We start from the raw sequence: 57,188 nt of genomic DNA on the forward strand, positions 1-57,188 counted from the left end.
GTCGCGGGTCATGTCGGCTACGATCCGGCGCGCGAACGGGAACAGCAGCCGCGGGCACTCGATCATCAAGAGCGGCTGCAGGCTGTCCGGCGGGATGTTCGCGATCTGGAACACCCCGGCATAGTCCAGCTCGAGCAGGAAGATGGTTTCTTCCGACGCCTTCGCCTCGACCTCCAGGTCGATCACCACCTCGTAATGCCCGTCATTGCTGACCTGGGTGGCGCGGGTGTCGACCTTGATCTGGATCTCGGGCCGCACGTTGCTCTGCAGCCCGGCCGGCGCCTTGGGGTTCTCGAACGAGATGTCCTTGATGTACTGCAGGACGATCGAGAGGCGCGGAGCCTGCGCCGGTTCGGCGGCCTTGCCGTTCGTGTTGGGTTCGTCACTCATCGGGTTGGCTCTCCATCGGGGCTACGGGTCGGCCCGTCGAAATTATGGGTCGGCGGCGCCGGCCGGCTGCCCGGCGCCTCGTCGCGGCGCTTCCTAGCAGGTGGCGCCATGGCCCGCGACGCCTGTTTGCCCGGAGACGCCCCGTCCGCCGGCTCAGGCCGCCGGGACCGGCAGCTCGGCTTCCAGGGACGCCGAGCCGCTTGCCGGATCATAGCGCACGAATGCGCTGTTTTGGACCTCCAAGCCGGTCAGGGCGCGCAGGAACCCCCAGTGCGACACGATGACGGTGCGCTCGTGGTCCGGCCACTCGCGGGCGCGAAAGGCGCGGGCACGGGCGTCGATGCCGGCCTGGCTCTCGATCAGCCCGCCCCACCAGGTTTCCTCCAGATGGTCGAAGCTGAGCTTCGGCCAGAGCCGGCCGAGCTCGGCCGGCGCGCTGCCCTGGTCGCAGGAAAAGGCGCAGCGCTCCCGGACCAGGGGGTCCACCTGGATCGCGGCGCCGACCTGCTCGGCGATGATCGAGGCGGTCTGCAGGCAGCGCCGGTAGGGGCTGCAGATCAGCCGGGCCACCCTGGTGCCGGCGAGCCGGCGGGCGGCCGCCCGCGCCTGGGCCTGACCCTCCTCGGTCAGGACCGGGTCGGGGATCCCGGGGTCGATGCGGGTGCGGCCGAAATGCAGGTTCCACTCGGACTGCGCGTGGCGGATCAGCAGCATGGGGTCCAATCAGGGCTGGTCGCGGCGCGACCAGGGATTGCCGTCCCCGCCGCGGGACGGACCGCCCTCGGCCGGCTCGACATCGACCGGCTGGTCGCCACGGGGACTGTCCGGCCGGTCGCCGCCGGGCGTGTCCGGCCGCGGGAAGCGCGGGGTCGTGGTCGGCTCGGGCTCCGGGCTGATGTCGTGGAACTCCCCCTCGATCACGGTGCTGCGGCCGCGCACATGGGTCGGCTTCGGCAGCATTCCGGAGATCAGCCGGCGCACGGGGGGCAGGAACAGCAGGAGGGCCAGCACGTCGCTGGCGAAGCCCGGGACGATCAGCAAGAGGCCGGCCGCGACCTGCCAGCCCGCCGAGCGGATCCGCTGCAGCGCCGGCTCCCGGTCGCCCGGGTTGCGCACCAGGAGAGAGGCGACCACGCTGGTGCCGGCATGGCGCAGCAGGAGCCCGCCCGCGATCGCCGCCGCGAACAGCAGCGCCACCACGGCAAGGGCGCCCACGGCCTGGCCGACCTCGACAAGGACGACCACCTCGAGGATGAACCAGGCGAGCGGCAGGAAGGGAAGAAGTCTGATCGGCAAGGCAGGCGCTTTGTGTTCGGCGAACGCGACATATATGATGGATGGAGCCGGGTCCATCCACGGTGGTGTAACTGCATCCGCCGCGCTATCCAATCGGTTCAGGCTGGCGCCGGTGTCTTCCGATCGATCCGGCGGGCGTTTTGCACCCGTCACTGACGACGAACAGGTAACATGTCCGACGGTTTCGCCTACATCGACATTCTCTTCTTCGCCATGGTGGCGGCGTTCATCGCCTATCGCCTGCGCAGCGTCCTGGGGCGTCGGACCGGCCTTGAGCGGCACCCACTGGAACGGCACAAGCAGGATGGCCGGGCGCGCCCGGGCGAGCAGGCCGCTGACGCCGACAACGTGGTGGCCCTGCCCGATCGTCGCAGCCGCATGGAGGAGCCGCCGGCCGTGAACAGTTCCGACGCTGACCTCGCCCCGGGCGTGGCCGCACTGCGCGCCGCGGATCCCGGCTTCGACATGGCGTCGTTCCTGCCGGGCGCGAAGGCGGCGTTCGGCATGATCGTCGACGCGTTCGCGCGCGGCGACCTGCAGGCGCTGCGGCCCCTCCTGGCCGACCAGGTCTTCCGCAACTTCAAGGCGGCGATCGACCAGCGCGAGGCGGCGGGCGAGCGCCTGGAGACGGAGATCATGGCGGAGCCCGCGGCCGAGTTCGTCGAGGCCGGGATGCGCGGCAGCATCGCACGGGTGACGCTGCGCTTCGTCAGCCGCCAGACCAACGTGACCCGCGACGCGCGCGGCAACGTCATCGCGGGCGATCCGGTGCGCCCGGAGGAAGTGGTCGACCTTTGGACCTTCGAGCGCGACGTCCGCTCCAGCGACCCGAACTGGCTGCTCGCCGAGACCGCGACCCCGGAGTGACCTCGTTGCGATCCTGGGCGCGCTCGTCGCGATGGATGCTGGCGGCCGGCCTGCTGCTGGCGGCCGGCTGTGCCGCCGACCGGCCGGAGCCGGAGCCCGGCATGCGGCTGGAGCCGGCCTCGTTCGACCAGCTGTCCGGCTGGCCCGGCGCCACGCCAAGGGCGGCGCTGGAGGCGTTCGTGGCCGGCTGCGGCCGGATCGAGAAGGCCGATCCCGCCGCCCGCTTCGGCGGCAAGCCGTTCGCCGGCACGGTCGCCGACTGGCAGGAGGCCTGCCGGCATGCCCGGGCCGCCACCCCCGACGACCCGTCGGCCACCACCTTCTTCGAGGCATGGTTCCGCCCCTACGCGGTGGTCGATTCCGGCAGCGCCGAGGGCCTGATCACCGGCTATTACGAGCCTTTGCTGGAAGGCTCGCCGACCCCCTCGCCCCGCTACCACGTGCCCCTGCACGGCCGGCCGGCCGATCTGGTCACCGTGGACCTGGGCGAGTTCGCCGAGGACCTCAAGGGACGCCGGGTGGTCGGCCGGGTCGAGGACGGCCGGCTGACCCTCTATCCGGACCGGGCGGCGATCGATGCCGGGGCGATCGAGGGGCAGCGGGTCGAACTGCTCTGGGTCGACGACCCCATCCAGAAGTTCTTCCTGCAGATCCAGGGATCCGGCCGGGTGCGCCTGCCCGACGGCAGCGTGGAGCGGATCGGCTATGCCGAGCAGAACGGCCGGCTCTACCACGCGATCGGCCGGGACCTGGTGGCTTCGGGCGAGCTGACCAAGGACGAGGTGTCGCTGCAGACGATCCGGGCCTGGATGCTGGCTCATCCGGAGCAGGCCCAGGCCCTGATGTGGAAGAACCCGTCCTACGTGTTCTTCCGGCGGCTGCCCGATCCGCCGGACGGCAAGGGCGCGCCCGGTGCGCTGGGCGTGCCGCTCACCGCCGGGCATTCCCTGGCGGTCGACCGGTCGGTCTGGCCCTTGGGCGCGCCGATGTGGCTGGACACCACCCTGCCGCAGGAGGTCGGCGGCGCGCCGCTGCGGACGGTCGCGGTGGCGCAGGACACCGGCGGCGCCATCAAGGGTGCGATCCGCGCCGATCTCTATCTGGGGGTCGGCCCCGCCGCCGAGCGGATCGCCGGGCCGATGAAGAGCCCCGGGCGGCTGTGGATCCTCCTGCCGAGATCGGTCGAACCGGTCGGCTGACATCGCCGATCCTTGGAGCCGGGGCCGGCCGCTTCGGCGCGTTTCCCCTGGCGCGAAAAGGCTTTAAGGTCCCCCCATGACTTCCGCCGCATCATCACCGCCTGCCCAGCCCAGGGTCGGCCTGTTCGTGACCTGCCTGGTCGATTTGTTCCGGCCCTCGGTGGGCTTTGCCGCCGTGAAGCTGCTGGAGGATGCCGGCTGCACGGTCGAGGTGCCGGAGGCGCAGACCTGCTGCGGCCAGCCCGCCTTCAACTCCGGCGACCGGGCGACCACCGAGGACCTGGTGCGCGGCCTCCTGGATGCGTTCGAGGGCTACGACTATGTGGTGGCGCCGTCCGGCTCCTGCGCCGGGATGCTGCGCGCCCACGTGCCGGACCTGTTCGAGAACGACAAGGCGACCGCCGCCCGGGCGGCGGAGTTCGCCGGGCGCTGCCATGAGCTGGTCAGCTTCCTGGTGGACGTGATGGGGGTGAAGCGGGTCGACGCCGCGCTGGAGCGGGTGGCCACCTACCATGACAGCTGCTCCGGCCTGCGCGAGCTCAAGATCAAGCGCCAGCCGCGCCGCCTCCTGCAGAGCGTCGAGGGGCTGGAGCTGGCCGAGATGGCCGAGCCGGAGGTCTGCTGCGGCTTTGGCGGGACCTTCTGCGTGAAGTACCCGCAGATCTCCACCAAGATGGTCGAGAACAAGGTGCAGGACGTCGCCGCGAGCGGGGCCGACCTGCTGCTGGCCGGCGATCTCGGCTGCCTGATGAACATGGCCGGCAGGCTGGCGCGCCAGGGCAGCCCGATCGAGGTGCGCCACGTGGCCGAGGTGCTGGCCGGCGAACTGGACGCCCCGCCGATCGGCCGGCCGGCGGACGCCTGAGGAGGACATATCCCCGTGCAGCCGAGCAGCCTCGCCTTCCAGACGAAGGCCTCCGACGCGCTGGCCGATCCCAACCTGCAAAAGGCGCTGGGCGGCATCAAGACCGGCTGGCAGCGCGGCCGGATCCTGGCCGCCGACCGCCTCCCTGAGTTCGAGCAGCTGCGCGACCAGGCGCGCGACATCAAGAACCACGCCCTGGAGCATCTGGACTTCTACCTGGAAGCCTTCGAGGCGCGGGTGCTGGATGCCGGCGGCCAGGTGCACTGGGCGCGCGACGCCGCCGAGGCGCGCGCGATCATCCAGGGGATCTGCCAGGACAACGGCGCGAAGACCGTCACCAAGTCCAAGTCGATGATCGCCGAGGAGATCGGGCTCAACGACCATCTGGAGGCGGCCGGCATCACCCCGGTCGAGACCGATCTCGGCGAGTACATCATCCAGCTGCGCAAGGAGCCGCCCTCGCATCTGGTCGGGCCTGCCGTGCACCTGACCAGGGACCAGGTCTCCGACCTGTTCGCCGCGACCCACGACCTGCCGCGCACCGAGGATCCGACCGAGCTGGTCGGCCAGGCGCGCACCGTGCTGCGCCAGAAATACCTGGCGGCCGATGTCGGCATCACCGGCGCCAACTTCCTGATCGCCGAGACCGGCTCGGCGATCACCGTCACCAACGAGGGCAATGCCGAGCTGACGCAGGGCCTGCCCAAGGTCCATGTGGTGATCGCCAGCCTGGAGAAGGTGATCCCGTCCATGGAGGACGCGTTCACCCTGCTGCGCGTGCTGGCGCGCTCCGCCACCGGCCAGGAATTCTCGACCTACACCACGGTGATGACCGGGCCCAAGCGCACCGAGGACCATGACGGCCCGGAGCAGTTCCACGTCGTGCTCCTGGACAATGGCCGCTCCAAGATGATCGGCTCGAAGTTCCAGGACATGCTGCGCTGCATCCGCTGCGGGGCCTGCATGAACAACTGCCCGGTCTATCTGGCGGCCGGCGGCCATGCCTATGGCTGGGTCTATGTCGGGCCGATGGGCTCGGTGCTCACCCCGCAATTCGTCGGCATCGAGAGCGCCCACACCCTGCCCAACGCGTCCAGCTTCTGCGGGCGCTGCGAGGAGGTCTGCCCGGTGCGGATCCCCCTGCCCAACCTGATGCGGCACTGGCGGGAGGAGCAGTTCAAGCGGCAGCTGGTGCCGTCCACCGTGCGCTGGGGCCTGGGAATCTGGGGCTATGTCGCGAAGCGGCCGGCCCTCTACCGCTTCGCGACCCGGGTGGCGATGGCGATGCTCGGCCGGATGGGCCGCAAGGAGGGCAGCTTCGCCTCCCTGCCGCTGGCCGGCGGCTGGACCGCGAGCCGCGACCTGCCGGCCCCGCAGGGCAAGACCTTCATGCAGCAATGGAAGAAGAAGCGGCGCGGAGGTGCGCGTTGAGCGAGAGTGGCCGCGGCCGGGATGCGATCCTGGGCCGCCTGCGCGAGGCGTTCGCCCGCTCGCCCGAGCAAGAGGCCCAGGCGATCGCCACGGTCGAGCAGCGCGTATTCCACCCCACCCCCAACCTGATCCCGGCGCGCGGCCAGCTCGACCTCGAGGGGCGGATCGAGCTGTTCACCACCATGGCGCGCAACGTGCAGGCCGAGGTCGAGCGGCTGCCAAGGCTCGCCGACCTGCCCGCGGCGGTGGCGGGGTTCCTGCGCCGGCACAACCTGCCGCAAAAGGTGGTGGCCGCCCCGGACAGGCTGCTCCACCAGGCAGGATTTGCCAGCCAGCCGCTGCTGCGGGTGCGCCATGGCGATCCCGAGGAGACCGATCCGGTCGGCGTCACCGTCGCCTTTGCCGGGATCGCCGAGACCGGCACGCTGATGCTGTGCTCCTCGGCGGATCGCCCGACGCTGCTGGCGTTCTTGCCCGAGAACAGCCTGATCGTGCTGCCCTCGGCCAGCATGTTCGGCGCCTACGAGCAGGCCTGGCAGGAGCTGCGACGGGTGCTGGGCAGGCCGCCCCGCTCGGTCAACCTGGTGACCGGCCCGTCGCGGACCGGCGACATCGCCCAGAAGCTGGAGCTGGGCGCGCATGGGCCCAAGCGCCTGTGCGTGCTGCTCGTCGACGACCTGACCCCGGCCTGACCCGCCGATGCGCCGGCCCCGTGCCCCCTCTGCCGACGAGGCCGCGCTTTGGCGCAACTATGTGAAGGACGTGGCGCCGCTGCCGCGCGACGCCGCCGAAACCGCCAGGCCGCTGCCCCCGGCGACGGCGACCACGGCTTCAGCATCGGCCAAGCCGGCGCCCGCGGGCAAGGCGACTCCCGTGGGCAAGGCGACGCCGGCAGCGGCCCGTCCGCCCAGGCCCGCCAAGCCGGCTCCCCCGCCGGTGGCGCCAGCGGTGGTGGTCCGTCCGCCCCTGCAGGCGGCCCGCAGCTTCGAGAAACCGATCGTGCGCCGGGCCGACCGGACCGGGCCGGTCGACATCGACCGGCGCAGCTGGCAGCGCCTGCATCGCGGCGACATGGTGGTGGAATCGCGGCTGGACCTGCACGGCCTGACCCAGATCGCCGCCTATGACCGGCTGGTGGCCTTCATCGACCATGCCTGGCGGGTCGGCTCGCGCTGTGTGCTGGTGATCACCGGGCGCGGCAGCGGCGATGTCGGGATCCTGCGCACCATGACGCCGCGCTGGCTCGACGAGATCCCGATGCGCGACAAGGTCCTGGCCTATGCCCAGGCCAAGACCCACCATGGCGGCGCCGGCGCGCTCTACGTGCTGATCCGCCGCCGCCGCCCGGCCTGAGGGCCAGCCGGCTCGACGCATCAGCATCGGGATGAACGGGGAAACAGGAGCGATCCTGCCGGCGGTGGATCGCGCGCCCTGTCGGGCGGCGGCGCCGAACGGACCGGCCGCACCACGCGGCCATGCGGTTCAACTAACGCAGTTCAGGAAACCGCGGGACCGCCTGGCGGGGCGGGCGGGATGACTCGGCTCAGTGCTTGAGCGCAGGCTTGGCGCGGGTGGCGCAGAACACCCGGGCGCCGGGCAGCCGGTTCAGGAGCGCCTTGGCTTCGGCCTCGCTGGCGACGACTGTCTCGCCGCTCGTATGGACCACGCGGAACCGCGCAGAACCGCCCTCGCCCGGCATTGTCTCCTTGCCTGCCGCGCTGTCCGATTTCTTCGGCACTGCGTCAGTCGTTTCCACACCGATCACTTGATCAACTCCAGCCACGATCGATGCGACCGAAGATAGGGCCAAACGGATCGCCCGCAAGGCGGAGTCGCACAAAAGTGTACCTATGTGCCATTTTTGTGGGCCTACTGCGGAAGATCAAGTCGCCACAGAACCCGTTTCCAGCGAGAAGGAATGGATTTCATGGTAAAGAAGAATATTACTGTGGCGGCGCGATCGATCTTTTCGGCATGATTTGAAATATTTCTCAGAATTCATGTTGCTTAGCCCAAGTCCCCTGCCGTCGTTCGCCGGCTGCCGCCAAGAAGCGACCGGCCGCGCCAAATAGCCGCTCAATGATCGCGGCCGCGGCGAGACCCGGCCGGCCCCGATGGCCTTGCCCAGGTCCCGGGTGCTACCGTTCGGCCCGTCGCCCCCGCCTGCCCGCAGACGGCGCCGGGGAAAGCAAGAATCGTATCCGATCGGCCGACAAGGGAGCAGGCAGATGGAGCAGACGCTGCAGGGACGGATCGCCGTCATCACCGGCGGGACCCAGGGGCTGGGCGAGGCCACCGCCCGGCTGTTCGCCGCCCGCGGCGCCGCGGGCCTGGTCCTGTCCGGCCGCAACCGGGAGCGGGGCGAGGCGGTCGCCCGCGACCTGAGCGCCGGCGGCTGCCGGACCGTGTTCGCCCAAGGCGAGCTTGGCGACCTGGACGCGGTGCGCCGGGTCATCGCCACCGCCGACCAGGAATTCGGCCGGCTGCACGCCCTGGTGAACGCCGCCGCGATCACCGACCGGGGCAGCATCCTGGACACCTCGCCGGAACTGTTCGACCGGATGTTCGCGGTGAACGTGCGGGCCCCCTTCTTCCTGATGCAGGACGCGGCGAAGATCATGCGCCGCGAGAAGATCGCCGGCACGATCGTCTCGATCCAGTCGATGTCCGGCCATGGCGGCCAGTCCTTCCTGTCCGCCTATTCCACCAGCAAGGGCGCGCTCGCGATCCTCACCCGCAACGTCGCCCACGCCCTGCTGCCCGACCGGATCCGGGTCAACGGCCTCAACATCGGCTGGATGAACACACCGGGCGAGCACGACATCCAGAAGAAGTACCACGATGCGCCGGACGACTGGCTGGAGAAGGCGGTGCAGGCGCGTCCGTTCGGCCGGCTGATCGACCCGAACGAGGTGGCGCGGATGGTGGCGTTTCTGAGCTCGGACGAGAGCGGCCTGATGACCGGGTCCAACGTCGATTTCGACCAGATGGTCCTGGGCTGCACCGACGACCCGCATCTGCCCACCACGCCGATCCCCGACCAGCGCTTCTGACCCGGCGCCGGCACGCCGGTGCATGTCGCTTCCGGTTCGGGCTTGCGCGCGGCCACCAGCGGCGTATCCAGGAAGATGCCCGTCCCAACCGACCGGAAACCGTCGATGCGCCTTGTTTTCTTCGCCGCCGTCGCGGCCCTCTTGCTGGGAGCAACCGCCGCCCGGGCCGACACGCTGATCGAGACCTTCGACGGCGGTCCGGCCCTGGACGGCATCCTGACGCCCGGCACCGACGGTCCCTGGACCCTGAGCATCGCCGGCGGGAACGCCGTGCTGGAGAACGGCAGCGAGCCGGGCGCCATCAAGTTCTACCGGATCGATTCGCTGCGCGGCGGCGCTTCCCTGGACGGCGCGGCGGTGGCGGTCGATGTCGGGGGCGACTTCCCGGGCGAGACCTCCGGGGCCGGCCTGCTCTACCGCTTCGACGCCGACAGCCGCAGCTATCTCGCCTTCGTCCTGGGTGCCGACCGCTGGACCCTCTACCAGCGCGGCAACGAAGGTGTGCGCGCCCGCGTCGCCGGCAAGCTGCCGGCGGGCGGGACCGGGCCGCGCCGCCTGCGGATCCAGCCGACCGACGACAAGCTGGTCCTGGAGATCGACGGCCAGCAGCTCGCCAGCATCCAGCTCTCCGGCATGGACGGCCATGGCGTCGGTCTGGTCGCGATCGGCACCGGCCGGTTCGACTTCGACAACTTCGCCGTGGTGCCCGCAGGCTCCTGACCGGCCAGATCCCGATCCATCCGTTCCGGCACTAGGTCGATTTACCTATTATCCGGATTTCCTGCTATGCTCCGGGCACCCCGCCATCCCGGAGCCTGCCCATGGCGCCCGCTGCGCGAACCTACACCGTCGTCGGCGCCGGACCTTTTCTCGCCCCCGACGTCCCGGGACATCAGCGACCAAACGAACCCGGGCGCGCCTCCGCCCCCGCCGGACGATCCGCGCGGATGAACCCGGCAAGGGCGACCGCAGCCGTCGACCCGGAGCGCGCGCCTTCACCAAACGAACCCGGGAAGGTTCCGTCTTGCCGCCGCGGCGCCCGACCGGGACGCGCCCACCGCGCCCATCCGGCTCAAGACGAAAATGTCCAAACGAACCCGAGCGCCAGGGTGCCGGGCTTCCCCTGGGTGACGGCAAGTGGTCCAGCCCGCTGCCCAGCGGCATGGTTTTGTGGATCTACCAAACGAACCCGGGCATGCCTCCAGCCCCGCCGGCCGATTTGCACGAACGAACCCGGCAACGCCGGCCGCAACCGGCCATCGGCAGCCCCAACGCCCGTTCCTGCAAGGCGTTGCCGGCCGTGCCAGCCATGACCAAACGAACCCGAGCACCAGGATGCGGGGCATCCCCGGGATGGCGCCTCGCCTCCCCGTCCGCTGCCCGGCGGCCTAGTTTCGGCATGCACCAAACGAACCCGGGAAGGCGGCGGGCAGCTGCGGCGACGGCCTCAGCCGGCCTGCTTCGCTTCCTCGGGGAACAGGGCGCTCAGCCCCTCCTCGCTGGCGGCGCTGACGCCGCGCTCGGTGATCAGCCCGGTCACGTAGCGCGCCGGGGTGACGTCGAACGCCCAGTTGCCGCCGGGGCTGCCGGGATTGGTGATCTGGACGGTGTGCAGCCGGCCCTGCGCGTCCCGGCCGGTGACATGGGTGAGCTCGGCGGCACCGCGTTCCTCGATCGGGATCTCCTTCACCCCGTCGGCGATCCGCCAGTCGATCGTGGTGGACGGCAGCGCCACGTAGAACGGCACCTCGTTGGCGTGCGCCGCCAGCGCCTTCAGGTAGGTGCCAATCTTGTTGGCGACGTCGCCCCGGCGGGTGGTCCGGTCGGTGCCGACGATGCACAGATCGACCTTGCCGTGCTGCATCAGGTGGCCGCCGACATTGTCGGCGATGATGGTGTGCGGCACTTCCTCGTGCAGCAGCTCGTAGGCGGTCAGCGAGGCGCCCTGGTTGCGCGGGCGGGTCTCGTCCACCCAGACATGCACGTCGATCCCCTGCTCGCGGGCGGCATAGATCGGCGCCGTCGCGGTGCCGCGGTCGATGGTGGCGAGCCAGCCGGCATTGCAGTGGGTCAGCACGTCGACCCGGCCGCTGCCATTGCGGCGCGCCGCCTCCTCGATCAGCGTCAGGCCGTGCCGGCCGATGGCGCTGCAGATCTCGACATCCTCGTCGCAGATCGCGGCGGCCTCGGCATAGGCGCGGTCCGCCCGGCCGGACGGCGCCTCGGCGAGCAGGACCCGGCGCATCCGCTCCAGCCCCCAGCGCAGGTTCACCGCGGTCGGCCGGGTTCGCATCAGCCGGGCATAGGCGGCCTCGACCCCCTCGTCCGAAGCGTCCGCCAGCATCGCCAGCGCCATGCCGTAGGCGGCGGTGCCGCCGATCAGCGGCGCGCCGCGCACCAGCATGCTCTCGATCGCCTTCGCCGCCGCCTCGACCTCGTTCAGCGTCACCGTCGAGAAATCGTGCGGCAGCACGGTCTGGTCGATCACCTGGACCTCCCGGCCGTCCTTGCCGACCCAGATCGTCCGATAGGGATGCCCGTTGATGCGCATGTCGTTGTCGCCACTTCCCGGCCGCGATGGTGACGCGGGTTTACGAGCCCGATCGTTGCCATTGCAAGACCGAGCTCGATCAGGTTATAGGACTTACGACCTAACTTCGTTCCTATTCCAGCACCGCCCCATCGAGGAGATCCTTATGCCGGCCAGCATCCGCCGTGGCGACCATGGACCCGACGTCCGGCAGATGCAGGACCGCCTGGCTCTGCGCGGCTTTCCGCCCGGACCCTCCGACGGGATCTTCGGCAGGTCGACCGAGGCTGCCCTGGTCGCCTTCCAGCGCGCCCAGGGCCTGCTGCCCGACGGAATCTACGGGCCGCGGACCCGGCTGCGCCTGGATCCGGCCGTCGCGCTGCGCCGGTTCGAGCCGGCAGCGCGGGTGACCGCCGCCATGGTGGCGAGGATGTTCCCGGCCACCCCGGCGGGCAACATCGCCCGCTTCCTGCCGCTGGTCCTGGATGCGCTGGAGGCCAGCGGCATCGCCGACAAGCCCATGGTCCTGGCAGCGCTCGCCACCATCCGCGCCGAGAGCGAAAGCTTCCTGCCGGTCGAGGAGCAGGTGTCGCGCTACAACACCTCGCCCTCCGGCCATCCCTTCGACCTCTATGACCAGCGGGTCGATCTGGGCAACCGGGGCCGGCCGGACGGTGCGCGCTATTGCGGCCGCGGCTTCGTGCAGCTCACCGGCCGCGCCAATTATGCCAGCCTCGGCCAGGCGCTGGGGCTGGACCTGGTCCGGGATCCCGCCCGCGCCCTGGAGCCGGAGATCGCCGCGCGGATCCTTGCCGGGTTCCTGAAGCCGCACGAGCGCGCCATCAAGGAATCGCTCCTGGACGGCGACCTGTTGCGCATCCGCCGCCTGGTCAATGGCGGCAGCCACGGCTTTGGCCGGTTCGCCGACGCCTTTCTGCGCGGCTATCGCCTCCTCGACGATCCGGTCTGGCCGGCGGGCGAGCTGGACGCGCTGATCCGCGCCCGCCCCGGCCTGCGCAGCGCCTGACCGGCTTGGAACCCGGGCGGAAGCGTCTGGTTGAGGACACCAGTGAACCCTCAACCCGGGAATTTTTCCATGACCGACATCGACAAAGCCCGCATCCTGATCATGGCCACCGACGGCTTCGAGCAGTCCGAGCTGCTGGTGCCGCGCGACAAGCTCCGCGAGGCCGGGGCGACCGTGGAGGTCGCCAGCCCGGATGGCGGCGAGATCCGCGGCTGGGACGAGACCGACTGGGGCGACAAGGTCCCGGCCGACCTGAAGATCGCCAACGCGCGGCTCGAGGACTACGACGCCCTGGTGCTGCCGGGCGGCCAGATCAACCCCGACAAGCTGCGGACCGAGCCGGACGCCGTGAAGCTGGTCCGCCGGTTCCTGGATTCCGGCAAGGTGGTCGCCGCGATCTGCCACGGCCCCTGGCTGCTGGTCGAGGCCGACGGCCTGCGCGGCCGCGACGTCACCTCGTTCCCCTCGATCCGCACCGACGTCGTCAATGCCGGCGGCAACTGGGTCGACAAGGAGGTGGTGGTCGACCAGGGCATCATCACCAGCCGCTCGCCCAAGGACCTGGACGCCTTTGTCGGCAAGATCGTCGAGGAAGTGCGGGAGGGCCGCCACCAGCGCGCCGCCGCCTGACGGGTCAGGCCCAGCGGATCATCACCACCCCGCCGACCAGCATCGCCACCCCGATCAGCCGCGGCAGGTCGACCGGATGGTGGGGCACCCCCAGCAGGCCGAAATGGTCGATCACGATCGAGGCGATCAGCTGGCCGGCGATGAATATGGCGACCGTCGTGGCTGCCCCCAGCCGCGGCGTCGCCATCAGCGCCGCCAGGACGTAGAGCCCGCCGATCAGTCCGCCGATCCACATCCACCAGGGACCGGCGGCCAGCGCCTTCAGGTTGGGGGCCGGCAGGCGCGCCAGCACCACGATCGCCGCCATCAGGCAGGTGCTGACGAACACCGAGATCAGTGCGCCGTAGATCGGATGGCCGGCGCGGGAGGCGACCTGGGCGTTGAGCAAAGGCTGCATCGAGATCCCGGCACCCATCACCGCGATCCACAGCCCCAGCAATATCTGGATCAAGTCGCACTCTCCATGGGGGCCTCTCGCCTAGGATGCCCGCAGCCGCTAGAGTGCGCCAGCCGCGCCCTTAGCTCAGCGGATAGAGCAACCGCCTTCTAAGCGGTAGGTCGCAGGTTCGATCCCTGCAGGGCGCGCCATCTGGTGTTTGCCGGATCAACAGCCCACCAGAGCCCGGAACGGCAAGGCCGGGCCGGCAGTTCTTGATCCGTCGCCGCACCCGCTCGCCAAGCAACCCTTGGCACCGTCCGGCGGTCTTCGACCGGCGAGGCCGGCAGCCAGGAGGAACCATGACCAGCAACAGGCTCTCGCGCCGCCACCTGATGCTCGGCACCTGCGCCCTGTCCGTTACCGCGGCGCTTCCCGCAGCGGCCCAAAGCCTGCCGCCCATCCACGTGGTCAAGGACCCCGGCTGCGCCTGCTGCACCGCCTGGATTGGCTACCTGCGCGCACAAGGCTTCGAGGCCACCGTGGAGGAGGTGGACGCCGAGCCGCTCGCCCGCCGCAAGCGCGAAAGCGGGATCCCCCACGAGATGACCTCCTGCCATACCGGCTATGCCGACGGCTATGTTCTGGAAGGCCATGTGCCGGCGGCCGACATCCGGCGCCTCCTGGGCGAGCGCCCCGACGCGATCGGCCTCGCGGTCCCCGGCATGCCCTACGGCTCGCCCGGCATGGGGCCGGAAGACCAGCGCGAGGCCTACGAGGTCCGTCTCATCCGCCGGGACGGATCCACCGAACTGTTCTCGACCTACCCGGCCGCCTGAACGATGGGCCGGTCTCCAACGATCGAAGGCTGGGGACGATGCGTGCCGGCCGCCCGCATCCGCCAGCATCCCCGGAAGCGACCGGGCGTTTCCGGCGTGGCGCCCTGTCCCCCGGACTTCAGCATGGATGATGTTTGGGAAGCCTTCGATGCCCTCCCAATCTGTATGCACAGGAGCAAGAACATCCAACCCTCCCGCGCCGGCGCATGAGCCTGGCAACCGCGTCTCCCCTCCTCCTGGGATTTCTCGGCAGCCTCGCCGCGGGCTCGCTGACGGCCGTCGGTGCCCTGCCGGTGCTGTTCGGCCACATGCTCGGCCGGGGCTTCCGCGACATGTCGCTGGGCTTTGCTGCCGGCGTGATGCTGGCGGCGTCGTTCTTCTCGCTGATCATTCCGGCACTCGACGCCGCGGAAGCGCGCTATGGCGGAAGCGCGATCCCGGCCGCCATTGCGTGCGTCGCCATCCTGCTGGGCATGGGTGCCGTGGCGCTGATGAACGAGAAGCTGCCGCACGAGCATTTCGAAACCGGGCGCGAAGGACCGGCGGCGGCCTCGCTGCGTCGCGTCTGGCTGTTCATCTTCGCCATCACCATCCACAACATTCCCGAAGGCCTGGCGGTCGGCGTCGGATTCGGCGCGAATGGCTTGAGTGGCGGCATGCCGCTTGCCCTGGGAATCGGCCTGCAGAACGCGCCCGAAGGCCTGGCGGTCGCGGTCTCGCTGCTCGGGCTGGGCTACCGGCGGCGGACCGCCTGGGTCATCGCCGCCCTGACCGGCGCGGTCGAGCCGCTGGGCGGTCTGGCGGGGGCCGGGGTGATCACCATCTCGCAGCCGCTCCTGCCTTGGACGCTCGCCTTCGCGGCCGGCGCGATGCTCTACGTCATCAGCCACGAGATCATTCCCGAGACCCATCGCTGCGGCCATCAGAAGAGGGCCACGCTCGGCCTGGCGATCGGCCTGGTCCTCATGCTGTTCCTGGACGTCTCGCTGGGTTGAGGCCAGGCATGCACCGCCCGTGGATTTGACAGCTTCACGACCCTCGACATATTCGTGAAGCGAATCGACGGAAGACTCCCCATGACCCTCGCCCGCTTCGCCACCCGCCTGAACTCGTTCGGTTCGGCGCCGCATCTGTTCTGGCCGGATCTCGCGGGCAAGCCGACCATGATGCAGATGGTGGAGCGTGCCGCGACGGTGCAGGGGCTGACCGACCTGGACCTGAACTATCCCGACCATGTCGCGGGCGAGCCGCAGGCCGTCGGGCGCCGCATCGGCGATCTCGGCCTGTCGATCAACGGCCTCGCCATGCGCTATTACACCAACCCGGCCTTCAAGCGCGGCGCCTTCACGAACCCGGACGGATCCGTGAGGCGGGAAGCAATCGAGCTGACCAAGCGCGGCATCGACGCGGCCCGCGCCATGGGCGCCGACCTGATGACGATCTGGCTGGGCCAGGACGGCTTCGACTACAACTTCCAGCTCGACTATGCCGAAGCCTGGGATCTGGAGGTCGCCGGGATCCGGGAGGTCGCCCTGCACGATCCGCAATGCCGGATCAGCATCGAGTACAAGCCGGACGAGCCGCGCGCGCACAGCCTCCTGCCCGACGCGGCCACGACCCTGCTGGCCATCGCCGAGGCCGGCGCCCCCAACCTCGGGGTGACGATCGACTTCGCCCACGCCCTCTATGCGGGCGAGCAGCCGGCCTATGCCGCCCACCTCGTCCATCGCCGCAGCCGTCTGTTCGGCGTCCACCTGAACGATGGGTATGGCAAGCGCGACGACGGGCTGATGGTCGGCTCGGTGCATCTGCGCTCCACGCTGGAGCTGCTGCGCCAGATCCGGCGCGACGGCTATGACGGCGCCCTCTATTTCGACACCTTCCCCGACGCCTCGGGGCTCGACCCCGTCGCGGAGTGCGAGGCGAACATCCAGACCGTGCGCCGCCTCCTGGCGGTCGCCAACCGGCTGGAGAGCGACAACCGGCTGGGCCAGGCGCAGCTGCACCAGGACGGCGTGGCCAGCCAGGCCATCGTCAACGAGGCGCTGATGGGTGCTGCCTGAACCGGGAAGCCGCCCATGAGCCTGCCCCGGCGCGATCCCAGGACGATCGGCCCGCGGATCCGCATGATGATGCCGCACCTCACGCCGTTGGAGGCGCGGGTGGTCGAGATGATCCTCGGACGCCGCGACTTCGGAGAGGCTACCCCGCTGAGGAGCGTGGCGGACGATGCCGGCGTGTCGGAGGCGATGATCGTGAAGATCGCCAAGAAGCTCGGCTTCTCCGGCTTCAAGGAGTTCCGCGCCGGGATCGTCGACTATAACCGCCTGCCGACCGCCGAGCTTCACCAGGAGCTCTCCCCGGACGACACCACGGCCCAGATCTCGAACAAGGTGTTCCGCACCTCGATCCATGCGCTGGAGGAAACCCTGTCGATCCAGGATCCAGCCGCCCTGGACCGCGCGGCCGACCTGATCGTCGCGGCCCGGCAGCGGGACTTCTACGGCATCGGCGGCTCGGCGCAGATCGCCCGCGACGTCGTTCACAAGTTCCTGCGGATCGGGATACGGGCCAGCGTGTTCGACGACGCGCACATGATGCTGATGTCGGCCGCCTTGCTGGATCAAGGCGACGTCGCCATCGCCTTCTCGCACTCGGGCGCCACCAGCGCGGTGATCGAGCCGCTGGAGCTGGCGCGCCGGCGCGGCGCCCGCACCATCGCGCTGACCAACTACGCGACCTCGCCGCTGGCGGCCTGCGCCGATGTCGTCCTCTGCTCGACCGCGCAGGGCTCGCCTCTGCTCGGCGAGAACGCCGCCGCGCGCATCGCCCAGCTCATCATCTTCGACGCGGTGTTCGTCGCGGTGGCGCAGCGCGACCTCGAGGCCGCGGAACGCAACCTCGCCGCCACCATGAACGCCGTCACCATGAAGCGCCGCAGCCCATGAGCACTGCCCCGAAGCCCGTCGTCGTCGTGGTCGGCAGCCTGCACTACGACATCATGGTCGATGCGCCGGATCGCCCGCGCAAGGGCGAGACGGTGACCGGCTATGCCTGGCGCCCCAAGTTCGGCGGCAAGGGCGGCAACCAGGCTGTCGCGGCCGCCCGCGCAGGGGCGGAGGTCCGCATGGCCGGTGCCGTTGGAGAGGACGGGTTCGGAGAGTTTCTCCTGGACGCGCTCCAGGCCGGCGGCGTCGACGCATCCCATATCCAGCTTATGGCCGGGACCGGCTCCGGGATGAGCGTCGCGATTTCCGACGATGGCGGCGACTATGGAGCGGTGATCGTGTCCGGCGCCAATCTTCGGCTCGATCCGGCGCGTCTGGCCGATCCGAATCTCTGGCAGGACGCGCGGGCGCTCGTGCTCCAGAACGAGATCCCCTCGGACCTCAACCTGGCCGCCGCCCGCGCCGCGAGATCGGCGGGAGCGATGGTCTGCCTGAACGCCGCGCCCTTCCGCCCCCTCGCCAATGACCTCGCGGAACTGGTCGACCTGCTGGTCGTCAACGCGATCGAGGCGGAACAGCTCTCGGGCGTCGCGGTCGCCAGCCTCGCCGACGCCGCCAGGGCCGCCGAGATGCTGGCCGCACGCTTCCCTGCGGTGGTCGTCACCGCCGGCGCCGAGGGCGTCGCCGGATCGAGACGGGGAGAGCCGCCGGCAGCCTTGCCGGCGGCGCCGGTGACGCTGGTGAGCACCCATGGCGCGGGGGACGCCTTCGTCGGCGCGCTGGTCGCTTCCCTGGCGGCCGGCCGCTCCTTTGGCGACAGCCTGGAGACCGCCAACCAAACCGCCGCCGCCCATGTCTCCCGCAGGCCCGCCGAAAGCTGAAGGGCCCCGGTCCCCTCCTTTCCCGACGTCAGCGCCGCCGGCGACATGCCGGCCGGGAGCCGACCGGCAACCTCCAGTGCAGACGGCCTAGGCCAGGTAGCGCTGGAACCAGGCAATCGTGCGGTCCCAGGCGAGCTTGGCCGCCGCCTCGTCGTACCGGGGGGTGGAGTCGTTGTGGAAGCCGTGGTTGACGCCTGGATAGATGTAGGCCTCGTAGGTCTTGCCATGCTCCTCGAGGGCCGCCTCGTAGGCAGGCCAGCCCTCGTTGATGCGGGTGTCCAGCTCCGCATAGTGGAGCAGCAGGGGCGCCTCGATGCGCGGCACGTCCTCGGATGGCGGCTGCCGCCCGTAGAACGGCACGGCCGCCCCGAGTTCCGGAAAGGCAACCGCTGCGGCATTGGCGACGCCGCCGCCATAGCAGAAGCCGGTGATGCCGACCTTGTCGGTGGTGGCATCGTGCTGCATCAGGAACTCGACCGCGGCGAAGAAGTCGTTCATCAGCTTCTGTGGGTCGACCTGGCTCTGGAGTTCCCGGCCCTTCTCGTCGTTGCCCGGATAGCCGCCGACCGAGGTGAGGCCATCGGGCGCCAGCGCCACGAAGCCGGCCTTGGCGACGCGCCGGGCCACGTCCTCGATATAGGGGTTGAGCCCGCGATTCTCGTGGACGACGACCACGCCGGGAACCGGGCCGGTGGCGCCAGCCGGACGGACCAGATAGGCGCGCACCTCGCCGTGCCCCTCCGGCGAGGGATAAGTGATGTATTCGGGAGTGATGTCCGGATCGGTGAACTCCACCTGCTGCGCAAGCGCGTAGTCTGGGCTCATCGAGGCCAGAATCGCGGCTGCGGTCATGCCGCCCACCGCGAACGTGCCGGCGCGATCGAGGAACTCGCGCTTGGTGATCCTTCCATGCGCATAATAGTCGTAGAGTTCGAGCAGTTCCTGCGGAAAATCCTTGGCACTGAGACGGGCCATCAGCTCACCTTCCATCGGTTCGGGCAGCACCGATACATGCCCTGGAGCAATCGACGCAGGTCTATCCATACTGCTGGGCATCGACCTGGTGCGGTCGTAGCACGTCATGCACCCGACCATGTGACAGTGGTACCGGGCGAAACCACATCGATCCAATCTTCATCAACGCCCGCTTGATCGCAAGGGCCGGATCAGCGTCCGTCCGCCTGTGGCCTGCTCACCCGCGAGCCGGCAAGACACCTTCCTTCGGCAGCATCGCCAGCTGGCGGCGGACAGGCCGACGCCAGCTGGGCCATGACAAGACGGGTTCAGGCTGTCGCCAGGCTTTAGCTTCCCGAACTCATCCGGCTAACCTCGCTCCGCCACTCATGCTCCTCGCGGAAGCCCAGGACCTCGCGGATCTTCCGGTTGGACAAAGGCGCCTCGCGCTCGCCCATGGGCCGGGTGATCGGCGTGTCCGGGCACCACTTGGCCAGGAACTCAGGAGTCGGCAGGTCGGCGGTGATGGTGTCGTTCACCGCGTTGAACACCTGGAAGCCCAGCCCGTCCTTCTCCAGGCAGCGGTGGACGATCTGGGCAAGATCACGAGCGTCGATATAGCTCCAGGCATTGCGCTTGCGCGAGGCCGGGTCGGCGACGAAGCCCGGGAAGCGGTCATACTCGTGCGGCTCGATGACGTTGCCGATGCGCAGCGCGTAGATGTCGGCCTTGAAGCGCTGGGCGAAGGCGCGCGCGGTCTGCTCGTTCACGACCTTGGACAGGCCGTAGCTGTCCATCGGGTCGACGTCATAGTCCTCCTCGAGCGGGAACTGCTTGAAGTCCTTCTCCCCTTCCGCAAAGCACACGCCATAGGTCGTCTCGCTGGATGCGACCACCACCTTGCGGATGCCGAGCTTCATCGCCGCTTCGATGACGTTGTAGGTCCCCATGACGTTGACCCGGTAGGTCTCGTTGTCCGGGTTGATCAGCACCCGCGGCACCGCGGCGAAATGCACCACCGCATCCACCGGCGCTGCCGGACTTCCATCCTCGAAGCCCTCGAAGCTGAAATGGGTGGTCATCGCGTTGAAGACCTGGCCTTCCTCGGTGATGTCGCCGACCAGGGTCGGGACCTGCGGGTGGTCGAACGGCTTCAGGTCGAAGTTCAGCACACGGTAGCCGCGCTCGACCAGCCACGGGATCATGTGGCGGCCGGTCTTGCCGGTCCCGCCGGTGAAGAGGATGCGCTTGGTCATCTGGATCGATTTCCCTGATTGGTCTCGCTGCCGGCGTCCGGAACGGGCGCCCGCCGATGCGGCCAGCACCGCCGCTCGGCGGCAGTACCGGGAGCGACAGTGAGCAGGCGTCGAGATTGGTTGCGTCGGTGAGGTTGGCAACCGTTGGCGTGATCCCGCGGCGCTTCCGCGTTGATTGCGGAACGGCCTGCCGATCGGGCCACATTCACCATGGCCATGCGTTGTACGGGCAGCCTGCGGCCATCAGGCTTCAAGTGATCAGGCGATCGACCCGGCAGCCTGACCAACGGCCTTGCCGATAGGTGGTCTCGCAGGTTCTGATCCGTGCAAGGCGCTCGCTACCCCCTTGCCGGCGCCGGGTGTTCGCCCGACAAGCTCGACGAGGACGCGGGATGGTTCGCAAGCTTGTGGCCCGCTGGAAAGACTGGAACGGCCGCTCGGTGGAGCATCTGGTCGTCTCGATCGGGCCGGACGGCATCGACGCCGAAGGCGTCTATGTCGCCGCCGACGCCGACGGATTCGCCGCTCGCTACCGGATCAGCTGCGACGGATGCTGGCGCACCAGGCGGCTGGAGGTCGAGACAGTGGGCGGAGCCGGCCGGCGCGTGCTGCTCGCCGATGGCGTCGGCCACTGGCAGGACGCAGGCGGCCACCCGCTCCCGGAACTGGACGGCGCCATCGACCCGGACCTGTCGATCACGCCGTTCACCAACACCCTGCCCATCCGCCGGATCGGCGACACCGCCGGTGCCGACATCCTGACCGCCTGGGTCTCGTTTCCCGATCTTGCCGTTCATCGCGACCCGCAGCGCTACACCTGCCTGCAGCCTGGCCGGCGCTGGCGCTACGAGTCGCGGGATTCCGACTTCAGCCGCGACCTGGAGATTGACGCGGACGGTCTGGTGATCACCTACCCAGGCCTGTTCCGCCGGATCCTGTGACGAAGGCCGGGCCGCACCGCAGCCAGCCCGCGGTTCCCGCCGATGTCTCCGTCAGGCGAGCTTTGCCTTGAGGAAGGCCGCGATCTCCTCGATCTGCCGGTCCGCATCCGGCAGCATCCGGCTGAACATCACGCAGGCATGGGTGACGCCCTCCCACAGGCTGTAGGTGACGTCGACGCCCCCCGCCTGCAGCTTGGGGACGATCTGCACCGTGTCGTCCTTCAACGGATCGAGTTCGGCCGCCGAGAGATAGAGCGGCGGCAGGTGCGTCAGGTCCTGGGCATGCAGCGGGGCGGCGTAGGGGTCGCGGCGTCGGGCGCGATCCGGCACATAGGCATCCCAGAACCAGTCCATCGTCGCGGTCGACAGGAGATAGTCCCCTCCTCCCCATTCCCGGTGCGACTGGGTGGTGTGGTCGTCGGCATAGACACCATAGATCAGCGCGCCTGCGCGCAGCTTCACGCCCCCCTCGTCGCGCAGCCGGAGCAGGGTCGCCAGGGCGAGGTTGGCCCCGGCACTGTCGCCCGCCACCGCAAGCCGGTCCGGGTCGGCCCCGAACCTCCAGGCATCGGCATGGATCGCTCGGACCGCGGCCACGCAATCGTCGAGGGGAGCCGGGAACGGATGCTCCGGCGCCATCGCGTAGTCGACGCTGATCACCCGCAGGCCGCTGGCATTGGCTAGCCGGCGGCAGACGCCGTCATGCGTGTCGAGCGAGCAGATGACCCAGCCGCCGCCATGCAGATAAATGATCGCCGGGCCGTTGTCGCCGGCGCCCTCGGGCACGTAGAGCCGGACAGGGACACGACGCGGGCTCGTGTCCAGGAGGAAGTCCTCTACCCGCGCGACCTCGGGGTTGCCCTCGTTCCAGTAGGCGTTGCGCTCCACCGAAAGGCGGCGCGCTTCCGCATGCGGATAGTTCTCCCAGGGCGGCAGCCCCTCCTCGGCGACCTGCTTCAGGATCGCCGCCATCTCCGTTGTTGGCTGCGCTGCCATTCCCGCCTCCCCCTTTGCACTGAACCGGCGGGAAGCTGGCACGGCCCGCCGGCATCGGCAATCGGGTCGCGCCGGCCTCAGTCGACCATCCGGAAATAGAACCGCCCGAACGGGGCGCCGAAGAACAGGCCTGGCCGGCGATGCCGGTGGTAGCCGTGGTGGTGGCCGCGGTCGTGCCACCGATGGTAGCCGTGATGGCCCCGGCCGTGCCGCCGGTCACGGTGCCACCAGTGTCCCCGCTCCCGCCCGCGGCCCCTGAAGGTCGGATAGTCATGGTGCCGCCAGTGGCGCTCATGGAACCGGGGGCGACTTTCCCAATGCCGGCGGTGCTCCCGCTCGACATGAGGGTTCCCCCGTCCCCGGTCGTGATGACGTTCCCGTCCGTCCGCTGCCGCTGGGATCGCGACCAGGATGGCCAGGACCATCAGGCCGATCCGCATGATGGCGTTCATCTGTACCCCCTCGATCCGGCTGGGCGAGCCGGTAGCCTGAAGAGAGGTTCTAGCATTCCCGAACTGACCGGGTTCTGAACGGCGTTGTCAGGCTGCATTCAGCTATGTCCCGGCATAAGGTGGCTGCATGCTCCAGGGGACCATCCGGCCATTGCTCAGCCTTGCCGTCACGCTGGCCGCCGCCGTGACGCCGCTGCCGGTCCAGGCAAGCGATCTGCTCCAGGGCTTTGCCGCCACCCCAAGGGCGGCCGACCGGGCGCTCGACGGGCATGGCAGCGACAACCCTTTCGACCGTGAGGATGTCGGCAGCGCCAGGCGCGCCGGCGACATCCTGCCGATGTGGGAGGTGATCCGGCGCCTGGGACCGGACCTGCAGGGCCAGGTGGTCGGCACCGACATCGTCCAGCGGAGCGGGCGCTGGCTCTACCAGTTCCAGCTGCTGCGCGGCGATGGCACCCTGGTGCGGGTCTGGGCGGATGCGCAGAGCGGGGCGGTGGTCGGCCGGGACGGCAGGGAGCAGCAGCGGTGAAGGTCCTGGTCATCGAGGACGAGGAGGCGATCGCCGGACGGATCCTGCCGGCCCTGGCCCGGGCCGGCTTCGTGCCGGAGCGCGCCATGGACGGCGAGGACGCGCTGTTCCGCGCCACCGAGGAGGAGTTCGCCGCGATCGTGCTCGATCTGGGCCTGCCGGTGCTGGACGGGCTGTCGCTGCTGCGCCGCCTGCGGGCCGCCGGCCGGGCGACGCCGGTGCTGATCGTGAGCGCCCGGGCGAGCTGGACCGAGCGGGTCGAAGGCATCGACGCCGGCGCCGACGATTACTTGGGCAAGCCGTTCCGGGTCGAGGAACTGGTGGCCCGGGTCCGCGCCCTGGTCCGCCGCGCCCATGGCCATTTCCAGCCGATCCTGAGCGTCCGCGGCATCGAGCTGGATACCCGCGCCCGCACGGCTGCGGTGGATGGCGCTCCGGTGGCGCTCACCGCCTCGGAATGGCGGCTGCTCCATCTGCTGATGCAGAATGCCGGGCGGGTGCTGAGCCGGCAGGAACTGGCCGGCCAGCTCTACGCCGAGCATGAGGAGCGGGAATCCAACACGCTGGAGGTGCTGGTCGGCCGGCTGCGCCGCAAGATCGGCGAGGACAGGATCCGTACCCGGCGGGGCCTGGGCTACCTGATCGAGGCGGAAGGACCGGCCGGATGATGCGCCGCTCGCTCAGGCTGCGCCTGATCGCGGGATCGGCCTTGTGGATCGTGCTGGCGCTGCTGGTCGCCGGGCTCGCGCTGCAGTGGCTCTTCCGTGATCTGGCGGAGCGGCGGCTGGAGGACGAGTTGGTCCGCCACCTGGACCAGCTCACCGGACGGGTGTCGTCGACGCAGGATGGCCGGCTCGTGCTGAGCAGCCCGCTCAGCGACCCGCGCTTCGACACTCCGTTCTCGGGCCTGTACTTCGTGCTGGTCGACCGGGAAGGCCGGGTGACCCGCTCGCGTTCGCTCTGGGACAGCGAGATCAGCCTGCCGGACGAGCCGGCGCCCGAAGCCGGGGTCGCCAGCTATGCCCTCACCGCCGATGGAGCCGGACCGGTCCGGGTGGTGGAACGCACGGTCCGCTTCTTCGACGTGGAGGGCAATGCTCGCCTGGCAATCGCCGGCAGCATCGGCCCGATCGTCGAGGATGTCGCCACCTTCACCCGCTTCCTGGTCACCAGCCTCGCGATCCTGGCCTTCTTGCTGATCGCAGCCGCCTGGCTGACCACCAGCATCGGGCTGCTGCCGCTCGACCGGCTCGGCCGCGCGGTCGCCCGCATCCGCAAGCGCCAGGCGGAGCGGCTCGCGACGGACGTGCCCGCCGAGGTGGCGCCCCTGGTCGAGGAGCTCAACGGCCTGCTCGCCGACAACCGCGCCATGGTCGAGCGCGCCCAGAAGGACGCGGCCGATCTGGCGCACGGCCTGAAGACGCCCCTGACCATTCTGGGACACGAGGCGGAGGCCCTGAGCCAGGCCGACCAGCCGGACCTCGGCCTGCGGCTGCAGGCCCAGGTCCAGCGCATGCAGCGGCGGATCGACCAGCGCCTGGCTGCCGCCCGCGCCCATGCCAGGGCGCGCACCGGCCAGGAGGTGGCGGTGGCGCCGGTGGTGGCCGGGCTGGTCCAGGTCCTGCGGCCCCTGGCGGAGCGCCGCAGCCTGACCCTGCACCAGGACGTGCCGGCGGAGCTGGTGTTCGGCGGCGCGCGCGAGGACCTGGAGGAGATCCTGGGCAACCTCCTGGAGAACGCGGTGAAATGGGCCGCCAGCTCGATTGCGGTGACAGGTGCGATACGGGCGGGGCGGCTGCTGCTCACGGTTGCCGACGACGGGCCGGGCCTGAGCGACGAGGACACCGCCCGGGCCCTGGTGCGTGGCGCCCGGCTGGACGAGATCACCCCCGGCGACGGATTGGGCCTGTCGATCGTCGGTGAGCTGGCCGCGGTCTATGGGGGCCGGATCGAGCTTGGCCGGGCCGCGGGCGGCGGCCTCGCCGCGACCGTGCTGCTGCCCGGAAGAACCGCCTGACCAGGATGCAGGAGTGCCGCCAGGCATACCCAGCCCGGCTGACAGATGTCCGGAACGCTTGACAGGCGCGCGCGCGGCTCCTACCTCGACGCCCGTGTGGCGGCGTAGCTCAGTGGTAGAGCAAAGGACTCATAAGCCTTGGGTCGGGGGTTCAAATCCCTCCGCCGCTACCATCCTCCCCCGCTGATCCCGGACATGCGCCTTGAAGAACGATCGCACCGGGTTCCTGGCGGGACTCTCGGCCTATACGCTCTGGGGCCTCTATCCCTTCTACTTCAAGGCCCTGGGCCATGTGGCGACCCCTGAGGTTCTGGCGCACCGCATCGTCTGGTCGCTGCTGACCCTGGCGCTGTTCCTGCCCTTGGGCGATGCCTGGAGCGACGTCGTCCGGGTGTTCCGCACCCCGAGGCTGCTCGGCGGGATGGTCGTCTCGGCCATGATCATCTCGAGCAACTGGCTGGTCTACGTGCTGGCCGTGCAGAGCGGGCACGTGCTGGAGGCGAGCCTCGGCTACTTCCTGTCACCCCTCACCTTCGTTCTCCTTGCTCTTCTGGTCCTGCGCGAGCGGCTGCGGCCCTTGCAGTGGCTGGCGGTCGCGATCGCCGCCTGCGGCGTGCTCTGGATGATCCTGCACGCGGGCGTGGTGCCGAAGATCGCCCTGTTCCTGGGGATCACCTTCTCGATCTACGGCATGGTGCGCAAGCGGCTCCCGGTGGGCCCCCTGGCCGGCCTGTTCCTGGAATGCCTGTTCGCGACGCCGCTGGCGCTGGCGCTGCTGGGCTGGATCCACAGCGACACCGGCATCGCTTTCGGCCATGTCGACCGCGCCACCGACATCCTCCTGATTCTGGCCGGCTTCTTCACGATCGGGCCGCTCTGGCTGTTCAACGTGGCGGCCAAGCGCCTGCCGCTTACCACCCTCGGCATGCTGCAGTACATCGCCCCCACCATGCTGTTCTTCGTGGGCGCCCTGGCCTTCCAGGAGCCGGTCGATCTCGGCCGCCTCCTCGGCTTCATGGCAATCTGGGTGGCGCTGGCGATCTACAGCGTCGACACGTTCAAGGCCAGCCGCGCCACCTGACCGGTCAGGTAGCCCTTGGCGGGATGTTGAATCCGCGCCGCGGGTCCGCCTGTCTTCCTCCTGTTCGCGCATTGAGCCCTGTCCTTGATCTAGAGCATCTCAGTTTTAGTCAGCTGCATAGCCAGCATTCCGAAGATAGTTGGCCCACTCGGTTGGGCTGAAGTCGTCGAGCAACTGCCCGATGGTGCTCCAGAGGGTCTCGCGGTTTCGGGCAGCGGCCTGACGCAGGAGCGTCTTGAGCTTGGCGACGGCCTGCTCGATCGGATTGAGGTCGGGCGAGCAGGGTGGCAGGTAGAGGAGGCTGGCGCCGGCCGCGGCAACCGCTTCTCGAATGCCTGCCACCTTGTGCGCGGCCAGGTTGTCCATGAAGCGCCAGCAGGCGCGTCATCCGATCCCTGCAAGGGACGCGTGCAGGAGCACGCGGAGGCACCACCACGTCTCCTGGGAACAGCGTCGGCACCAGGAACTGCTGGACATAGGCATGGAAGGCCCTGCCGGTCATCGGCCCGTCCAGGACGAGCGGAGCGACGATGCCGCTGGAGCGCAGCCCGGCAAGCGAGGTGGTGACGTGTCAATGACCGTGTGGAGCGGCATCGATCAGGCGCCGGCCCTTCGGCCACCAGCCGTAATGACTGACCATGTTGGTGCTGACAGTGGTCTCATCCAAGAACACGAAGCTGGCAGGATCCATCAGGGTTGCCAGCCACGCTAGCGTTGGCAGCGCCTGGCCACGTCCGGCCGATCCTGTTCCGTCGCCCTCAACGTCCTTTTTTATGCGGCGGCCCGAGCCGGCGCAGGGTCGACCAGATGGTCGTCAAAGAGCCGGCCTCGATGCCGCGACCGGCCAACTCGGCTTGGATCTTTGCCCGAGCGATGCCTTTGTGGCCGGCCACCAAGGCACCCAACAACTCCTCGTGCCCAGCCAGCAGAGGCTTGCGGTAGCCGCCAATCTTGGCCGGCTGGGTGCTTCCAGTCGCCCGCACTCGCCGCATCAGCCGGTGCACCGCCGTCGAACTCACCGCAAAACGAGCCGCTGCCTGACGAGCCAAACTACCGGCTTCAATCACCTGCACCAGCCGCCGACGCAGATCCTGGGACAAAGGTGCCGCCATCGCTGCCGCCTTCACTCAGACCGAGGAAGCTCCAGCGAAACCCGCAATCGTACAAACCTAAAATGCTCTAGCCGGTGCGGTGCCCCCGGCTGCTGGAGCCCGACGATGCTCCTACTCCACAGCACCAGGGGTCACGATCCTAATGGCGAAACGGGCGAAGGCCATCCTGCGCAACGGAACGTCGGCAGCTTCGCCCGCCATTCCCGCCTGCCCCGGTTCCACGTGCAGCCGGAACATCGAGGTGGCGCATCGATCGGCCTGAGAATGCCGCGGTGCAGCCTGTGCCGACTGGATCCTGGCCCGGCAGGAAATGCAAAGACGGTCGGAATTGATTGTATAGGACCAGCCGGACGCAAGCAGGCGATGGCAAGGCGTATCCTATTCCTCAGGCCGGATCGCCATTCAGCGAAGCCAGATCATGGCCGTGGCAAGGTGGACCGGCTGGAGAGCAGCGAACGACCACAGGGTCGGGTTGCGGCCCGGCTCGAGCCTTCAGCCCTTAAAGCCGCGCAGCTGGCGGTCGGCCAAGGCAGGGCTTTTTGCTGACAGCCCGTTCCGCCGGTCGGCTCACGCCCGCATCCTGGGCACCCCAAGATCGGCCGCGTCAGGCTCAGCACGAGCGAGTCCCCCACGAGCATGCTGGGCCAGCGCCTGTCCCACCTTGGGACGCCGGACCAGGTTCTCCACCGCGCAACGCTCCGTCGACGTCGGTTCAAGGGCAATCGCCCTTGGTCCGCGAGCCATGGCAGCCTCCTCCGCCGGGGACGTCGCCATTGCCCGGCCAGTCCAAACCGTAAGCCAATCTCCAACCCAGGCCGCTTGCGGCACGTTGCCTTCTCCCGGCTGCCATGCCGGTCCCGGCTCTTCAGTCAGCCGTCCAGGATCAGGTCCGCCGGGGGGCTCCGGACGGTCACACCCCAGAACGGCTCCTCTTTCCGGCGAGACGGGAACCGGAGGCTGGGCACCCGGCCCGCCGGCCGTTTCCTGAACGGCCATGGCCTTCCGGCAGCGGCTCAGATGCGCAGTCCCGGTCCGGCGACGGGCATGGTCGCCGGTGGCGAAGGAGTTCCGGTGATGATCTGCTCCCAGCTGGCCCGAACTTCCCGCATCAGCCTGATCACCTCGCTGCACTCGCTCGGGTCGTTGCTGACGTTGATCTGCTGAATCTTCATGCCGATCATGACGTACCACTGCGCGAGCGAGGCCGCGACGCTGCCGCCCTGGTCATGGTCGAGGCTGGCATGCAGCGCGTCGCAGATCCGCGCCGCCTTCTGGGTCGCCTGCCAGCGATCCTCGATGCGCCCGTCCAGGCAGGCCAGCCGCGCCTCGTCGATCCTCCGGATCATCCCGTCATACAGCATCACGATCTGCCGGGCGGCCGGGACCGTCTCGGTGGCCTGCCCGTAGGCAGATACCGCACGGTGGTGGTGGGGTTGCGGCATCATCCGAGAAAATCCTCACTTGTCCTGGCTCTGGCCGAACGCCGCCTTGATCTGCTGGAGCATGGCCTGCGCCTGGCCGAGCGCCGTCTCGAGCGCGCTGAACCTGGTGATCAGCTGGTCGCGGTAGCGGTCCGCCCGCTCGGCGATCCGGTCGATCTCCTCGCGGGCCCTGCTGCTGCCCTCCTCGATCTGGCCGATCTCGACGCTCAGCCGCCCCTCGGTCTCGTCCAGGAGCGAGGTGATCTCGTCATAGGCTTTGTCGGCGATCCCCTGGCTCGCGGTGGCGTTGATCGAGGTGCTGCCGCTGCCGGTCCAGATGAAGGAGAGCCCGGCATAGGGGGTGCCCTCCCGTCCCTTGATCACCTTTCCCGACACGTCCACCCCGATCCCGTCGATCGCGGCGCTCTCGATCTGCCCGTCCGCGTCGGCATCCACGATATCCAGGCGGAAGGCGGTGTCCTGCAGCGTGCCCTTGCGAGCATAGAGGCTGAGATCGGCCGAATCGCTCTCGAAGCGGTACTCGAAGATGTCGCGCACCCGGTCCAGCTTCGTTAGGAGCGCGTTGTCGAGCTGGCTGGCATCGACCCGCATCCGGTTGCCGGCATCCAGGGTGATGCCGAGTTCGCGCAGGCTGCCGCCGTTGGCCCCGGTGACAGCGCCTCCCATGATCGACGAGACCTGGAGCTGCACGTCGCGCAGGAAGCTGCTGCCGAACAGGGGGCTGTCGGGCGACACCGTGCCGTCGGCGCCGACCTTGCCCTGCTGCTCCAGGAAGTCCCGGAAGGCGTTGTAGGCATCCACCAGACCGGTGATCTTCTCCTGGACAGCGCCGAGCGAGCGCTCGATCTCGATGGTGACCTTGGTGCCGGGCTCGCTCTTGAAGAAGTTGAGGGTCACTCCCTGGAGCGCATCTTCCACCTTGTTGGACGAACGCTCGATGGGTACCCCGTCGATGGTGAACCGCGCCGGCCGCGCCGCCTGGATCGGGTTTTGCACGGTTGTACCGCCATCGGCGGAAAGCCCCAGCGATGCCAAGACGTCGTCGCCGGTAGCGCCATTGTCCATCGTGATGGCCTTGCCGGTCTGCTGGGCCGTCAGGATCAGGCGCACATCCCCGTTGCCGACCTGGAGCACGGTGGCACTCACGCCGGTGGTGGCGCTCCGGCCGTTGATCGCGTTGCGCACGTCCTGGATGGTCATGCTTCCGTCGACCGCAATCTCCGCACTGTCGCCACCCAAGAGTCCCAGCACGAGCGTGCCCGCGAACGGACCGACCTTGTCCTGGAGCTTCTGGCCGAGGGAATCCACGCTGCTGCTGGAGAGTTTCTGGGCCGTCGCGAGTTGCTCGACGACGAGCTGGAAGCTGCCGGCCTGCGCCTGGTTGGATGCGGCCACGCCCACAAGCGACGCAGGAGCGACCGCCGTGTCGGCCGACAGATAAGCGTCCTTCTTCTCGAACAGATTGTCGCCGATACCCAGCGCGCCTGGCGGGTTGCGCAGCCCGGCGACCGCGCTGCGGATATCGTTGAGGATCGAGCGGAGTTCCGTCAGCGCAGCCACCTTGGCATCGTTGCCCGCGATCCGGGATTCCAGCCGCACCGCAGGAAGCTTTTTCACCTCCACCAGCGACTTGATCATTCCGTCGATATCGAGGTTGGAGTTCGTGCCCGAGAGGCGGGGCGCCCCCCCCGTCGTGGCGACGCTGCCGAAACTCATGCTGCTGCTGGTTGCCATCGGTCTTCTCGCTGGGTCCCGGCGGGCTTCGTCCCAACCGCCCGCAGATCATGACGCCCCAGAGGTGTATTTTTCCTTTACCTGGAGCGGAAAATCGCGCCGGCGCCTGACAATCTCTCCGGCCATCCGCCCCCGCCGCTTAGCCAGGGGCGGCGGGGGCGGGGCCGGCGCTTTGGCTCAGCGCAGGAGCTGGAGCATGGTCTGGGGCATCTGGTTGGCCTGGGCGAGCATGGAGACGCTGGCCTGGGTGAGGATGTTGGCCGAGGTGAACCGGCTCATCTCGGCGGCCATGTCGACGTCCATCAGGGTGGAGCGGGCGGCGTCCAGGTTCTCGATCGAGGTGGCGAGGTTGGCGGCGGAGAACTCGAAGCGCGACATCATCGCCCCAAGCTCGGCCCGGGAGCCGTTGACCTGGGCGATCGCCTGGTCGATCGCGTCGCCGGCGGTGACCGCCCCCGCCGAGGTCGAGATGTCGGTGCCGGCGGTGCCCAGCGCCGTGGTGGTCATGTCGTCGATGTTGACCACCACCGTGTCGGCCGACTGCGCACCGACCTGGAAGGTCAGATCGCCGCCGCCGCCCACGGTGAAGCTCTCCGCGGTCAGCTCGGTGGAGAAGTCGAAGTTGGACAGGGAGATCGACACCCCGGCGTTGCGGAAGTTCAGCTGGCCCTCGACCACCCGCTGGTCGGTGGCGAACTCCAGCTGGATGGTGTCGGTGACGTTGCCGTAGGTGAGCGTGAAGGTGCCGATCGTGGCGTCGGTGGCATGGGTGCCGGTGGCGCTGTCGGCGCCGACATAGGCGAAGCTGACATTGCCGGTGGCGGCACCGTTGAGGTTGAGGGTCACCCCGCGGAAGTTGGCGTTGAGGTCGCCGTCGCCCTCGAACTTGGCGAACGCGCCGCTGGTCGACACGGTCAGGGTCTTGCCGGCCGAGCCGTTGAGCAGCTGGGCGCCGTTGAACTTGGTCTGGCTGGCGATGTCGCCGACCTGGGTGTTGAGCTGGCTGTATTCCTGGTTGAGGAACTGCCGCTCGTTGTCGGTGAGCGAGCCGGACTGCGACTGCACCGCGAGCGCCTTCATCCGCTGCAGGATGTCGGCGACCTTGGACATGCCGCCGTCGGCGACCTGCAGGAGGCTCTGGCCCTGCGCGGTGTTGGAGGCGGCCTGCTTGAGCGCGGTGACGTCGGCCTTCAGCCTTGTGCCCACCGCCAGCGAGGCGGCGTCGTCGGAGCCCTTCACGATCCGCGAGCCGCTGGACAGCTTGGCCAGCGAGGAGGAGGCGGCCGCCGAGTTCTGCGACAGATAGCGCAGCGCGGTGTTGGCCGAGACATTGGTGGTGGCGGTCAGGACCATCGAGCGAAACTCCTTCTACCTGAAGCGAGCCTCCCGGACCTCCCGGGAGCCCAGGCCCGGCTACCTGCCGGACCCGCCAAACCGAGGATCCCTCCCCGGCCGGCCCCGATCCTTCAAGCACACGCCGTGCCAGAGCCCCGCCGCCCGGCCGAGACCGGCGCCAGCCCGGCCAAAGGCGGCCCAGGGCCGGCCCCGCCACCCGGCAGTTCCTGCCCACCCGGCACAACCTACCCGGCAGGAATTGCCGGGCGGGGGGCCAAGCGGGGCATGAAGGCCAGGAAGGAGAACACGGCGCAGGCGAACATCGTCAGAACCATCGGCCAGGGCGTTCCATTCTGGAAGAACCCGACAAACTGCGCGGCGCAGGCCGCGAACGCCATCTGCAGGAACCCGGACAAGCCAGATGCCGTGCCGGCAAGCTTGGCATCGACCGACAGGGCGCCGGCCTGCGCGTTCGGCACCGACAGGCCCTGGAAGAACGCGACCAGCGCCGCCGGCAGGAAGATCGCCCAGGGCGCCAGCGCCACGAACCCGATCAGGAACAGGGACAGGCCCGTGCCCGCCACGTTGCCGATGCACCCCCACAGCACCATCCGGTCGATGCCGAAACGGCGCGAGATGCGCGAGGCCACGAGATTGCCGATCATGAACATGAAGGCGACCGGCAGGAACCAGAGCGCGTAATGCGTGGCGGTTCCGCCCAGAACCTCCATCACCACATAGGCGCCGCCGCCGAGCAGCGCATAGTAGAGGGCCATGGAGAACGCCGACTGCAGCGCGTAGGCGATGAACTCCCGGTTCACCAGCAGACGCGCACTGCCGGCCATCAGGCCCGGTCCGTGGCGTGCGCCGGTGGAAGGCGGATGAGTCTCCGGCAGGCCTGCGAAGGCAGCCGCCAGGATCAGCAGCCCGGCGATGCCGGACGCGGCGAAGGTCGAACGCCAGCCGAACATGTCGGTGAGGCCGCCGCCCACCACCGGGGCGATCATCGGCGCCACCACCATGGCGGTGGTCACGATCGCCAGCATCGAGGCGGCATCCTCGGGCGCATGACGATCGCGGATCATCGCACGCGCGATCACCATGCCGGCAGCGCCGCCGGCAGCCTGGACCACCCGGGCGATCACCAGGATGGTGACGGAGTCGGCCAATACGCAGCCGGCACTTCCCAACAAGAACACCGCCAGGCCACCGAGCACTGCGGGACGGCGGCCGATCCGGTCGGAGATCGGGCCGAACAGCAGCATCGAGACCGCGATGGAGAGGGTCGAGAGCGAGAGGGTGAGCTGCACGGCGGCGCTGCTGGTGGCGAGGTCCGTCCGGATGACCGGCAGAGCAGGAAGGAAGATCTGCAGCGCTGCCGGACCCAGCCCGGTGAGCAGCACGAGCAGGAGCAGGAACGCCCGTTCATCGCGGATCAACTATGTTTCCTCCCGAGCATCGTCTCGTTCCTTCCCCAACCACCGATGGACGCGGGACGCACAAGTTTGCAAGCTTGCCCGGTGCTTGAGCCAGTGCAAGGAGAGATGACGTGCAGCCCTTCGACCTCGTGATCCGTGGCGGGAAGCTGGTGACGCCCGCCGGCATCGTCGCCGCGGATCTTGGCGTGCGCGCCGGAAAGATCGCCGCGATCGGGGCGCTGCACGCGGAACCCGCGGCCTCGGTGCTGGAGGCGGAGGGGCTGCATGTGCTGCCGGGCGTGATCGACAGCCAGGTCCATTTCCGCGAGCCCGGCCTGGAACACAAGGAGGACCTGGCCACCGGCAGCGATGCGGCGGTGCTGGGCGGCGTGACCACCGTGTTCGAGATGCCGAACACCAACCCCAACACGATCAGCGCGGCGGCCCTCGCCGACAAGCTCGACCGGGCAGCCGGACGAATGCGCTGCGACCACGCCTTCTATGTCGGCGCCACCGCCGAGAACATCGAGGCGCTGCCGGAACTGGAGCGGCTTGCCGGCAGTGCAGGGATCAAGATCTTCATGGGCAGCTCGACCGGCTCGCTCCTGGTCGAGGACGATGCCTCGCTGGAGCGGGTCCTGCGGGCAGGTTTCAGGCGGGTGGCGGTGCACGCCGAGGACGAGCCGCGCCTGCGGGAGCGCAAGGCGCTGGCGGAGGCGTCCGGCGATCCCGTTTCCCATCCGCACTGGCGGGACGTCGAGGCCGCCGTTCGGGCGGTCCGCCGGCTCCTGAACGGTGCCCGCACCTGCGGGCGGCGGGTCCATGTCCTGCACATCACCTCTGCCGAGGAGATGGAACTCCTGGCCGAGGCGCGCGACGTGGCGACGGTGGAAGTCACCCCGCACCACCTGACCATGCATGCCCCGGACTGCTACGAGCGGCTCGGGACACGGGCGCAGATGAACCCGCCGGTGCGGGACGCCCGGCATCAGGCGGCGCTTTGGAAGGCGATCCAGGAGGGCGTGGTGGACGTGTTGGGCTCGGACCATGCCCCGCACACGCTGGAGGAGAAGAACAAGCCGTATCCCTCCAGCCCGTCCGGGATGACCGGCGTGCAGACCTTGTTGCCCGTGATGCTCGACCATGTGGCGAAGGGGCGGCTGTCGCTGGAGCGGCTGGTCGACCTGACCGGGCACGGGCCGCAGCGGATCTTCCAGCTGGTGGGCAAGGGCCGGATCATGCGCGGCTACGACGCCGACCTCGTGCTGGTGGACCTGCAGGCACGCTGGCGGATCAACACCTCCTGGCTGGCCTCCCGTGCCGGGTGGAGCCCCTATGAGGACATGGAGATCACCGGCCGGCCGGTGTCCACCCTATTGCGCGGAGCCGTCGTGGCCCAGGACGGAGAACTGATCGGCAAGCCAGTCGGACGCCCGGTCCGGTTCATGGAGACGCTGGCAGCCTGAGGTTGGTCAGGACGTCCTGCCTCTGGGCAGGACGTTCTTCAGGACGGCGGCGCCCGCGCCCAGCCGCCCGAGCAGTTGATCCCAGTTCACCGCTCCCGGATCCTTCACCAGGACCGGAACCGGCCGCTCGTCCAGGGTGATGTCGGCGGAAATCTCGGCCCGGGTCAGCAGGCCATCCCCATCCGCGTCGTAGCTGACGAAAAGCTGGTCGAGCCCGACAAAGTCGATCGCCAGCATGGTCAGGACGGCCGCCTGCCGGTCCACCGCAGGCAGCTGGGCGGAGTTTTCCAGCATCCAGGCCCGTGCATGGTCGTGCAGGTCCTGCATCTCCAGGCGATCGAGAGCACCGTCGCGGTTGCGGTCCACGAAGCGGAAGATGCGCTCGAAGCAGTCGCGGGACGCAACCAGCGAGCAGGCAGGCCCGGTCTCGCGGAGGAACCGGTCGAAGGCCGCAGGCGTGGGCGGCGCGGCAGCCACCGGTGCCGAGAGAACCGGCAGGAGCAGAACGATGCTGGCGAGCAGGGCTTTCATCATGGTGAGGACTATTAGCAGGAACCGGCGGCTTCTTTGAGACGATAGATCAGCTCGAGCGCCGCCTTGGGCGCCAGCGTGTCCGGATCGACACCATCCAGCAGATCGCGCACCGGATCCGGCGCCGGTCCCGCCTCTTCGCGCTCGTCTGGCGGTTCCTGCAGGAGCGCCAGGAGCGGCAGGTCGTCGGCCAGGCGGGCGGCGGTGCCCCTGGCCTCGTTGCGCTCCAGCCTGGCCAGCACGTCCCGTGCACGCTTGAGGACCGGCTTGGGCAGGCCCGCCAGGGCCGCCACGTGGATGCCATAGGAACTTTCGGCGACGCCCGACGCGATCTCGTGCAGGAACACGATGCTGCCCTGCCATTCCTTGACCTTGACCCGGTGCAGGGAAAGGCGCGGCAGACTTGCCCCCAGATGGGTCAGCTCGTGGTAGTGGGTGGCGAACAGGCCGCGGCAGCGGACCTTGTCGTGCAGATGCTCGACCACCGCCCAGGCGATCGACAGCCCGTCCCAGGTCGAGGTGCCGCGGCCGATCTCGTCCAGGACCACCAGGCTGCGCTCGGTGGCCCGCGCCAGGATGGTCGAGGTCTCCAGCATCTCGACCATGAAGGTCGAGCGGCCGCGCGCGAGGTCATCGGCAGCCCCGACCCGAGAGAACAGCCGGTCGACGATACCGATCCGCGCCTCCTCCGCCGGCACGAACGAGCCGGCCTGGGCCAGCACGACGATCAGCGCGTTCTGGCGCAGGAACGTGCTCTTGCCGGCCATGTTCGGGCCGGTCAGCAGCCAGAGGCGCTGGTCCGGGGCGAGATCGCAGTCATTGGCGACAAACGCTTCGCCAGTGGCCGCCAGCGCCGCCTCCACCACCGGATGGCGCCCGCCGCGGATGGCGAATACCGGCTCCTCCACAAGGTCCGGCCGGACCCAGCCGCCGTCCCGGGCGAGCTGCGCCAGCCCGGCAGTGACGTCCAGCTCGGCCAGGGCGCTCGCCGCCAGCCGCAGCCGCCCGGCCTCGGCCAGGGCCATGCCGCACAGCTCCGCATAGATCGTCCGCTCGCGGGCATGGGCGCCCTCGGCGGCCTCGCCCAGGGCGCGCTCCAGCGCCTGCAGTTCCGGCGTGGTAAAGCGGACCGCCCCGGCCAGTCCCTGGCGGCGCACGAAACTGGCCGGCACCCTGCCCTCCTGGGCCGCCGCCACCTCGACATACCAGCCCAGCATGTTGTTGTGGCGGACCTTGAGGTTGCCGATCCCGGTCTCCTCCTTCAGGCGCCGCTCGAAGCTGTCCAGATGCGCCCGCCCGGCATCGCGCATGGAGACCAGCCGGTCGTATTCGGCATCCACGCCCGGGCGCAGCAGGCCACCGTCGTCGACCCGCGACGGGGCCGGCTCGTTCAACGTGTCCAGCAGGCGGCGCGCGAACGGCTCCAGCCCAGCCAGATCCTTCCGCAGGGCGGCGAAGCACTCCGGTGCGTCTTGCAGACGGATGGCCGCCCGTCCGGCGCGCTCGGCGGCATCGCCCAGCGCCAGCAGGTCCCTGGGCCCGCCCCGCATGGCCGCCAGCCGCGCCAGCGGGCGCTCCGGGTCGGGCATCCCGGCCAGGATCGCGCGCAGTTCGGCACGCAGCCGGTCATCCTCCACCAGCGCGGCCACCTTGTCGGTCCGCGGGCGGATGACCTCCAGCGACGCGGCGGGCTCGGCGATCCAGCGCGCCAGCAACCGGGCGCCAATGGCCGAGGTGGTGCGGTCAACGGCGCCCAGGAGCGAGCCGGACCTCGCTCCGTCCGGGCCGCGCAGCAGTTCCAGGGAGCGGCGGGTGGCCGGATCGATCTGCAGGAGCGTGCTGTCGTCGATGCGGACCGGCTCGGCCAGATGGAAGCTTCCGGATTTCTGGGTGAGTTCCAGATAGTCCACCAGCGCGCCGGCAGCCCCGATCTCGGCACGCTCGAAATCGCCGAACGGCGCCAGATCGGCGACACCGAACCGGCTCGTGAGGATCCGTCTGCCCACGGCAGGATCGAAGCGGACTTGGGCGATCGGTGTGACCCGGTCGGTCACCTCGCGCAACTGGCGGGCGAACAGGGCCTCCTGGAGTCGCTCGGTCGGGGCCAGGAGCTCGGCCGGCGCCAGCCGGGCCAGGGCCGCCGCCAGCATGTCCTTGGCCAGCGCCTCGGTCTCGAACCGGCCGGTCGACAGGTCGACCCGCGCGATCGCGGCACGATCCCGCTCGATCGCCACCGCAGCCAGCCAGTTGTGCTGCAGCGGATCGAGCAGGGCGTCCTCGGTTAGGGTCCCGGGCGTCACCAGCCGGATCACGTCGCGCTCGACCAGGGCCTTCCCGCCACGCTTCCTGGCCTCGGCCGGATCCTCGATCTGCTCGCATACGGCGACCTTGAAGCCCTTGCGGATGGCACGGTGCAGATAGGTCTCCACCGCATGCACCGGCACGCCGCACATCGGCACCTCCTCGCCGCGATCCTTGCCGCGACGGGTGAGGGCCACTTCCAGCGCCGGGGCCGCCGCCACCGCATCGGCAAAGAACAGCTCGTAGAAATCGCCCATCCGGAAGAAGAGGAGGGCTTCCGGGTGGGCCTCCTTCAGGCGCCGCCATTGCGCGACCATCGGGGTCGACGCTTCGCCGTCCCGCACCATCTGCTCCTGTTGCTGGTTGGTCCGGCCGACATGCCCGACCACGGCATGCGGCCACTTTGCGGCCCGGAAGCTGGCAGGAACTCCGGCGCGGGTCCAGCGCCGCCGCCACACCGGCGCGACGCACTTGCGCTCCGGTTGAAAGGATCTTGCAAACCCAACGCTTAGCGCTAGTTTCCGGCTTGCAGTTCCGGAAACCAGCGATTCGGACGGAAACTGATGAGTCGATCCGACGGTTCATCTGACACTTGGGGAGGCACCGAGGTACCTGCCCTTCGTCGGACAGCAATCGAACGCGCCCAGGCTCTGTCTCTCCGGATCGAGTACCTCACCTGGCCCGACCGGGCCAGGGAACTGGATCGTCTTTTCTGGGTGGATGCCAACGAACGACTTGGCCACCAGGAGATCACCGCCGTCATCAACCGGCAGGCCCTCACCTCGTCCGAGGCCCGGGCCGTCGGCGACTACGCCCGCCAGATCAAGGACGTCCTGACCGAGACCTTCGTTCTCCTGAAGGAACCACCGGTCGTGGGCTCCGTCTGGCAGGCCTTCACCTGGCTGATGGTCTGCCGCGAGCACGAGCATGCCCCGGCCCTCGCCTGGCTGCGCACCGCGGATCCGGCCATGCTCCGGGCGCACCTGGCCAAGCTACCGGGCTTCGCCTTCCTGATCCTGGCGGCCACCCAGGACGACACCCTGGAGAGCTTCCTGGCCCGGGACGCCTTCTGGGACGCCATGCTCGGCGCCACCCGGGAACTCGAGGTGGGCCCGGACCGCCCGGCCTGACCAGGGAACCGCCAGCCGGACCCTCGCCCGCGCGCTTCGGCCAGCGGCATCCACCACGGTGATCTCGCTCCAGCCCGGGGCATGCTCCCGCCAGACCGCAGCCCGGCGGCGCCCGGGCAAGCCGGCAATCGGCCGGCCCTCCACGTACCAGCGGTAGGGGACGGTCCCGCCCCGGGCCCGCAGCGGGATCGGGACATCCGCGGCCACGTCCAGCACCGCCCCGTCCGCAGGGAACTCCAGGCGGAGCGGCGGCCCCTGGCCAGCCATGGGACTGTCGGGACCTGCCAGGCGGGCCAGACTGGCGGGTGCAGCCCCCTGGAACGGGCTGCCGGGGGGAGGCGGGCGCAGCGGCACCGGGTCAACCAGATCGAAGATCCGCGCCAGCAATGGCGCGGCGCCGCCTTGGCCGGTGCAGGCCCGGCCGCAGCTTGCCGCATCGGAACGACCGACCCAGACGCCCGCGACATGACGCCCGTCAAAGCCGACCGCCCAGCCATCCTTGTAGCGAAATGAGGTGCCGGTCTTGTACGCGAGCACCCGGTCCGGCCGCGCGCCGGAGGCCTGCGGCACCCCGCCCAGGATCGTGCGCAGCGCCGCCGCGGCGGCCGGTGACAGAAGCGGCCGGCCGGCATCGGTTGGCGCGTCGGAAAGGACCCGCGGCGCCCGGAGCCGGCCGTCGGCGGCGATCGCCCCATAGCCCGCCACCAGGTCGAGCAGCGTCACCCCGACGCCTCCCAGGATCACCGGCAACCCGGGCTGCTGGCCGTCTGCCAGGCGCAGCGGCAGCCCGGCATCGTCCAGGGCCTGCACGAAGCCGATCGGCCCGAGCCGTTCCAGCATCGTCACCGCCGGAAGATTGAGCGACCGCTGCAGCGCCTGCGCGACCGTCACCTCGCCGGAAAAGCCGTCGTCGAAATTGTCCGGCGCGTAGTCGGCGAAGCGGCGCGGCTCGTCGTGGACCACCGTGGCCGGGTGGGCGAGGAACCGGTCGAAGGCCAGGCCATAGGCGAACGGTTTCAGGGTGGAGCCGGGAGAGCGGACCGCGGTGACATGGTCGACCATGCCGTGGCGAAGGCGGTCGAAATAGTCCGTGGAGCCCGCCCAGGCGCGCACGCTCCCGCTGTCCTGCTCCACGACCACCGCGGCCGCCCCGATCGGTGGGGACAACGTGGCAGCCGCGGCCCGAAGCAGGCGCTCCACCCCGTCCTGCAGGGCCGGATCGAGGGTGGTGGGAAGCTCATCGTCTCCTGGCGCCAGTCGCGCCACCAGCCGCTCGCTCAGATGTGGCGCCCGCATCGGCAAGGGCCGGCGATGGCGCGGCACCGGCATGGCGGTCGCTGCGGCGGCGGTGTCCGCAGTCAGCGCTCCCTGGACCTGCAGGCGGGCGATCAGCCCGTCGCGGGCAGCGCGGGCCGCCGCCGGGTACCGATCCGGGCGCAGCCGCTCCGGAGAGCGCGGCATGGTCACCAAGAGGGCGATTTCGGCCGGGCCCAGCATCGACGGCTCCTTGCCGAACCATGCCAGGGAAGCGCTGCGCACGCCTTCCAGGTCGCCGCCGAACGGCGCCAGGGTCAGCCACATCGCCAACACCTCGTTCCGGCCGTGATGCAGCGTGAGCTGCAGGGCGCGGAACATCTCCACCGCCTTGGCGCCCAGCGTCCGCGGCTGCGGGTCGATCAGCTTGGCGACCTGCATGGTGAGCGTGGAGCCGCCCGACACGACCTCTCCCCGTGTCGCCCATTGCTGGAACGCCCGGCCCAGGGCCAGGGGATCGACACCCGGATGGAGAAAGAACCGCCGGTCCTCGGCGGCCACCAGCAGATCCAGGAACAGGTCCGGCACCTGATCGGGCCTGGTCAGCATCCGCCAGCGCCCGTCGTCGGCGGGGAATGCCCGCAGCCAGCTGCCGTCCCGGGCAACCACCAGGGACGAGCGGTCGAGGAACCGGCCGAGCGGCAGAGGAAAGGCCCGGTCCAGCACCAGGCCCACACCCAGGAGCATCGCCATGGCCAGCAGGATTCCCGGCACCAAGCGGGGAAGCCGGCCGCCCATCACTCCCGGATCACCTCGAGCCGGCCTTCGGCGGTGCGGGCGAAGCTCGCCGGGTCATACATGTCCTCGACCCGGGAAGCCGGCCAGACGAACCGCCCAGGCGTGGTGGCTCGCGCCACGTAGGCCAGCCGGAAGCGTTCCGCATAGCCGGCCAGGGCGGCAGCGAACCGGTCGTCCCGGGAGACCGTCGTCAGCGGCGGGGTCAGGTCGCCCAGCCAGGCGAGTTCCCCCTGCCGCTGGGCTCCGCCGTCCAGCTGCACCGGCTCGATCTCCAGGCCGGCCGGCAGGAGGTCCACGAGCAGGATGTCGCGCTCCCCCGGTTGACGGACCCGGCCCTCCAGCAGGATCACCACCCGCTCCCCCTGCCGGAGCGTCGTCTTGGTGGTCCCCGGCCGCTCCGGCTGCCCGGACACCACTTGGCCGTCCATCCGCAGGACGGTGCGCTTCAGGAAGAAGCCTTCCTGGGCTGGTGGCTGCGCCTCCAGCGGCAGACCGGAGGCGATGATTGTCCGGTAGAGGGTCTCGCTTCCGGCGTTGCCGAGACGGATCGGCGTCATGTCGGGCGAAAGCGGCCGCGCCAGCTGGAGCGGTCTCCCGTCCGGTGGACGCCGTACGCCGTCCAGCTCGATCTGGACGGGCACCCCGCCGTGTGGAAGCAGGCTTGTCCCTGCACGCAGCAGCCACGCCTGGCTCTGGGTATCCAGGTTGCCGGGATCACCATAGGCGGCCGCGATCTCGACGAGGCGCCGGTCGCGCTCCTCCGTGCCGATCAGGTCGTTCTCCACCAGCAGGGCGAGACTGCCGGCGGCATCGCGCAGGTCGCTGCCATAGTCGGCGAGCGGCTCGTCGGCCACCCGCGTGCCGTTGAGCGCCGCGACGGCCCGCTCGGCACTGGGCCGGTCGCCTGAGAGTGCCAGGGCCGCCGCCACCTGCGCGCGCGCCAGATCGCTGGGGAGCGCCGCCAGATAACGCCCCTCGAACCAGCGCAGGGTCGCGACGTCGAGCCGGCCCATTCGGGCCAGCACATAGGCGGCATAGGCCCTGCCCTGCAGCCCGGCCGGCGTGGTGTCGTCGCTGGAGAACGCGATCGCCAGCTGCCCGGCAAGCTTGTCCAGGGGCCGGACCGGCACGTGGACATGCTGCTCCTGGGCGCGCAGCAGGAAATCGCCCACATAGGCGGACAGCCAGGTCTCGACCGGCGAAGTCGGCGACCACAGGCCGAACGCCCCGCCCGCACTCTGCAGGTCCACCAGGCGGCGCACCGCATCCTGCAGCCCGACCGAGGCCTCCGCCGGCTCCGGCCCCAGCCCCAGCGCCGGGCGGAGCCGGCGCGCCGCCAGCAGCGGCCCTGCCTTGCTGACTGTCTGCTCGACGCAGCCATAGGGATAGGCCATCAGGCTGTCGACCAGCCGGGCCAAGCCAAGCTCCGGCAAGGGGCCGAGCGTCACCGCGACCTCGGCCGTCCCCGGCTGGAACTGGCCGCCCAGCGCGGCGTCGATCACCAGTTCCTGGCCGGGCGTCAGGTCGCCGATGGTCCGCTCGGCCTGATGGGGCCTTGGGCTGCGCACCTCGATGGCGAAGCGGCGCTCCACCACGGCCCCGTCCGGGCCGGTCAACGTCATCCGCATCCGCGCCGTTCCCGGCAGGTCGCCAGCCTTGGCATGGACGGTCCGCCGGACGCTCGCGCCCGGCCTGACCTGCAGCGGCGCCGGCTGGCTCGGGCTCAGCGTCAGCGGCCCCTCGCTGGTCAGGTCCACGGCCCATTGGCCTGCCGGGCCCTCGCCCAGATGGACATCGAGCAGCAGGGTCGCCTCGTCGCCGGTGCCGAGGAAGCGGGGTCGGGTCAGTTCGGCCACCACCGGTCCGCGCACCACCGCCTTGGCCTGCGCCCGGCCAAGGCGATCCCGGCTCCAGACCACGGCCGTGACGTCGAGCCGGCCGTCGAAGTCGGGAAGATCGAAGCGAACGGTCCGCTGACCACCCTCCCCGATCTCCACCGGACCCTGCGCCAGGCTGACGATCTCGTAGCTGCGCACCTGGTTGCCGGTGAACTGGAGCGCCATGCGGGCATCGCCACCCGTCACGATCCGGCCGCGGGCACCTTCCGGATCGATCAGCCGGCCATAGACGTCGCGCAGTTCCAGGCCGAGCCTGCGCTGGCCCAGGAAGTAGCCGACCGGATCGGGAGGCTGCTGCCCGGTGATCTGCAGCACGGCGTCGTCGACGGCCGCCAGCGCCACATAGGCCTTCTCCCCCTCGGCAAGCCCCTGGACGGTCACCGCGACCGGCAGGTCCGACCCTGGACGGCTGGTTGCCGGGACGTCCAGCGCCACCTCCAGGGTCCGCTCCGCCTTGGGCCCGGGCAGGTGCAGCACGCCGACTGCGCGGGCCGGCAGGCGCGGATGCGCGGCACCCGGCGCTGCCAGCGCCGTGGCCAGGACATACAGGCCGCCGGGCTCGATCGCCGTGGCCGGAAGCCGCACCAGACCACCTTCCGGTCCAAGCTCCGCCTCCACCCGGGTCCTGATCCGGCTGTCGGCCAGCATCACGATTACCCGCGCGCGATAGGGCGGGCGCACGAACAGGCTGAGGTCACCGCTTGGCCCATCGCTCCCGGCCTGGCTGATCTCCACCTGGTCCGGCCGCTCCTCCTCGTCGGTCGCGGACCACCAGCCGGCCGTGAAGCGCACGCTCGCGAGGTTGCCGGTGCCGGGCTCCGCCAGTTCGACCCGGAAGCGGCCGCTGGCGACCGGGTGCGTCCAGCCGACCGTGCCGTCGGCGCCGCTGCGCAGGCTGCCGGAGTCCATCGGCCGGTCGGTCACCACCGTCTCGACATTCCAGGCGCCCCCCTGCTGCACCCAGAGATAGTCGACCTCCTCCGCGAACAGCTGCCAGTCCAGGGCGACGTTGCTGCGGGCGCGGCCCTGGTCGTCCAGGGCCCCGAACCGGAACCGGGCGATCCCGTTCTCGGGCAGTCCGCCGGAAAACTCCGGCAGGATGGCGACATGCCCGGCCGCCTCTGCGATCGCCAGGACGTGCTCGCTGCCGACCGGGCGGCCGTCGACATCGCTGACCCTGGCGCTCAGCACCGCCTGGAGCGGCTGGCCGGCTCCCGGTTCCTCCACCGTGATGTCGAACGCCGCCCCGCCGGTCGCATCGGTCCGTCCGGGCGGCAGCACCCGGCGGGTTGGCAGGAACGGCAACTCCTCCGGGCCGAATCGCCAGCCTTTCCAGGCAGAAAATGGCTGCTCGGCCGGGCGCACGAGCAGTTCGGCCTCCACGGGCAGGTCGCCCGCGGGCGCTCCGAACAGATAGTCGGCCTGCACCCGCACCGTCGCCCGGGCACCCGGTGCCAGGCGGTCAGGCCCGTCCAGCTTCACCTCGAGGCGCGGCGGCACGATGTCGTCCACCGCGAAGCTCACCCGGCCGATCGGCGCGGTGCCATCCCCCACATGCGCCGTCACCGTCCAGGTGCCGGGATAGGCGCTCGCCGCCAGTTCCAACTCGACCAACGCGCCGCCGGCCGCGGCCGGCGTCACCTGCTTCCGATCGACTTCAACCTGGTCCGGCCGGGACACCACCAGCACCAGGGGCTGATCCGCCACCGCCTCGGCCTGGCGGTCGCGCAACAGGAGACCGAGATGGACGGTCTCGCCCGGGCGATAGACGCCCCGCTCCGTCCACAGGAAGGCATCCAACGCCCCGGGGGGCGTCCGCCCGTCGACGCCCCGGTCGGCCAGGTCGAGGCCGGAGCGTTCCAGGTCCAGCCAGATGAAGTCCCCGGCAGGCCCATAGGCGAACAGAGCCTGGGGCGCATCGCCGCCCTCGCCCCGCAATTCTCCCGCCGGGATCTGCGCGAAGCCGTCCGGCCCGGTCACCACCGTCGCGATCTGCCGGTTGGCCCGGGCCATCAGCACGAGCTCCCGCCCGGCAAGCGGCCGGCCATCGGTCAGGCTGGCCGCATGGACCAGGAGGCCGTCCTCGCCCTGCCAGGTGAACAGGCCGGTATCGGTCAGGGCGAACCAGCGGGTCGGCAGGCTCTGCCATGGCGGCTGGGCATCGTCGGCGGGGCGAGCGACTGCGACATAGATGCCGGGCTCGCGCGGGCCGAGCAGCCCGGCGAGCGGCACGGCGGTGGTGACCTCGCGATTGCGTTCCGCCTCGACCCGGACCTTGCCGGCGAACAGGCGCCGCCCGGTCTGGTCCTGGAGTTGCCGGATGTCCCAGCCGCTCTGCTGCCAGCCGATCGCGTTCTGGGCGATCCGCTCGACCAGGCTGCGGTCGGTGACCTGGAACAGCTCGAGACGGATCTCGTCGACATTGACGCTGGTCACCGGCAGGACCGGGTCGCCGGACAGCGGCAGCACGTCGCCCTGGCCCCGGAAGCTCACGGCCGGAGCCCGGTCCGGGACGGCAGCCTCGAAGGAGGCGGAGCCTGCCAGGGTAGAGCCGTCCTGCGCGGCAAGGCCGGCGCGCACCAGGATGCGGTAGGTCGCGCCATGCTCCAGGCCGGAGACGCACAGGCGGTCGTTGCGGACCGACAGGGCGTGATCGCCCTTCGGAGCGACCTCGACGAAGGAGCGCAGCAGGACATCGGAAGGTCGGGCCAGCGGGCGGTCGAACGTGACGCAGGCTTCCGGCAGGGCCCTCTCCGACGACACGTCGAGGCCGGTCGCCTCGACCGCTCCCGCCATGTCGTCCTGCGACCACGCCGGGCCAAGCCAAGCCGGCATGACGAGCAGGACCGCCAGCAACAGAAAAGTGGTCGGAAGACGCATGATGCGATCTCGGATCCGGTGCCGCCCAGTCGTGCCGGCGCCTCCGCATGAGGTCACTCCAAAACAACCGCGAGTTCAACAGCGGCGGCAGACGGCGGCAGCTTCCTATTGCATAAATGCCGCGTGGCGAGGCCGGCAGGGGAGAGTGACGACGTGCGGCAGGATCAGCTGGAGCCCATTCACCGTGCCGTCATCCTTCCGGAATGGCTCGATTACAACGGGCATCTGAACGAGGCGTACTACGTCCTGGTCTTCAGTCACGCGACCGACCGCCTGATCGATCTGATCGGCATGGACGACACTTGGCGGCGGGCCCATGACATGACCGTCTACACCCTGGAATCCCACATCCGCTATCTGGAGGAAGTGGGGGTGGGCGTGGAGGTGACGGTCGGTTGCCGGCCGATCGAGCTGGATGCCAAGCGCCTGCGGCTGTTCCACACCATGCAGCGCGCCGACAACCAGCGCGTCCTCGCCACGGCCGAGATGTTGCTCGTCAACATCGATTCCCTGGGGCCCCGGTCAGCACCCTGGGACAGCGCGGTTCGCGCCCGCCTTGACGCACTTCAGGAGATCTATGCAGGCAGGCCGTGGCCGGAAGGCTGCGGGCGATCAATCTCCCTGCACCGCCCACGCAACTCTCGAGCTGAAGTCGAGACCGAAATCGGGTGAGTTATAGTACCCCGACCGGCTCGGCGCGCCTTCCGCAAAGAAGCGTCCGCGTCGATCCGGCCGGGGCCTGATAGCATCCGCACCCAGATCATTATCAACTGGCCTGTGGGCCATCATGACTGGATCACCGGGATATATGATCGGTGCTCCGTAGCTACACGTTTAACCGGGCTGCCGCTGTTCGGTCTGTGACAAAATGCACGTCTGAAGATGTTTGCCGTACAAAAAGATTCGGTTCTGCTTTCTGAGAAACCCTCTCATTGGCGGCCCGTTGGCAGGTGACCCGGTTCCATGGCGGTGGCAGGACGTCGCTGTCGAACACGGCATCCAAGCCTAGAATGAGAGAGCAGATGACGGTCAACGCGAATGCTGCAGGCACGATCAGGATCGGCGGAGAACTCGAGGTAGCCCGGCTGGGCTACGGAGCGATGCGGCTGACCGGGCAGCCAGGCAACTGGGGTCCTTATCCCGACCAGGAACATGGGGTCGACGTCCTGCGCCGGGTGGTCGAACTCGGGGTGACCCTGATCGATACCGCGCACGCCTACGGCCCGGGCTTCAACGAGGCGCTGGTCGCCAAGGCTCTGCATCCCTACCCGGACAATCTGGTCATCACCACGAAGTGCGGGATCGCCAAGGTCGGTCCTGGAATCAACTATCGCGACGGGCGGCCGAAGGCGATCCGGACCATCCTGGAAGCCAGCCTCCTGCAACTCCGGCGCGATCATGTCGATCTGCTGCAGTTGCACTGGGTCGACCAGGACACGCCGATCGAGGAGTCGGTCGGGGCGATGCATGACCTGGTCCGCGAGGGCAAGGTCCGCCATGTCGGCATTTCCAACGTCACGCTCGACGAGTTCCACCGCGCCAGGACAGCCGGGCCGATCGCCTCGGTGCAGAACCGCTACAGCCTGGCGGACCTCACCAACGACCCGATCGTCGATGCCTGCACGGAAGCCGGGATCGTGTTCTTCCCGTACGGACCGCTCGGCGCCGACGCCTCGCGCCCGGGCGCACCCCTGGCATCGAGCAGCGGGCGTCTCGCGGGGGCTGCCAGCATGAAGAACTGCACGCCCGCGCAGCTGGCGCTGGCCTGGCTGCTCGCCCGCAGCCCGATGATCCTGCCGATTCCTGGCACCACCTCGCGGCACCATCTGGAGGAGAATGTCGCGGCTGCCGGCATCCGCCTGACGCCGGATGAGGTCCGCTCCCTGGCCGGGTGAGGCTTGCGCCGCATCACCGGGCGATGGTGCCAGCCATCGCCCTGGAGGCGGAACTGCACCATATTTAGCCAAGACGGACTGTTGGACTGGATATGGTGCTCGTCGCCTTGCGCAAAAGTCAGTATGGCCCGGCACTGATCCTGCCGCCCGATCCTGGGACGAGAAAAGGCTATCGTGATGACCGTTGATCGCGCCACGCCCAAGGCGAAGACCGGCATCGCCGGGCTGGACGACATTCTCGTCGGAGGGCTGGCGCGCGGGCACGTCTATCTGCTGGAAGGCAATCCGGGCACAGGCAAGACCACCATTGCCCTGGATTACCTGCTGGAAGGCGCGGCACTGGGAGAAAGGTGCCTCTACATCACTCTCTCCGAGACGGAGCAAGAACTCCGGTCCGGCGCGGCATCGCATGGCTGGGAGCTGAACGAGAACATCAGGGTGTTCGAGCTGGTGCCGCCAGAAAGCCTGCTCGACGCCAACCAGCAGCAGAGCCTGCTCTATTCGGCGGATCTCGAGCTGGGCGAGACCACCCGGATGATCTTCGATGCGGTGGAGCGGGAGAAGCCGAGCCGGATCGTGCTGGACAGCCTGTCCGAGATCCGCCTCCTGGCCCAGAGCTCCCTGCGCTACCGCCGGCAGATCCTGGCGCTGAAGCATTATTTTGCCCGGCATGGCGCCACCGTGCTGATGCTCGACGACCTGACCTCCGAAGCGGCCGACCGCACCGTCCACAGCGTCGTGCACGGCGTCGTCCGCCTGGAGGAACTGGCCCCCAATTATGGCGCGCAGCGCCGGCGAATGCGCGTCCTCAAATACCGTGGCCAGGCGTTCCGTGGCGGGTTCCACGACATGACGATCCGGACCGGCGGCGTCGAGGTCTTTCCACGTCTGGTCGCGGCGGAGCACCGCAGTCCGATCGCCCGCCAGACAAGCACGAGTTGCATCCCGGAACTGGATCAACTGCTCGGCGGCGGGATCGAGAGCGGGTCTAGCACGCTGGTGCTCGGTCCGGCCGGCACCGGCAAGTCGATCGTCACCCTGCACTTCGCCCACGCGGCGGTCCAGCGCGGCGAGAAGGCGGCCCTGTTCATCTTCGACGAAGAACTGGGGATGCTGTTCGACCGCGCCAAGAAGTTGAACATCGACCTGGAGCAGTTGAGCAGCGAGGGCCGCCTGTTCATCGAGCAGGTCGATGCCGCCGAGATGTCGCCCGGCGAGTTCGCCCATCGGGTACGCGAGCAGGTCAGCAGCCATCAGGTCAAGACCGTGGTGGTCGACAGCCTGAACGGTTTCCAGGCGGCGATGCCCGACGAGCATGCCGTCATCCTCCATCTGCACGAATTGCTGCAGTACCTGAACCGGCAGGGGGCCAGCACCTTCCTGACGGTGGCGCAGCACGGGCTGGTCGGCGACGGTCAGGCGCCGATCGACATCACCTATCTTGCGGACACAGTGATCCTGCTTCGCTATTTCGAAGCGCACGGCCGGGTCCGGCGTGCGATGTCGGTGATCAAGAAGCGGGCTGGCCTTCACGAGGACACGATCCGCGAATTCAAGATCACCCATCAGGGCCTCCTGATCGGCGAGCCGCTCCACAGCTTCCAGGGGGTCCTGACTGGAGCGCCGACCTATGCCGGAGAGGCAAATCCTCTTCTGGGAACGGCCCGGGCGTGACGATCTCGGAACGCGCTCTCGTCTTCACGCCCACCGGGCGCGACGCCTCCGTCGCGGCGGCATTGCTGCGGGAAGCGGGAATTGGGTCGACGATCTGCTGTGACATGGAAGCCCTTTGTCACGGGCTGGCCGAGGGGGCTGGCCTTGCGATCGTCACGGAAGAAGCGTTCCGGACCTCGAACCTGAGAATGGTGGCGCAGTGGATCGAGCAGCAGCCGTCCTGGTCTGATTTTCCGTTCGTGCTGCTGACCGAACGAGGCTCCGACACGGAACAGAACCCGGTTGCGGCGCGCCTGTCCAGCGTGCTGGGCAACGTCATCTTCCTGGAACGTCCTTTCCATCCGACCACCCTGATCGGCGTGGTCCAGAATGCGTTGCGCGGGCGTCGGCGCCAGTACGAAGCCCGGACCCAGCTGGAGGCGATCCGCGAAAGCGAGGAGCGCCTTAGCATGGCGCTGAAGGCCGGGCACCTGGGAACCTGGGAATACGACCTGGCGACCGGGGTGCTCACCACGTCGGAGCACTGCCGGATGAATTTCGGCCGCTCCCCGGACGACCCGTTCAGTTACGAGGAACTGCTCGAGAGCGTCCATCCTGCTGACCGGGCGCGCATGAAGGCGGCCGTCCGGCACAGCATCACCAGCGGCGACGACTACCTCATCGAGTATCGGGTCGTCTGGCCGGACGGGAGCCTGCACTGGATCGAGATCCGCGCGCGGATCATTGAAGATGGCCGGTCCCGCCGCCTGATCGGAGTGTCCAGCGACATCACCGCCCAGAAGACGGCGCAAGCCGAACTGCTGCGGTTCAGCGAGACGCTGGAACAGCAGGTCCAGGAGCGCACCGCCGAACTCCGGCAGAAGGAGGCGGCGCTGCGCCAGGCCCAGAAGATGGAGACCATCGGCCAGCTTACCGGCGGCGTCGCCCATGACTTCAACAACCTGCTGATGGCGGTGATCGGCAACATCGATCTCCTGCGCCAGAAGATCCCCGATTCGCCCCATCTCCAGCGCTACCTGGACGGTGCGCTCCAGGGTGCGCAGCGCGGGGCGGCGCTGACCCAGCGTCTGCTCGCGTTTGCCCGTCGCCAGGACCTGGCGCCCGAACCCGTGGATCTTCGTCTCCTGGTGGAGGGCATGCATGCCCTGATCGAGCGCTCGCTTGGCCCTTTGATCTCGATTGATCTCCGGCTGGCCGACGCCATGCCTCCGGCGATCGTCGATTCGAACCAGCTGGAGCTCGCGATCCTCAACCTGACCGTCAACGCGCGCGACGCGATGCCGGATGGCGGGCGCCTGACGATCGAACTGGACCAGAGGCCGCCGCCGATAGGTCTGGCGCTGACACCGGGACAGTATCTTCGCCTTGCTGTCCGGGACAACGGGGCCGGAATGGATGCGCGCACCCTGGAGCGCGCCATCGAGCCGTTCTTCTCGACCAAGGAATTCGGCAAGGGTACCGGCCTGGGCCTGTCCATGGTCCACGGTCTTGCCGTGCAACTCGGCGGAACACTCAATATCGTCAGCCGGATCGGCGAGGGCACCACCGCCGAACTCTGGCTGCCCGTCTCGGAGGTGGAAGTGAAACGCGGCGTAACGTCTGATCAGGAAGTCACCGCAGCCCCCAGTTCCACCATTCTCGTGGTCGACGACGATGCGCTGATCGCCATGAGCACGGTCGATATGCTGGAGGACCTGGGTCATACCGTCATCGATGCCCAGTCCGGCAAGCAGGCGCTCGAGATCCTGGAGGGCGGCACCCATGTCGACGCGATCGTCACCGATCATGCGATGCCCGGGATGACGGGAGCGGAACTCGCCATGAAGGCGCGGGAGCTGCGGCCCGACATCCCGATCCTCCTGACCACCGGCTATGCCGACCTTCCGGCCGGAGTGGGCATCGACCTCCCGCGCCTGGGCAAGCCCTACCAGCAGCGCGATCTGGCGGAAAAGCTGTCGAAGCTCCTGAACGCGGCCCGGGAAACCCGGCTGGCCGACGCGGCCAAAGACCCCGTCGATTGATCTTCGGAACAGCCGCCCCTCTCTCCTCCCCGTGGGCAACCGCGAGGTCCGGGCTGCCTGCGCGGCAGGTCACCGCCAGCCGTCCCTGCAATCAGCGAGCTGTCGATGTCGATTCCTGATCCGGCGCGGTATGGCTTCCTGAGCGGTGGCGGGGAGATGGCTGGAATCATCCAGGCCTTCGACTGGTCGACAACGTCGCTGGGACCGCTCAGCCTCTGGCCGGCACGGGTCCGTGCCGTGGTCAGCCTCATCCTGCGGGCGCGGCTGCCCATGGTCGTGTTCTGGCACGACGACAGCACGGCGATCTACAACGACAGCTACAGGACGATCGCGGGAAGCCGTCACCCGGCCCTGCTCGGCTCCAGGATCCGGGAAAGCTGGCCGGAACTGGCGGCCTCTCCCGATGGCGATGTCATCCGCACGGTCCTCTCGGGCCAGGCGGTCAGCTATGTCGACCAGCATGTCGTCGTCTCCAAGGGCGGTGTCTGCAACGATATCTGGTTCGACCTGCACTGGAGCCCGCTGCTCGACGATGACGCCGTGCCGGAGGCAGCGCTCGCGACGGTGATGGAGACCACCGAGCGGGTCGATGCCGAGCAGCGCCTGCGCGTGGCGCAGCGGGCCGGCGGGGTCGGCACCTTCGAATGGTATCCGGAGAGCGGCAAGCTGGACGTCTCGGACGAGTTCCGGCGGATCTGGGACATTCCGGCCGATCAGCCGGTCACCGATGCGATGCTGATCGGCATGATCGAGGCGGAGGACCGGCCGCGGACGGGGCCGGCCCGGTTCCACCTGCCGAACCCGCTGGAATACACCGAGTACCGGATTCGCCGCGCCTCCGACGGCGCCCAGCGCTGGATCTCCCGACGGGGCGAGGTCATCCCGGTCGCGGACGGCGGGCCACGGCGCTTCCTCGGCGTCGCCATCGACATCACCGACCGCAAGCATGCCGAAGAGGCGGTCCGCCAGAGCGAGGCGCGCTGGCGGGGCCTGTTCGAGGAGATGCAGGAAGGCTTCTTCGTCGCCGAACTGGTGCGCGACGCGGACGGCAAGGCCATCGACTTCCGCTTCCTGGAAGCCAATCGGGCCTTCGAGCAGCATACCGGGCTCGTCTGGAACGATACCAACGGCCGCCGGGTCCGGGAGGTCATCCCGACGATCGAGGACAGCCTGATCGCGAACTATGCCCGGGTCGTCGACACCGGGCGACCGATGCACTTCGAGGTCCCGGTGGAGATTCTGGGAGGCCGCTGGTTCGAGGCCCGCGCCCGGCCGGCCGGCGGTGACCGGTTCGCCGTCCTGTTTCTCGACATCACCGACCGCAAGAGCGCCGAGGCGGCGCTGGCGGAAAGCGAGGGACGGTTCCGCTCGCTGGCGCAATCCCTGCCGGCCCATGTCTGGATCGCCATGCCGGATGGCCGGTTGCGGTGGTTCAATGACCGGATTTTGGCCTATGCCGGAGCGGATGCCGAGGAACTGGCCGGTGACAGATGGATCAGCCTCGTCCATCCGGACGATCGGCAACCGACGCAGGAACGGTGGGGCGAGGCCCTGGCCTCGGGGTCGCCGTACCACACCGAGTTCCGCCTGCGCCGGCATGACGGCACCTATCGTTGGCATGTCGTGCGGGCTGTTCCCATCAGGGACGAGAAGGGCGAGATCCAGCGATGGGTCGGCAGCAACAGCGACATCGAGAGCCAGAAGGTCGCCACCGAGACCATGGCCAGGCTCGCCGAGACCCTGGAGGAGCGGGTCGCCGAACGAACCGCGGAGCTGACCGCCGCCCACGAGGCGCTTCGCCAGAGCCAGAAGATGGAGGCGGTCGGCCAGCTCACGGGCGGCATCGCCCATGACTTCAACAACCTGCTCCAGGGCATCGTCGGCTCGCTCGATCTGGTGCGGCGCAGGATCGCCCAGGGCCGCGTCGCCGAGGTGGACCGGTTTGTCGCCGGTGCGATGGGATCGGCCGAGCGCGCCGCCGCCCTGACCCACCGCCTGCTGGCCTTCTCGCGCCGCCAGCCGCTCGACCCGAAGCCGGTCCAGGCGAACCCGCTGGTCGCCTCCATGGAAGAGCTTCTCCGGCGCACCATCGGGAAGGATATCCGGCTGGTGTTCGCTCTGGGCGGTGCCCTCTGGCAGACGCGCTGCGATCCCAACCAGCTGGAAAACGCCATCCTGAACCTGGTGATCAACGCCCGCGATGCGATGCCGGAAGGCGGCCAGTTGACCATCGAGACGTACAACGCCCATCTCGACAGCGCCTACACCAGCCGGGCCGGCGAGATGACCCCTGGCCAGTATGTCTGCATCGCCGTCACCGACACCGGCTCCGGCATGGCGCCGGAAGTGATCGAGCGCGCCTTCGAGCCGTTCTTCACCACCAAGCCGATCGGCATGGGGACTGGGCTGGGCCTCTCGATGATCTACGGCTTCGCGCGGCAGTCCGAGGGCCATGCCAAGATCTATTCGGAGGTCGGCATCGGCACGACCGTGAAGCTCTATCTGCCGCGCCATCTCTCTGAAGACGCCGAGCAGGCGGCCGCCGAAAAGGCGACGGACGAACCGGCCGGCACGCAGCCAATGTCGGTCCTGGTGGTCGAGGACGACGCGATCGTCCGTGGCCTCGTCGTCGAGGTCCTCAAGGAGGCCGGACATTCCGTGCTGGAAGCCGAGGACGGGGTGACCGGGCTGCAGATGCTTCAGTCCTCGCGCCGGATCGCCCTGCTGATCACCGATGTGGGGCTGCCCGGGCTGAACGGCCGCCAGGTGGCCGATGGCGGCCGAGCGGTCCGCCCGGACCTGAAGGTGCTGTTCATGACCGGCTATGCCGAGAGCACCGCCCTCGCCCGCGGCTTCCTGGAGCCGGGCATGGCGATGATCACCAAGCCCTTCCCGCTGGCGACCCTAGCCAGCCGGATCCGCATGATCCTGGAGGATCCCGGATGAGCCTTGGGCGATCACTCTGGGCCCGCCACACCGTGATGCATCGGCTGAACAAGAAGGACAGCATGGCATGAACACGATTCTCGTCACCGGGGCGGCAGGCCTGATCGGACGCGCCGTCGCCGCCCAGTTGCGGGCGCGAGGCGACCGGGTGGTTGGCATCGACCGGATGGCGTCGGGCAGCGACGAGACGGTCGTGATGGAATGCGACCTGCGCGACAGCCATCGCCTGCACGCGATCGCCGCTGCCACGACGCTGGACGCGATCATCCATTGCGGCGCCCATTCCGGCCCGATGGTGGCCCGGGACAATCCGTACGACCTGGTGCAGGTCAACGTGGTGGGCACGGCCAATGTCCTGGAGGTGGCCCGGATCCATCGGCTGCGCCGGCTGGTGAACTGCTCGTCGGTGAGCACCTATGGCGATACCGGGCCCGGTCCGGTGATCGAGGACGTGCCGCAGCAGCCTTCGACCGTCTATGGCGCCACCAAGCTGGCGGCGGAGAAGATCACCACCGCCTATGCGGTGGAGCACGGGCTGGATACCGTCTCCCTGCGTCTGTCCTGGGTCTATGGGCCGAACCGGACCACGTTCTGCATCCTGCGCCAGATGGTGGCGGATGCCTTGGCCGGCCGCCCGACCCGCACCACGAGCGGGGCCGATGCGCTGCGGCAGTACATCCACGCCGAGGATGCCGCCACCGCGCTGGTCTGCGCGCTGGATGCATCCAACCTCACCCAGCGGGCCTACAACGTCACCGGCGACGACTGCCGCACCATGACCGAAGCGGCCAATGTGGTGCGCCAGATCCTGCCGGAGGCCGACATCGTGCTCGGGCCGGGTCCGGACCTGGGCGACGACCAGCAGCAGCGCTTCGACATCTCCGCGGCCCGCCGCGACCTGCGTTACACGCCCGCCATCTCGCTGGAGCAGGGCATCCGCGACATGGCGGAGACCCTGCGCGCTGGCCGCGCCGGCTAGGGCTGCCCGGCCAGGAAGCGGTCGATGGCGGCCAGGTCCGGCAGGCTCTCCATGCCGCCGGTCCGGGTCGCCGTCAGCGCCCCGGCGGCGCAGCAGCGGCGCGCCAGCGTCTCGAGGGCCGGGGTGCCCTCAAGGACGAAGTCGCGCCTGGCCAGTTCGGTCAGCATCATCGCCATGAACGCGTCGCCGCAGCCGATCGTGTCGACGGTCTCCACCTTGAAGCCGCTCACCGCGGCGCGGTCGTCGCGCGTGAAGACCTCTGCCCCGGCCGGTCCCCGGGTGACCGCGACCACGTTCAGGCCGTCATGCCAGAGGGAGCGGACCGCCTGACCCGGATCGTCGATGCCGGTCAGCATGACCAGCTCCTCGTCGCTGATCTTGACGATGTTGGCGGCCCGGACCACCTCGCGCGCCGCATCCAGCATCGCGTCCCGGTCGCCCCACAGATGGACCCGCAGGTTCGGGTCGGCCGAAACCAGGATGTTGGCGGCCTGGGCGATCTCTACCGCGCGGCGCTGGGCGGCGGCGGAAGTGGGCTGGGCCAGGAACAGGCTGCCGGTATGGAACACCCGGGTACCACGCAGCACGTCCAGAGCCAGGTCGTCGGGCGACAGGTCGGAATCAGCGCAGCCGTCGCGGTAAAAGAAGAAGTCCCGGTCGCCCTCGGCGTTGAGGGTCACCACCGCGAGCCCGGTCCGCCTGGTCGCCGTGGAGCGGACCGCCTCGGTCGCCACGCCGTTGTCGCGCAGCGTGTCGACCAGCATCCGGCCGAACGCCTCCTCGCCGACCTTGGTCAGCATCGCCGCCCGGCCGCCCAGCCGCGCCACCCCGACCGCCACGTTGCCGGGCGCCCCACCGGGCTTGGCCACGAACTGCATGCTGCCGTCCCTGGAGGGGAGCGGCACCAGGTCGATCAGCAGCTCGCCGATCGAGACGACGTCGTACTTGCTCACTGGATCCGCTCACCGCTGGTCTGGTCGAACAGGTGCACCGCCCGCTCCTCGAAGCCGATCCCGACCTTCTGCCCGATCGTGCCGGCGAAGTCCTTGTCGGCCTTGACCGTCACCGTCGCGTCGCCGCAGCGGCAGGTGACCAGGGTGTGGTCGCCGATCAACTCGCTCGCATAGATCTCGCCGGCAAGCTGCCCCTGCCCGGGCCCGGTCAGCCGGCCATCCTCCGGACGGATCCCGGCGACCACCGCCTGGTTGCTGCGCCGGCTCATCGTGCCGAAGCTGCCGGCATTGCAGTCGAAGCGGCCGTCCTTGAGCGATCCTTCCAGCACGTTCATGGGCGGCGAGCCGATGAAGCCCGCCACGAACAGGTTGGCCGGGTGGTTGTAGATGTTAGCCGGCGTGTCGAGCTGCTGCAGCACGCCCTTCTCCAGGATCGCCACCCGGTGCGCCAGGGTCATCGCCTCGATCTGGTCGTGGGTGACGTAGATCGTGGTGATGCCCAGTTCGTGCTGCATGTGCTTGAGCTCGGCGCGCATGTGCCCGCGCAGCTTGGCGTCCAGGTTGGAGAGCGGCTCGTCCATCAGGAAGGCGGAGGGCCGCCGGACGATGGCCCGGGCCAGCGCCACGCGCTGGCGCTGGCCGCCGGAGAGCTGGCGCGGGAACCGGTCGAGCAGGTGGTCGAGTTGCACCTGCTGAGCCACGTCGCGCACCGCGGTCTCGATCTCCGCCTTGGGCCTTTTGCGCACCATCAGCGGGTAGGCGATGTTGTCGAACACCGTCTTGTGCGGATAGAGCGCGTAGGACTGGAAGACCATCGCCACGTCGCGGTTCTTGGGCAGGACGTTGGTGACGTCCCGCTCGCC

Annotated in this window: 47 protein-coding genes, 2 tRNA genes and 1 pseudogene (2 of these 50 cut by a window edge); 29 read left to right on the forward strand and 21 right to left on the reverse strand. The window is 69.3% G+C overall.

Annotated elements, in window-relative coordinates:
- The 3 genes from secB to GEMRO_RS32255 all read right to left on the reverse strand — a co-directional run.
- On the reverse strand, positions 1-390 hold the 5' portion of the coding sequence (gene secB, locus GEMRO_RS0102145) for a protein-export chaperone SecB (RefSeq protein ID WP_027132699.1). It extends 117 nt beyond the left edge of the window; 390 of the gene's 507 nt are visible here — the first part of the coding sequence; it begins with the start codon at positions 388-390; its stop codon lies off the left edge, out of view.
- Positions 391-543: 153 nt separating this feature from the next.
- Positions 544-1,104, reverse strand: a complete 561-nt coding sequence (locus GEMRO_RS0102150; protein ID WP_027132700.1) for a histidine phosphatase family protein — start codon at positions 1,102-1,104, stop codon at positions 544-546.
- 9 nt (positions 1,105-1,113) lie between these two features.
- Positions 1,114-1,686, reverse strand: a complete 573-nt coding sequence (locus GEMRO_RS32255; RefSeq protein ID WP_169728300.1) for an FxsA family protein — start codon at positions 1,684-1,686, stop codon at positions 1,114-1,116.
- A 171-nt stretch (positions 1,687-1,857) separates the two neighbouring features.
- On the opposite strand from GEMRO_RS32255, the gene GEMRO_RS0102160 reads away from it, so the two are divergent.
- The 6 genes from GEMRO_RS0102160 to GEMRO_RS0102185 all read left to right on the forward strand — a co-directional run bounded on the left by GEMRO_RS0102160 (position 1,858) and on the right by GEMRO_RS0102185 (position 7,401).
- A complete protein-coding gene (locus GEMRO_RS0102160) occupies positions 1,858-2,553 on the forward strand; it encodes a Tim44/TimA family putative adaptor protein (RefSeq protein WP_027132701.1) in 696 nt (231 codons plus the stop codon).
- Entirely contained in the window at positions 2,550-3,752 is a 1,203-nt protein-coding gene (mltA, locus tag GEMRO_RS0102165; protein ID WP_407645348.1) for a murein transglycosylase A, read from the forward strand. The genes GEMRO_RS0102160 and mltA overlap by 4 nt, the downstream gene beginning before the upstream one ends.
- Positions 3,753-3,828: 76 nt before the next feature.
- Positions 3,829-4,617 (forward strand): (Fe-S)-binding protein, encoded by a 789-nt coding sequence (locus GEMRO_RS0102170; protein ID WP_027132703.1) that lies wholly within the window; start codon positions 3,829-3,831, stop codon positions 4,615-4,617.
- A gap of 15 nt (positions 4,618-4,632) precedes the next feature.
- Positions 4,633-6,048, forward strand: coding sequence for a LutB/LldF family L-lactate oxidation iron-sulfur protein (locus tag GEMRO_RS0102175; RefSeq protein ID WP_027132704.1), 1,416 nt, complete (start codon positions 4,633-4,635; stop codon positions 6,046-6,048).
- The gene (locus GEMRO_RS0102180; protein WP_027132705.1) at positions 6,045-6,740 is read left to right on the forward strand and encodes a LutC/YkgG family protein; all 696 of its coding nucleotides are present in this window, start codon (positions 6,045-6,047) and stop codon (positions 6,738-6,740) included. Before GEMRO_RS0102175 ends, GEMRO_RS0102180 begins: the two co-directional genes overlap by 4 nt.
- Before the next feature lie 7 nt (positions 6,741-6,747).
- The gene (locus GEMRO_RS0102185) at positions 6,748-7,401 is read left to right on the forward strand and encodes a Smr/MutS family protein (protein WP_027132706.1); all 654 of its coding nucleotides are present in this window, start codon (positions 6,748-6,750) and stop codon (positions 7,399-7,401) included.
- 190 nt (positions 7,402-7,591) lie between these two features.
- Here the strand turns inward: GEMRO_RS0102185 and GEMRO_RS0102190 are convergent, their stop codons facing one another.
- Positions 7,592-7,786, reverse strand: coding sequence for a hypothetical protein (locus tag GEMRO_RS0102190; protein WP_027132707.1), 195 nt, complete (start codon positions 7,784-7,786; stop codon positions 7,592-7,594).
- Positions 7,787-8,276: 490 nt separating this feature from the next.
- Here GEMRO_RS0102190 and GEMRO_RS27030 point away from each other — a divergent pair, with 490 nt between their 5' ends.
- Together GEMRO_RS27030 and GEMRO_RS0102200 are read left to right on the forward strand one after the other, a co-directional pair.
- Complete coding sequence (locus tag GEMRO_RS27030) at positions 8,277-9,101, forward strand: SDR family oxidoreductase (protein WP_035484614.1); 825 nt, start codon at positions 8,277-8,279, stop codon at positions 9,099-9,101.
- A 105-nt stretch (positions 9,102-9,206) separates the two neighbouring features.
- Positions 9,207-9,821, forward strand: a complete 615-nt coding sequence (locus GEMRO_RS0102200) for a hypothetical protein (RefSeq protein ID WP_027132708.1) — start codon at positions 9,207-9,209, stop codon at positions 9,819-9,821.
- A 727-nt stretch (positions 9,822-10,548) separates the two neighbouring features.
- Here GEMRO_RS0102200 and mtnA read toward each other — a convergent pair.
- Complete coding sequence (mtnA, locus tag GEMRO_RS0102205) at positions 10,549-11,652, reverse strand: S-methyl-5-thioribose-1-phosphate isomerase (RefSeq protein WP_027132709.1); 1,104 nt, start codon at positions 11,650-11,652, stop codon at positions 10,549-10,551.
- Positions 11,653-11,797: 145 nt separating this feature from the next.
- Between mtnA and GEMRO_RS27035 the strand changes: the two genes are divergently transcribed.
- Both GEMRO_RS27035 and GEMRO_RS0102215 read left to right on the forward strand, forming a co-directional pair.
- Entirely contained in the window at positions 11,798-12,658 is an 861-nt protein-coding gene (locus GEMRO_RS27035) for a peptidoglycan-binding protein (protein ID WP_084506432.1), read from the forward strand.
- Between the two features lie 69 nt (positions 12,659-12,727).
- The gene (locus tag GEMRO_RS0102215; RefSeq protein ID WP_027132710.1) at positions 12,728-13,288 is read left to right on the forward strand and encodes a type 1 glutamine amidotransferase domain-containing protein; all 561 of its coding nucleotides are present in this window, start codon (positions 12,728-12,730) and stop codon (positions 13,286-13,288) included.
- A gap of 4 nt (positions 13,289-13,292) precedes the next feature.
- Here the strand turns inward: GEMRO_RS0102215 and GEMRO_RS0102220 are convergent, their stop codons facing one another.
- On the reverse strand, positions 13,293-13,739 hold the full coding sequence (locus tag GEMRO_RS0102220) for a DMT family transporter (protein ID WP_157505423.1): 447 nt from the start codon (positions 13,737-13,739) through the stop codon (positions 13,293-13,295).
- 61 nt (positions 13,740-13,800) lie between these two features.
- Between GEMRO_RS0102220 and GEMRO_RS0102225 the strand changes: the two genes are divergently transcribed.
- From GEMRO_RS0102225 to GEMRO_RS0102250, 6 genes are all read left to right on the forward strand, one after another.
- Positions 13,801-13,876, forward strand: a tRNA-Arg gene (locus GEMRO_RS0102225).
- 150 nt (positions 13,877-14,026) lie between these two features.
- Positions 14,027-14,503, forward strand: coding sequence for a DUF411 domain-containing protein (locus GEMRO_RS0102230; RefSeq protein ID WP_084506434.1), 477 nt, complete (start codon positions 14,027-14,029; stop codon positions 14,501-14,503).
- 206 nt (positions 14,504-14,709) lie between these two features.
- Positions 14,710-15,498 carry a ZIP family metal transporter gene (locus GEMRO_RS0102235; protein ID WP_035484617.1) on the forward strand — a complete coding sequence of 263 codons (789 nt, stop codon included), beginning with the start codon at positions 14,710-14,712 and terminating at the stop codon, positions 15,496-15,498.
- A gap of 81 nt (positions 15,499-15,579) precedes the next feature.
- Entirely contained in the window at positions 15,580-16,566 is a 987-nt protein-coding gene (locus GEMRO_RS0102240) for a sugar phosphate isomerase/epimerase family protein (protein WP_027132714.1), read from the forward strand.
- A gap of 15 nt (positions 16,567-16,581) precedes the next feature.
- Positions 16,582-17,451 (forward strand): MurR/RpiR family transcriptional regulator, encoded by an 870-nt coding sequence (locus GEMRO_RS0102245; protein ID WP_027132715.1) that lies wholly within the window; start codon positions 16,582-16,584, stop codon positions 17,449-17,451.
- Positions 17,448-18,332, forward strand: a complete 885-nt coding sequence (locus GEMRO_RS0102250; protein ID WP_027132716.1) for a PfkB family carbohydrate kinase — start codon at positions 17,448-17,450, stop codon at positions 18,330-18,332. The genes GEMRO_RS0102245 and GEMRO_RS0102250 overlap by 4 nt, the downstream gene beginning before the upstream one ends.
- Positions 18,333-18,419: 87 nt before the next feature.
- Here GEMRO_RS0102250 and yghX read toward each other — a convergent pair whose 3' ends face one another.
- Both yghX and GEMRO_RS0102260 read right to left on the reverse strand, forming a co-directional pair.
- Positions 18,420-19,307, reverse strand: coding sequence for a YghX family hydrolase (gene yghX / locus GEMRO_RS0102255; RefSeq protein ID WP_027132717.1), 888 nt, complete (start codon positions 19,305-19,307; stop codon positions 18,420-18,422).
- Between the two features lie 326 nt (positions 19,308-19,633).
- Positions 19,634-20,542 carry an NAD-dependent epimerase/dehydratase family protein gene (locus tag GEMRO_RS0102260; protein ID WP_027132718.1) on the reverse strand — a complete coding sequence of 303 codons (909 nt, stop codon included), beginning with the start codon at positions 20,540-20,542 and terminating at the stop codon, positions 19,634-19,636.
- Between the two features lie 392 nt (positions 20,543-20,934).
- Here GEMRO_RS0102260 and GEMRO_RS0102265 point away from each other — a divergent pair, with 392 nt between their 5' ends.
- Positions 20,935-21,483 carry a putative glycolipid-binding domain-containing protein gene (locus GEMRO_RS0102265; RefSeq protein ID WP_027132719.1) on the forward strand — a complete coding sequence of 183 codons (549 nt, stop codon included), beginning with the start codon at positions 20,935-20,937 and terminating at the stop codon, positions 21,481-21,483.
- Positions 21,484-21,534: 51 nt separating this feature from the next.
- Here the strand turns inward: GEMRO_RS0102265 and GEMRO_RS27040 are convergent, their stop codons facing one another.
- Together GEMRO_RS27040 and GEMRO_RS0102275 are read right to left on the reverse strand one after the other, a co-directional pair.
- Positions 21,535-22,479, reverse strand: a complete 945-nt coding sequence (locus GEMRO_RS27040; protein WP_084506436.1) for an alpha/beta hydrolase — start codon at positions 22,477-22,479, stop codon at positions 21,535-21,537.
- A gap of 77 nt (positions 22,480-22,556) precedes the next feature.
- On the reverse strand, positions 22,557-22,931 hold the full coding sequence (locus tag GEMRO_RS0102275) for a hypothetical protein (RefSeq protein ID WP_027132720.1): 375 nt from the start codon (positions 22,929-22,931) through the stop codon (positions 22,557-22,559).
- 127 nt (positions 22,932-23,058) lie between these two features.
- Here GEMRO_RS0102275 and GEMRO_RS0102280 point away from each other — a divergent pair, with 127 nt between their 5' ends.
- From GEMRO_RS0102280 to rarD, 5 genes are all read left to right on the forward strand, one after another.
- A complete protein-coding gene (locus GEMRO_RS0102280) occupies positions 23,059-23,460 on the forward strand; it encodes a PepSY domain-containing protein (protein ID WP_157505424.1) in 402 nt (133 codons plus the stop codon).
- Entirely contained in the window at positions 23,457-24,128 is a 672-nt protein-coding gene (locus tag GEMRO_RS0102285; protein WP_027132722.1) for a response regulator transcription factor, read from the forward strand. The genes GEMRO_RS0102280 and GEMRO_RS0102285 overlap by 4 nt, the downstream gene beginning before the upstream one ends.
- The gene (locus GEMRO_RS35605) at positions 24,125-25,477 is read left to right on the forward strand and encodes a sensor histidine kinase (RefSeq protein WP_027132723.1); all 1,353 of its coding nucleotides are present in this window, start codon (positions 24,125-24,127) and stop codon (positions 25,475-25,477) included. The genes GEMRO_RS0102285 and GEMRO_RS35605 overlap by 4 nt, the downstream gene beginning before the upstream one ends.
- A gap of 98 nt (positions 25,478-25,575) precedes the next feature.
- Positions 25,576-25,650: transfer RNA gene (locus GEMRO_RS0102295), tRNA-Met, on the forward strand.
- Between the two features lie 29 nt (positions 25,651-25,679).
- Positions 25,680-26,558, forward strand: coding sequence for an EamA family transporter RarD (rarD, locus tag GEMRO_RS0102300; protein ID WP_027132724.1), 879 nt, complete (start codon positions 25,680-25,682; stop codon positions 26,556-26,558).
- Positions 26,559-26,663: 105 nt separating this feature from the next.
- Here rarD and GEMRO_RS33225 read toward each other — a convergent pair.
- The 5 genes and pseudogenes from GEMRO_RS33225 to GEMRO_RS27055 all read right to left on the reverse strand — a co-directional run bounded on the left by GEMRO_RS33225 (position 26,664) and on the right by GEMRO_RS27055 (position 33,620).
- Positions 26,664-27,670: pseudogene (locus tag GEMRO_RS33225) on the reverse strand (transposase).
- Positions 27,671-28,683: 1,013 nt separating this feature from the next.
- Complete coding sequence (gene fliS / locus GEMRO_RS0102315) at positions 28,684-29,115, reverse strand: flagellar export chaperone FliS (RefSeq protein WP_027132725.1); 432 nt, start codon at positions 29,113-29,115, stop codon at positions 28,684-28,686.
- Positions 29,116-29,127: 12 nt separating this feature from the next.
- Positions 29,128-30,846 carry a flagellar filament capping protein FliD gene (gene fliD / locus GEMRO_RS0102320; RefSeq protein ID WP_084506440.1) on the reverse strand — a complete coding sequence of 573 codons (1,719 nt, stop codon included), beginning with the start codon at positions 30,844-30,846 and terminating at the stop codon, positions 29,128-29,130.
- Between the two features lie 177 nt (positions 30,847-31,023).
- Positions 31,024-32,199, reverse strand: coding sequence for a flagellin N-terminal helical domain-containing protein (locus GEMRO_RS27050; RefSeq protein ID WP_027135508.1), 1,176 nt, complete (start codon positions 32,197-32,199; stop codon positions 31,024-31,026).
- 227 nt (positions 32,200-32,426) lie between these two features.
- A complete protein-coding gene (locus GEMRO_RS27055; RefSeq protein WP_051328592.1) occupies positions 32,427-33,620 on the reverse strand; it encodes a multidrug effflux MFS transporter in 1,194 nt (397 codons plus the stop codon).
- A 110-nt stretch (positions 33,621-33,730) separates the two neighbouring features.
- Between GEMRO_RS27055 and GEMRO_RS0102335 the strand changes: the two genes are divergently transcribed.
- Entirely contained in the window at positions 33,731-35,065 is a 1,335-nt protein-coding gene (locus GEMRO_RS0102335) for a dihydroorotase (protein ID WP_027132727.1), read from the forward strand.
- A gap of 6 nt (positions 35,066-35,071) precedes the next feature.
- On the opposite strand, the gene GEMRO_RS0102340 is transcribed toward GEMRO_RS0102335, so the two are convergent.
- The 4 genes from GEMRO_RS0102340 to GEMRO_RS0102360 form a co-directional block, all read right to left on the reverse strand.
- Positions 35,072-35,599 carry an EF-hand domain-containing protein gene (locus GEMRO_RS0102340; RefSeq protein ID WP_027132728.1) on the reverse strand — a complete coding sequence of 176 codons (528 nt, stop codon included), beginning with the start codon at positions 35,597-35,599 and terminating at the stop codon, positions 35,072-35,074.
- Positions 35,600-35,610: 11 nt separating this feature from the next.
- A complete protein-coding gene (gene mutS, locus GEMRO_RS0102345; RefSeq protein ID WP_027132729.1) occupies positions 35,611-38,244 on the reverse strand; it encodes a DNA mismatch repair protein MutS in 2,634 nt (877 codons plus the stop codon).
- 645 nt (positions 38,245-38,889) lie between these two features.
- Complete coding sequence (pbpC, locus tag GEMRO_RS27060; protein ID WP_240476577.1) at positions 38,890-41,034, reverse strand: penicillin-binding protein 1C; 2,145 nt, start codon at positions 41,032-41,034, stop codon at positions 38,890-38,892.
- Between the two features lie 44 nt (positions 41,035-41,078).
- Complete coding sequence (locus GEMRO_RS0102360; protein ID WP_027132731.1) at positions 41,079-45,857, reverse strand: alpha-2-macroglobulin family protein; 4,779 nt, start codon at positions 45,855-45,857, stop codon at positions 41,079-41,081.
- A gap of 153 nt (positions 45,858-46,010) precedes the next feature.
- Between GEMRO_RS0102360 and GEMRO_RS0102365 the strand changes: the two genes are divergently transcribed.
- The 6 genes from GEMRO_RS0102365 to GEMRO_RS0102390 all read left to right on the forward strand — a co-directional run bounded on the left by GEMRO_RS0102365 (position 46,011) and on the right by GEMRO_RS0102390 (position 55,372).
- Positions 46,011-46,529, forward strand: coding sequence for a thioesterase family protein (locus GEMRO_RS0102365; protein WP_035484620.1), 519 nt, complete (start codon positions 46,011-46,013; stop codon positions 46,527-46,529).
- 350 nt (positions 46,530-46,879) lie between these two features.
- Positions 46,880-47,752 (forward strand): aldo/keto reductase, encoded by an 873-nt coding sequence (locus GEMRO_RS0102370; protein WP_027132733.1) that lies wholly within the window; start codon positions 46,880-46,882, stop codon positions 47,750-47,752.
- A gap of 177 nt (positions 47,753-47,929) precedes the next feature.
- Positions 47,930-49,426: an ATPase domain-containing protein gene (locus tag GEMRO_RS0102375; protein ID WP_027132734.1), complete on the forward strand. Its 1,497-nt coding sequence runs from the start codon at positions 47,930-47,932 to the stop codon at positions 49,424-49,426.
- Positions 49,423-51,447, forward strand: coding sequence for a hybrid sensor histidine kinase/response regulator (locus tag GEMRO_RS0102380; protein ID WP_027132735.1), 2,025 nt, complete (start codon positions 49,423-49,425; stop codon positions 51,445-51,447). Before GEMRO_RS0102375 ends, GEMRO_RS0102380 begins: the two co-directional genes overlap by 4 nt.
- Positions 51,448-51,552: 105 nt before the next feature.
- Positions 51,553-54,393, forward strand: a complete 2,841-nt coding sequence (locus tag GEMRO_RS0102385) for a PAS domain S-box protein (RefSeq protein ID WP_035484625.1) — start codon at positions 51,553-51,555, stop codon at positions 54,391-54,393.
- A 67-nt stretch (positions 54,394-54,460) separates the two neighbouring features.
- A complete protein-coding gene (locus tag GEMRO_RS0102390) occupies positions 54,461-55,372 on the forward strand; it encodes an NAD-dependent epimerase/dehydratase family protein (protein WP_027132737.1) in 912 nt (303 codons plus the stop codon).
- Here the strand turns inward: GEMRO_RS0102390 and GEMRO_RS0102395 are convergent.
- Positions 55,369-56,325: a carbohydrate kinase family protein gene (locus GEMRO_RS0102395; protein WP_027132738.1), complete on the reverse strand. Its 957-nt coding sequence runs from the start codon at positions 56,323-56,325 to the stop codon at positions 55,369-55,371. The genes GEMRO_RS0102390 and GEMRO_RS0102395 overlap by 4 nt on opposite strands.
- Positions 56,322-57,188, reverse strand: partial view of an ABC transporter ATP-binding protein gene (locus GEMRO_RS0102400; protein WP_027132739.1) — the 3' portion only. It continues 183 nt past the right edge of the window; the window shows 867 of its 1,050 coding nt (coding positions 184-1,050); its start codon lies off the right edge, out of view; its stop codon occupies positions 56,322-56,324. The genes GEMRO_RS0102395 and GEMRO_RS0102400 overlap by 4 nt, the downstream gene beginning before the upstream one ends.

This window comes from Geminicoccus roseus DSM 18922, assembly GCF_000427665.1.
In the GTDB taxonomy this organism is placed as follows: domain Bacteria; phylum Pseudomonadota; class Alphaproteobacteria; order Geminicoccales; family Geminicoccaceae; genus Geminicoccus; species Geminicoccus roseus.

Coding starts and splice junctions, on each gene's coding strand:
- GEMRO_RS0102245 (WP_027132715.1), top strand. CDS start 16,582: ATGAGCCTGCCCCGGCGCGATCCCAGGACGATCGGCCCGCGGATCCGC.
- GEMRO_RS0102340 (WP_027132728.1), bottom strand. CDS start 35,599: ATGATGAAAGCCCTGCTCGCCAGCATCGTTCTGCTCCTGCCGGTTCTC.
- GEMRO_RS27050 (WP_027135508.1), bottom strand. CDS start 32,199: ATGGTCCTGACCGCCACCACCAATGTCTCGGCCAACACCGCGCTGCGC.
- GEMRO_RS0102200 (WP_027132708.1), top strand. CDS start 9,207: ATGCGCCTTGTTTTCTTCGCCGCCGTCGCGGCCCTCTTGCTGGGAGCA.
- GEMRO_RS0102280 (WP_157505424.1), top strand. CDS start 23,059: ATGCTCCAGGGGACCATCCGGCCATTGCTCAGCCTTGCCGTCACGCTG.
- GEMRO_RS0102240 (WP_027132714.1), top strand. CDS start 15,580: ATGACCCTCGCCCGCTTCGCCACCCGCCTGAACTCGTTCGGTTCGGCG.
- GEMRO_RS0102385 (WP_035484625.1), top strand. CDS start 51,553: ATGTCGATTCCTGATCCGGCGCGGTATGGCTTCCTGAGCGGTGGCGGG.
- mutS (WP_027132729.1), bottom strand. CDS start 38,244: ATGGTGCGGGACGGCGAAGCGTCGACCCCGATGGTCGCGCAATGGCGG.
- GEMRO_RS0102375 (WP_027132734.1), top strand. CDS start 47,930: ATGACCGTTGATCGCGCCACGCCCAAGGCGAAGACCGGCATCGCCGGG.
- GEMRO_RS0102215 (WP_027132710.1), top strand. CDS start 12,728: ATGACCGACATCGACAAAGCCCGCATCCTGATCATGGCCACCGACGGC.
- pbpC (WP_240476577.1), bottom strand. CDS start 41,034: ATGGCGATGCTCCTGGGTGTGGGCCTGGTGCTGGACCGGGCCTTTCCT.
- fliD (WP_084506440.1), bottom strand. CDS start 30,846: ATGGCAACCAGCAGCAGCATGAGTTTCGGCAGCGTCGCCACGACGGGG.
- GEMRO_RS0102265 (WP_027132719.1), top strand. CDS start 20,935: ATGGTTCGCAAGCTTGTGGCCCGCTGGAAAGACTGGAACGGCCGCTCG.
- GEMRO_RS0102150 (WP_027132700.1), bottom strand. CDS start 1,104: ATGCTGCTGATCCGCCACGCGCAGTCCGAGTGGAACCTGCATTTCGGC.
- GEMRO_RS0102370 (WP_027132733.1), top strand. CDS start 46,880: ATGACGGTCAACGCGAATGCTGCAGGCACGATCAGGATCGGCGGAGAA.
- GEMRO_RS0102235 (WP_035484617.1), top strand. CDS start 14,710: ATGAGCCTGGCAACCGCGTCTCCCCTCCTCCTGGGATTTCTCGGCAGC.
- GEMRO_RS0102160 (WP_027132701.1), top strand. CDS start 1,858: ATGTCCGACGGTTTCGCCTACATCGACATTCTCTTCTTCGCCATGGTG.
- GEMRO_RS27030 (WP_035484614.1), top strand. CDS start 8,277: ATGGAGCAGACGCTGCAGGGACGGATCGCCGTCATCACCGGCGGGACC.
- mtnA (WP_027132709.1), bottom strand. CDS start 11,652: ATGCGCATCAACGGGCATCCCTATCGGACGATCTGGGTCGGCAAGGAC.
- GEMRO_RS27035 (WP_084506432.1), top strand. CDS start 11,798: ATGCCGGCCAGCATCCGCCGTGGCGACCATGGACCCGACGTCCGGCAG.
- fliS (WP_027132725.1), bottom strand. CDS start 29,115: ATGATGCCGCAACCCCACCACCACCGTGCGGTATCTGCCTACGGGCAG.
- GEMRO_RS0102185 (WP_027132706.1), top strand. CDS start 6,748: ATGCGCCGGCCCCGTGCCCCCTCTGCCGACGAGGCCGCGCTTTGGCGC.
- GEMRO_RS0102250 (WP_027132716.1), top strand. CDS start 17,448: ATGAGCACTGCCCCGAAGCCCGTCGTCGTCGTGGTCGGCAGCCTGCAC.
- GEMRO_RS0102170 (WP_027132703.1), top strand. CDS start 3,829: ATGACTTCCGCCGCATCATCACCGCCTGCCCAGCCCAGGGTCGGCCTG.
- GEMRO_RS0102230 (WP_084506434.1), top strand. CDS start 14,027: ATGACCAGCAACAGGCTCTCGCGCCGCCACCTGATGCTCGGCACCTGC.
- yghX (WP_027132717.1), bottom strand. CDS start 19,307: ATGGCCCGTCTCAGTGCCAAGGATTTTCCGCAGGAACTGCTCGAACTC.
- GEMRO_RS35605 (WP_027132723.1), top strand. CDS start 24,125: ATGATGCGCCGCTCGCTCAGGCTGCGCCTGATCGCGGGATCGGCCTTG.
- GEMRO_RS0102360 (WP_027132731.1), bottom strand. CDS start 45,857: ATGCGTCTTCCGACCACTTTTCTGTTGCTGGCGGTCCTGCTCGTCATG.
- GEMRO_RS0102260 (WP_027132718.1), bottom strand. CDS start 20,542: ATGACCAAGCGCATCCTCTTCACCGGCGGGACCGGCAAGACCGGCCGC.
- GEMRO_RS27040 (WP_084506436.1), bottom strand. CDS start 22,479: ATGGCAGCGCAGCCAACAACGGAGATGGCGGCGATCCTGAAGCAGGTC.
- GEMRO_RS0102275 (WP_027132720.1), bottom strand. CDS start 22,931: ATGAACGCCATCATGCGGATCGGCCTGATGGTCCTGGCCATCCTGGTC.
- GEMRO_RS0102390 (WP_027132737.1), top strand. CDS start 54,461: ATGAACACGATTCTCGTCACCGGGGCGGCAGGCCTGATCGGACGCGCC.